Below are 57157 nucleotides of genomic sequence, written 5' to 3' on the forward strand. Positions count from 1 at the left end.
CGGTCACATCCGTGGCCAATGGTGTCTATACAGGGACGACCTCGAGCGTCGTCGACGGACGCTTCACCTGGGCCTCTGGCCGGTATGAGTTGCGGTCCGTCTCCGTTAGTGACGCCACGGGAAACGCGATTTCGATTCGAGCGGGTGATCCGCTGTTCCCAGAAGGAGGCTTCTTCGTTGATAAGGGGCCTCTCCCTTCCCCCACCCCTACTGGCGAGGAAGTTGCGTCGCCGACGACCGCGCCCTCGCCGTGGGCACCCAACTCCGCTCACCCGACGCAATCGTTCACTCCGGACCCCACTGCGCCAGTGACGGCCGCACCATCAGGGCCCTCGGCTTCTACCTACCCCACCTCGACGGTTGATCCCTCAGAAGCCACTCAGCCAGCAGCTGCGACGAGTCTGGGCTTGGGGACGAACACACCCTCGAGTCAGCAGGACCCAACGCTGGCCGCCACTGGACAGGACGCCACCTGGGCCACGCTGGCACTAAGCAGCGCCTCAGTTGTCGCGCTAGGGGTCGGTGCATTGCTGGCGCAACGACGTCGGGAACGTTGAATTATCGAGCCCAGCTAGTCATTCCTTGGCCGTCCGGCCCGGAGCCGTCGCAAGTCCGGAAGTTCGAGTGTGTGTCGGAGGGTAGGACCGGGCCCGGGCCACGGTTTTCTACCCTGGCTCTCTAGGGTGCGGCGACGATGATCCGCGGGTTTCATAGACAGGTCACGAGCAAAGCAAAGCCTCGGGGGCATGATCGGCTAGCTTGCTAGGAGCCATAAGACGTAGTTACGCGCATCCTGTCGTGTACGTGAAAGCTTTGGCGAATGCGATCAGCTGGTAGAGGTACTCCAAGGCGTTACGCTTCGGACCCAGATACGTTCCATCTTGGACAACGGTGAATTCTCCAGAGAAGCATCGGTCGAGGTAGAGCTCAGTTCGCAACACGTGCGGTGCGAAGGTTACGACCATGACGGACTCCCAGCCGTGCTCGCGCGCCATTCGTTGAAAGAGTGCTATCTCGCCCTGGGTAGTCGAGGGATACGGCTGCACGCAGTAGACGTCATAGGTCTGCTCGTGAGTGCAGATCCACAGCTTGTCTGCACCGTAGGTACCGTTTCCGACGGTGGTCGAGACCACTAACGTTTCGCTGTAACCGGCAGCGATCAGGTCCTGTGCGTGTCCGATCCGAGTCTGAGAAGCGGGTCCGAGCACGAAGATGGCATCGACCGGAGCTGGTGAGTGCTGAGGTGGGAAGAGTACAGGACCCACTGGCACCATCAGCAACGTAGCGAGCGCAACCAGGATCAGGTGCCAGATCCTGCGTTGATTCGTTCTGGCTACCGGCGATGTCTGCTCGCTGGTGGAGTCGCCCCGCATGATTGATCCCCTGATCAGCGAGGCGCCCGAATCCACCGAGGGGATTCGTCGCCTCGACGTCGAGCAAATTGGCGCCCGAAGAACCGAGCAGCAAGACCGAGCTTAGAGACTGCACACGCAGGAGGCGGAACAGGTGACGGGAAACTTGACAGTAGACTCACAGGAAAGTCTTCCGTCACCGCTAGGAGAGTTCGTGGCTCGCGCGCAGATCGCTACCAAGAGGGCACCTCAGGGTCCTTCTCGCAAAACGCTCCAATCAACGACGAACTTCCGACGCGACATCCAGGGCCTGCGAGCCTTCGCTGTTCTTGTCGTCTTCCTCGACCACATGATCGGCTGGCCGCACGGCGGCTTCGTCGGTGTCGATATGTTCTTCGTCATCTCTGGATTCCTGATCACCGGTCTGCTCATCCGCGAGTACACGAGCACGGGAACGATCTCATTCAAGCGCTTCTATGTCGCGCGCGCGAAGCGAATCATTCCAGCGGCCACGCTCGTGCTGGTCGTGGCGACCTTGCTGGGCTTCGTCGTCTTCTCTGGGACACGCGCGCTGGCGACAGCCTGGGACTCGCTGTGGGCCTTTCTTTTCGCCGCGAACTGGAACTTCGCGATCCTGGGCACCGACTATTTCAGCCAAGATTCGGCGCTTTCGCCGGTGCAGCACTACTGGTCGTTGTCGGTCGAGGAGCAGTTCTACTTCGTCTGGCCGTGGTTGCTCCTGGGGTTGCTCGCTATTGTCGCGCGCTTCGGCACTATGACCTCTCGGCGAACCCGAGTCGTTGCAGCGATCACCATTGGCATCATCGGCATCGCCTCCTTTGTCTGGGCGCTGCACGAGGCAACGACCTCACCGACCATGGCTTACTTCTCCACCCTTACTCGGACCTGGGAACTCGGGCTGGGAGCCTTGCTTGCTGTCGCTGCTCCGCTATTTCTCCGGTTGGGCGCCTCCACCCGGGTGGTGCTCGCTTACGTGGGACTCGTGGGCATGGTCATCTCTGTGTTCGTCGTCACGCCTGAGACACCCTGGCCCGCACCATGGGCACTCGTGCCGACCATTGCCACGGCTCTCGTGCTTGCGTCCGGCATCGGGCAGGAAGCGCGGTTCTTGCTTCCACTCACCAACCCGGTGGCGTTCTACATTGGGAACATCTCCTACAGCCTCTACCTATGGCACTTCCCAGCGATCGTATTCGGTCTGGCGCTCTTCCCTAATTCGGGTTCGTTCGGCTTTGTCGGCATAATCATCGCTGGCTTCGGGCTGGCGATCGCTGCATACCATCTCGTCGAGAAACCGTTGCACAAATCGCCACTGCTGACGCGTATCAGACCGAGAGACAAGGTTGCCGCCTGGCAGGAATGGCGTTCGAAGAATGGTCGACAAGCGACCCTTGGTGGCTTGCTCGGCGCCGGTGTGGCAACTCTGACGCTTGTCGCCGTCGCGCTCACCCCGCCTGCTGCACCGGCGGTACAGGCTGAGGTCACCAGTATTCTTGGCGACGACGTGCAATCCGAGAGCACGGCCCCGGAAACGGACGCTATTGCTGCAGAAGTTCGAACCGCGCTCTCTGGGACGGCCTGGCCCGAGCTTCAACCGGATCTCGACAGCGTCGAACTCGGGAAGAACCCGGAGATGGACGTTTCGCTTGGCTGCCTGAACCCGGAATTCCTGGTCGCTGGCCAGTGCACGACCGGGCTCGGTCCGAAGAACGCGATTATTGTTGGGGACTCCTTCTCAGTTGCCTGGACACCGGCGATTCGGGCCACGTTGGAGCCTCAGGGGTTTTCAGTGCAGACTGTGGGTTACTCGACCTGCCCATTCACGACAGCTGACGTGAAGCTCGATCTCGGAGAGGCAGCTTCGGAGCGCTGCAATTCCTCTCGCTCTGCTGTCACGAGTCACATCGTTGCGAGTGCCCCGGACCTGCTGATCATCCTTGATTCCGAGTATGCGATGGCGCAGACGGCGAACATTCCAGCCGGCGGTGCGGCAAGATCGCAGGCCTACGCGAGTGCTCGAGTTGACGCCGTACGAGCGACCGGCATCGATCCGTCGAAGGTCGTCATTGTCACCCCAAATCCTGGCGGACTTAACCCGACAGCGTGCGGCAGCAAGGTGGGTTCGCCCGCAGACTGCGTTTCTGACGTCGCCGGTCCATACGCAGAACTCGAGAAAGCGAATCAGAGCGCTGCCGGAACCCTCGGTGCGCAGACGCTCAGCACCCAGACTCTCTTCTGCGCTTCCGGTAAATGCCCGGTCTACGCGGGTTCGACGCTCATCCGTTGGGACTCGGGGCACCTGACCTCCCAGTACGCCGAACACATCGTCCCCGCGCTCACGGAGATGCTCGTGCCCATGCTGCCCGCGTAGTACCTCCCGAGCTGGGCCCGCCTTTGCCGTGCGGCTTCGCCAGATGCCCTTGTGCAGTCGGGCGAGGGACGCACGGCAAAGGTCAGGGCGCGCAAGCGACACCAACCACTAGCGTCCTGGCTGGCGTCCCGCTCGTAGTGTTCGAGCACCTGAATGAGGATCCTGAAGTGTTGACTGCCGCGAAGGCCGTCTGATTCGCGGCTGTCCCTCCGACGAAGGAGACCGAGTTCTCCGCATAGACGTGGCCGACGCCCCAAACCTGGCCCGAGGATTCCGTGTCTGCGTATTGGGTCCCGTAGAGAGTCTGGAAACCGTAGGTGAGACGAGCAGTCACTGAGTTGCCGTACACGAGAATGTTCGACCCCTTGACCGCCACGGTGCTGTCCGTGATCTGTGTTCCAAACGACGACTGGTCTTTCGGGGTGCCGAGCGCATTCTTGTAGATGAAGCCATTGCTCGTTTGCTCCTTCGCCTCGATGGCCTGCGCCGTGGTCTCCGTGATCCGGTTGTAGGCGAGGACGAAACTCTTCGTGCGGTCCGGGAAGCAACCGGATCCATCGGAAGACGACGGTGGATTGTTGCATCCGGCAGCAAGTGAGTGCCCGACGTAAATGCCCTCCCCGTACGGTTCACTCCCGGAACGCTGGCCCGCTTCGGTGATTGAGGACCGCACAACCGAGACATCGGTGGACTGGGACTTCACACCGCTCTGCCCTCGCAGGTAGATGCCGCCCTGAGCAGTGTTCGCAACATGGACGCTGTCCAGACGGACGTTCGTACCGCCGCCGACCTCGATGCCGCTGAAGGCATCTCTCACATTTAGATGCGCGACCTTCACATGCGACGCGTTGATGATGAGCGCAGAGGGAGACTTCAACGTGTACCCAGATGCGGCAGGCCCGTTCATGTCAAGCGTCGCCGCCTGCCCATCCAAAGCGACGTCTGATGGCGCAGCTTGCGGCAGGGTCGCTCCTGGTGTCACCTTTCCGCAGACAACGATCGGCGACTGCGCGGTTCCACTCTTCGTCATGACGAAACCGCGATTCTCGCTAGGCACATTGACTTTGGGGAAACCCCCGAACGTCCCGGTTGGGGAGAGAACGATGATCGAACCCGGTTGCGCGGAGTCGAGCGCAGCTTGAAACTGCAGGCTGGTCTGGACGGGCGTCGCCGCTGAGGCCGCGCTCGATGAGCACTCATTGACAGACGGCACGCGCGACGCCAGTGAAGGCTGAGTGAACGATACAGGCGAAGATCGAGGTCCCGCCTGCGCTGATGAACCGTTACTCAGCGCGAAGACCGGTTTTACGGCATAGCGATAGTTCTTTCCCTCAGTGAGACCCTGCTCGACGTAGGGAGATGACGTCACGGTGGCTATGGGAACGAAGGCAGCTGTAGCGCTCTCGGCTCGCAGCACCTGATACTGACGAGCGCTCGTAGATTGTCCGACGGGGTCCGTCCAACTCAGACGGACCCCGTTGCCGTCTGTTAGGGGATTCGAGGTCGCCGCGGCCGAAGCTGTCGATACGCCAGTGAGTGCGGCCTGAGTGCTGGACACCGCGAAGGCGTCGAGAAACATGTTGAACGACGAGGACGCGGGATTCTTACTCGAAGTTGTAGAGATCGTGATCGTGTACAAGCCGTCGCCGGAGTTCGCTGGTGCGTTCCAGGTGAACAGGTTCTGCTGGTACAGGTTCTGTGACGAGTAGCGGTCTACGTTGCCGACGGTGACGCCATTGATTTTGACACTGGCGATGCCAGAGCTTGAAGTCTTCCGGCCGATCCAGCTGATGGAATCACCGACGAAGGTGAAACTGGCGCTGACTTCACCCGTTCGAGGACGGGACGCGTACGTCCCGGAGCCACCAGAGTCCTGCGAATGCGCAGCGCTGGTCCATCCCGCGGAGTAGCGGATCGCGGGCTCGTCCTGCTGATGGAGGCCGACACCCGGCGCATACACGTCCAGCGCGTCAACCGGGATGCTTGTACCAGTGGAGCCCGCTGGCTTCGTCGACGTCCACGAGATCTTGATCGTGTGCTGCCCCTGGCTGAGCTGACCGGAGTCGAAGGCTGTCTGAACGTACCGGGTAGTGGCGGCGTACCGCGAAACCTGTTGTGCGGAACCACCGTCGATGGAAACGCTGGCAGTGCCACCAGAAGGAGTGACCCGCCCGAGCCAGACCACACGCGTACCGGTGAAGGTGATGGTTAGGGAGCCAGCCGAGGTGAGGTACGCGCTAGAGCCACCGGAATCGCTCGCGCTCGTCAGATTTCCCCAAGCACCGGAATACTTCATGCGGGGATCGTCTTGCTCGAGCCTTACAGAACGATTCGGGCCTGCGTCAGCGGCCCGTGCTGTCTCTGCGCCTGGGGTGGGCAGCAAGGTGAGGAGCCCAGCGGCGAGCACCGCGGTGGTGAGACCTGCTATTCGCTGGACGAGAGTTCGCATACCCGAAGCCTAATGACTCCACTGAGATGGTTGTAGGGCAAGCCATGTCTTACATCTGTGCTCGCGGTCCCGACACTCGCCGCGCAGGACGTGAATGCGCCGCAGCCGTCCGCACCGGCCAAGCCTCAGGAGTAAACTGGTGCCAACTCCCCTCCGCTCGACGGAGGAGCTCCGTCAGCGCCAACGGGGTCCTGTCAGACAGACACCACCCGATCACGCAGTCCACCCAGGACCACTGAGGACAGTCGCTTGAAAAATGGACAAACGGCGCCGGAAGATTCGCACAGCTCGCAGAAGCTCTCCCGGCGTGCCGTAATTCTGAACTCCCTGGGGCTCGGTGCCGGCTTAGCCGCGTACCTAGCTTTTCCGACCCCGGCTGACACCCCGGGCTACACTTCCGCCCGGCTCTTCCGCGTGGCACAGATCAATCCACCGGCGCGCGCCTTGTTCGCGGCTCACGAACAGGTCTACGCGCGGTACCTGATGAGCATCGCGGGCATCGCGAACGACGTCGTCGACTACGACGATGCGCTCTACGGGTATATGAGCGGAGGCTGGTGGCGCCCGGAACAGGCGCAGAGTGAACGCAACGCTCGCGTCATGGAACACGTGGCTACGCTCGGCTGGTTCTACGGCAGCCGGAGAGACTGGAACCCATACTTCCGTGATCCAGCCCTTCTAGCGCGGCTCGAGGCTGCCGTCAGCTACTACACGTCATTGCAAAGGCCTGACGGAAGCTATCCCGAGTACGACGAGTCACCCTCTCTCGCTGCGACCGGATTCGGTCTAGTTGCCCAAGCGGAAGCTTATGAATTCTTGGGAACAGTTGACGGTTCGAGTGGTAGCCGCGAGCTCCTCAAACTCAGCATGACCCGAGCCGTTGGGTGGGTTATGGATCGCGCCTCTGGGCACTGGGAGGTGCCTATCCGAGCGTTTAATCAGCTGTCAGGGGCGCTGGTGGGGGCGCAACGAGTCCGGCAGGTGCTTCCAGAAGAAGTCGTGTCCCAGGCCGATATCGACGAGCGGATCGAGTACCTCTGCCAACAGGGACAGGCGCCAGCCGGCTATCTCAACGAGCTTTACGGCGTGGACTTCGAATACAACTTCACGGTCACGATGCCCGACCTTGCTTGGCTGTATCGGCAGACGCAGCACCAGAGCATCCTGAGGCTCGTCGAGCGGTATATGGAATTCATGCGGCACGCAGTCATCCCGGAACCGAACGGGGGTCAGCTTATGCATGTTCCGGCCCTGCACACGCGCAACGTGGTGGGCGCGGTCTCGCGACCGCCCGAGGATCTGCTCGATAGAGGTGCGCTTGCTGCACTGTTCCTTGAGGACGTCCCTGCAATCGCGCTCTTCCTCGCGAGTCAGAACGAGAAGGAAGACGTCCGAGCAGCCTTCCAGCAATCCGATCTGCCATTGATCGCGCTCGAGAAACCCCACACGTCGCCCCGGACATGGATGTACGGTCCCATCGCCCCGCGTGGCCCATCATCTGATGGGCGACGCGCCATCGAGAACCAACTTCCCGCGCTTCAGAGCAGCCGCCTCACCAGGCTTGATGTCGGCGCAACCAACGATCAATACCTCTTCCTGCGGCGGCCTGCCTACTACGCCGTGAGCGTTCTCGGCGAGCACCAGGAGGGACAGCTCTCCACCAGGCAGCTCGGGACGCTCTGGAATCCCCAGATGGGGACCCTGCTGACGGGGAGTAATGCTCGGCAAGACGGAGAGGGATGGGAGACGGTGGCCTCGGCAATCGAATTCAGCACGCGGCGTATGTCGTCGACGAGCACCTTCTATAGCGACGTGCAGCGCTCGCACGAGATACAGACTGCCTCCGTCTCCGGTCAGACCGGTTTCCTCGCACAACGCACACAGGGGCGATCCTCCGTTGAGCATGCTGCGGTCTGGACCTATTGGGATCGCGGCTTGCGCTTCCGATTCTGGGCATCCGAAGGAGCAGAATTCACACATCGCCTGCCTTTGGTGCTCAAATCGGGAGACGTACTCAAGTTCTCTGATGGCAGCAAGTTCGAGGTCGGTGATGAGCCCCTGCGGGTCGAGACGTCCACGATCGTCCTCATTCGGGAGGGGCGCCGCGTGCTGTTCTCGTTCGGTCCCGACGTGCGGCGAACGTACGTATCGCGCTCGGAGGTTGGGGCCGCCGGGGGTGTCATACACCGTGTCGGAGTTCTTTTCACGAAAGAACTGACTGTCGATGTCGTCTTCTTGGATACAGGCAAGAAGGCACCCGTAGGTGGGGAAGCGCACGTCACCGCTCCTGGTGAGATCGCTCTCCGCGTGACAGTGGATCCTGATGAGAATTCTGAGGCGAGGGTTCTCCGCATCACGGGTGAAGGTATGGAAGCCTTGGTCGCCGACATGCCAGCCGGGTCACGGGTGATCGAACAAACCGTCGAGTTCGAAGGCGAGGTGCCTGCTGAGCTCCTGGTCTCGGTGGCTGCCGCTGACGGTAGCTCGGCGACGACGATCCCCGTTCGCGTCCCGAGCCACCAGGCGGATTGACTGCTGCTCGCGACGTTCCGTGACACCTCGTGAAACCTCCTGGATACCCAGTTCCAATACTCTTGCTGTATGCGCGCACCAATCACCAAGGCCGTTATCCCCGCGGCAGGCCTCGGAACCCGCTTCCTGCCTGCGACGAAGGCCATCCCGAAGGAGATGCTCCCGGTCGTCGACCGCCCCGCCATTCAGTACGTCGTAGAAGAGGCCGTGGAAGCAGGTCTCACGGACGTCCTCATGATCACGGGCCGCCACAAGGCCTCGCTCGAGAACCACTTTGACCGCGTCGCCGAGCTCGAGTCGCTTCTCGCTGCTCGCGGCGAGCTCGAGAAACTCGCGCGAGTAAACGCAGCAACGAACCTCGCCGACGTCCATTACCTCCGCCAGGGAGACCCGCTCGGCCTCGGTCACGCGGTCCTCCGCGCCAAGCAGCACATCGGTCACGAGCCGTTCGCAGTTCTGCTCGGCGACGACATCATGTCGTCTGGCGGCTCGCTGCTCAAGCGCATGATCGAAGTCCACGAACAGACCGGCGCCAGCGTCGTCGCACTGCAGGAGATCGACCTCGACCTGATCTCGGCCTACGGTGTTGCCGCCTATGACACGAGCATCCCGCGCGAGCAGGGCGTTGTTGGCCCCGACACGATCCAGCTCACGGGCCTCGTCGAGAAGCCAGCCCGCGAAGACGCACCCTCGAACCTCGCGGTCATCGGTCGCTACCTGCTTCGCCCCGAGGTGTTCGATGTACTCGAGCGCACGGCGCCAGGCCGCGGCGGGGAGATCCAGCTCACCGACGCCCTCGAGGTGCTCGCCGGCGACCCTGAGGCGTTCGGGGGAGTGGTCGGTGTCGTCTACGGCGGACGTCGCTACGACACCGGCAACAAGCTCGAGTACATCAAGGCCACGGTCGAGCTTGCGAGCCAGGACCCGAAGCTCGGCCCCGAGCTGCGCCCATGGTTGCAGAGCTTCGCGGCGCAACTGGCCGACTGAACCAGCGCAGGAACGGGACGGGGACTCCGCGCGTGAAGCGCGGGGTCCCCGTTCTGCATCCCCAGCCAGTTCACTAGCCGTCCACCTAACGGACACTGCCGCGATTCCCCGGATCCCTACGCTCGCGGAGTTCATCCCCCGACCGTTAGGCCGAACCCCGCATGCGCATCACGACGTCTCGACGACGCCTCGCTTCCACTCTCGCTGTGACGACCGGGCTGGGGGTGCTCCTCTCCGGCTTCGGCGCGGGGGCAGCATCCGCCGCCGAGCCGTTCACCGACGACCAGCTCGCCTACGACTACCCGTCGAACGCCGAGTACGACTACGTGCCGATCATGGACCAGTTCTCCTGGCTCGTCACCGACCGCGCCGACATCATCGCGCTCAACGACAGCCAGACCGTCGACATCAACAATTCGGCAACCCCCGAGCAGGTCGAGCGCGCGATCGTCGACCAGTACGACGACATGTCCGTCTCCATGGCCGACGGACTCGGCGCGAACCTCGGCGCCATCTACGCCGAGGCGCGCCTCGCGGGCGAGCTGCCGAAGATCGACGCGCTCCTCGCGAAGAGCGGCGGCCTCGTCGGCTACTACTCGTCGTCGAACCCGTCGAAGAACTACTTCGACTACGACCGCCCCTACATCCGCTTCCCCGAGCTGCTCCAGTACCGGGACAAGGAGGGTGGCGACGCCTGGGACTCCACCAGCGGCGCCTACCCGAGCGGCCACACCTCGCAGGCGTACTGGCAGGGCACGTCGCTCTCGATGATGCTGCCCGAGCTCGCCCCGCAGATCCTCGCCCGCACCTCCGAGGCTGGCAACAACCGCATCGTCATGGCCGCGCACTACCCGCTGGATGTGATGAGCGGACGCATGATGGGTCAGCACATCGTCGAGCGTCGCATGAGCGACCCTGCGTTCCGCGAGCTGTTCGCTGAGGCCGAGACCGAACTGCGCGGTGTCCTCGAGGCCGGATGCGGTGCGGCACTCGCCGACTGCATCGCCGCCGACACCCCGTACCTGTCCGATGAGGATGCGCTCGCGCTCTATGAGCAGCGCATGTCATACGAGTTTCCGCAGATCTCGCCCGCTGGCGACGCCGTCACGATCCCCGCGAACGCCGAGTCGCTGCTCATCACGAGCCACCCCGACCTCACGCCCGAGCAGCGTCGTCAGGTGCTCGAGCTCACCGCCATCGACTCCGGATACCCCCTCGACGAGGGCGCCGAGGGCAGCTGGCAGCGACTCAACCTCGCCGCCGCCATGGCAGCTCAGGTCGAGGTCAACGCCGACGGGACGATCAGCCTCGTGGATGCGGGTGTCGAGCAGCCGGAGCCAACCACTCCCGGCACGACCGAGCCAACCGTGACGCCGGCCCCGACCGCCGAGCCGACCGGCACCGCGACGCCGAGCGCGACGGCGGAGCCGACCGCGTCTGCCACCACGGCACCTGTCCCGTCGACCACGGCTCCGACCGCCAGCGGCAACGCAGCAGACGGCGGCTCCGACGCCCTCGCCACGACGGGTGCCGAGAACCTCGGGACTGGCCTGATCGCGGCGCTCGCATTGCTCGCGACAGGCGCGACCGCACTGATCCTGCGCAAGCGCTCCGCGACGTCGAACGGCTAACCGGCTGACCCCCAGCCCGCACACGAGGCCCGCAGTTCACCGCCCCGCGCATCCACACGATGCCGGACGCGGCGGATCGCGGGCCTCGCTCGCTGCGCCAGGAACTCGCGGGCCGACGCGACCGGACCCCCGAACTCCCTCCACATCCACGCCACACTCTGGTCTTGGAGCGCAACGCGCGGTGAACTGGACCCATGCCTAAGACAACGCGTGTGATCAGCGTCTCGATCCCTGTCTCCGATGTGGATGCGGCGCTCGCCTTCTACACGGATGTGCTCGGTTGCGAGCTCGTCATGGACGTCGAAGCGTGGCCGGGCGCCCGCTACGTTGAGGTGCTTCCGCCGGGTTCCAGCGTGGGCATCGTGCTGCTCCCGCACGACAGCGAGATCCCCATCGCCGTGCGCCTCGGCACCACCGACGCGCAGGAAGCGCACGACCGCATCCGGGCGAGCGGCGTCGAACTCCACAACGACGAAGTGCTGCGCTGGGAGGGCGTCGAGCCGATGTTCTCGTTCACGGACCCGGACGGCAACGGTCTCGTCTACCTGGAGGAGCCGGGCGACCAGACGCCGGGGGAGTAGGGGGATGGGCGACGGCACGCGAAGTGACCGAGCGGCGCGAACATCCCGAAGCCCCAGCACTCCCAGCACCCGCCGCACCGCGCGCATCCTCGTGCTCGTCGCCGCCATGATCGGCCTGGTGCACGCCGCCTTCAGCGCCTACTGGGCGCTCGGCGGAACCTGGCTGCTGTCGACCATCGGGGCGATCGCCGTCGAGTTCTCGAGGCGCGAACCAGTGGAGTCGGGCCTCATGCTCGGCGCGGTCGCCCTCGTGAAGGCCCTCGCCGCGCTCATCCCCGTCGCCGTCGACGCGCAGCGGATGCCGTGGCCCAGAGCCTGGCGAGCGATCAGCTGGGTGGGCGGCGGCGGCATCGTGCTCTACGGACTCGTCAACATCGTGGTCAGCGGCGCGGTGCTGCTCCGCATCCTCGTCCCGGAAGGCGGCTACGACCGCGACGCCATGCTCGGCCACGCACTCCTCTGGGACCCGCTCTTCCTGGCCTGGGGACTTGCCCTCACCAGCTGGCTGTGGCTCTCGAAGCCCCTGCGCTGAAGTCCGGCAGTGCGTGGCAATAGGCTCGGAGCGTCGACCCCTGAGTTTCGTCTCCGCAGACGACAGGTGCTTGATAACTTTATCAATCGTTCTGATGCCTGATAATGTTATCACCATGCGTACCCCGCTCAACTCGCCGTTCAGCCCAGGCTCCGACACCGTGCCGCAAGTATGGGCTGGTCGAACAGAGCAGCTCAGCGACTGGCGAGACGTGTTGCGCCCGCGTCGTATCGCAGGTATCCACGAACGTGGTCGAACGATTCTGGGCGAAGCTGGACTAGGGAAGTCGACACTTGTGCGTCGCATCGCATACGACGCCGCAGCCCAGGGTGACTGGGTCACGCCGCAACTACGCCTTCCTTCCGGGGCTGACCCGCTCAAGCGGGTCGCAACCGCATTGATCGAGCTAGCGCACACGGCTGGCCTGTCGCAGAAGCGCGATAAGAAGCTGGGGCTACTCCTCAATCGCGTCCAGACTGTCGCAATGGCCGGTGTTTCGCTGACGCTCCGTGAGGAGCAGGACAGTCCAGATCCACACACGGTGCTCACGGAACTGCTCGTCGAGATCGGCCGCGCGGCGCGCAAACGAGGGGGTACCGCCGTTCTCGTGCACATCGACGAAATCCAGAACATTTCGTCGGGAGATGTGCTTTCGCAGGTGCTCGTCGCCCTGGGGGACGCCCTCGTGCATGAAGAACCTGAAGTCGCTCCCGGTGGGATGAACTTCACGGTGGCGCTTCCCATCGCCGTCTACCTTTCCGGGCTGCCAGAATTCGAAGACGTAGCGGGCGCCCGTCAAGGGGCCACCTTCGTGCGCCGCTTCCAGAAGACCACGCTCGCGCCAATTGAAGACGATGACCTTATGGCGGCCCTCCAGCCGTTCGTGACCGAAGGCTGGCCCGTCCTCGCCGCGGACGGTTCGCCGACCCGAATCTTCATGGAACCGGCGGCTCAGCAACAGATCGTCGAACTTTCTCACGGCGAGCCTTTCCTCTTCCAGTTAGCGGGTGAGCGAGCTTGGTACGCCGACACGGGAAACGTCATCACCCGTGACCATGTGCTGGCTGGCTGGCAACATGCGCGAGATGAAGCAGAAGCCCACGTGGAGCGCATTCTCGAACGTCTCCCACAACGGGAGCGCGAGTTCCTCCACGCGATGGCTGAGCTCCCCGTCGCCGACCGGAAGCTCACACAGATCGCCAGAGCACTCGGTCACGAGCGAGCCACCGAAGACGGAACCATCGCGCAGAGACTCGACCGAAAGCGCGGCATACTCCAGAGGGGGCCCCTCTACACGTTCAGGCACCGAGCTCTCGGCGCGTACCTCACCAGCGAGTGGCCCAACATTCCCTCGAGCTGAGCCCCACAAACGCGTCCAATAAACTCGACCCCATGCGCGTGCTGCTCTGCGAAGACGACGACCAGTTGGCAAGGGGGCTGAGCCGCGCCCTCAAGCACGCCGGGCACCGGGTCACGCGCGCCGCCGACATCGCCGAAGCGCTCGCGTGCATCCGCGACGAGGTGCCTGAGCTGGCGCTCGTCGATATGTCCCTCCCCGACGGCCTCGGCACGCAGATCATCGCGAGGCTCCGCCAGCATCCGGCCGTGGGCATCATCGTCGTCAGCGCGCACGGCCGCGAGCAAGACCGCATCGCGGGCCTCCGTGCCGGCGCCGACGACTACGTGACCAAGCCGTTCAGCGTCGCCGAACTCCTCGCCCGCATCGACGGCCTCGCCCGCCGCACCCGCGAGATCCGCCGCTACACCGGCACCCCGGACCCGACCACCATCGAGCTCGGGATGCTCAGCCTCGACACCGAAGCGCGGACCGTCACGATCGGCGCACGGGCGGCCGGTGGCGCGCACACGACCCACGCGACCCACGCGCTCACGCAGAAGGAGTTCGAGATCCTCCGCCTCCTCGCGTCGCGGGCAGGCCAGCCCGTGACGCGCGAGGACCTCCTCGACCGCGTCTGGGAGAGCACAGTCGAGACCGGCACCCGATCGCTCGACACCCACATGGCCACCCTGCGCGCGAAGCTCGGCGGCAGCCTCACCATCACGACCCTGCGTGGCATCGGCTACAGCCTGGCGGAACCCGCCGACCCGGAAGACCCCACCTGATGCACCGGCGACTCGTGCTCTGCGCCATCCCGCTGCTCGTGCTGCTGCTCATCACGATCGCCGTACCCACCGCCATCACGATCGCCGACCGCCACTCCGCCGAGCTCACCAACGACCGCCTCAACGACGCCGCCCGCTTCTCGACCGCCGCCTACACGGCCATCGGCAACGACCCAGTCCGCCTGCAGGCCGAACTCGACGACTACGCCTCCCTCTTCGACACCCCCACCTGGCTCCTCAACCGCGACGGTCAGATCATCCACTCCGCCGGCCTGCCCTACGAGGTCGACGACGCCGACCGCGCCCTCGTCGACGCCGCCCTCTCCGGCCAGTCGCCCGACATCACCACGAAGGTGTGGCCGTGGGTCCCAGACCGGCTCACGATCGTCGCCCCCGTCGGCCGCGACTCGCAGGTCGTCGGCGCCCTCGTCTTCGACGTGCCCACCGAGACAGCGCGCGCCACCATCCTCAACGAGTGGCTCATCCTGGGCACCGCGATCCTCGTTCCCGGCATCATCGCGTTCTGGCTGCTCTGGCCCATGTCACGCTGGATCCTCCGCCCCGTCTACGAACTCGAGCGCTCCGTCGGCGCCGTCGCCCGCGGCGACCTCGACGCGAAAGCCGGCACCGACGCAGGCCCCAGCGAGCTGCGCCTCCTCGCCTCCACCTTCAACTCCATGGTCGGCACCGTCTCCGCCACCGTCACGCGGCAGCAGGAGTTCGTGTCGGACGCATCCCACCAGCTCCGCACGCCCCTCGCATCCGCCCGCATCTCGGTCGAGAACCTCGAGCCGTACCTCCGCGACGACGCCGAAGCCCGAGAAGTGCACGCCGAAGCCATCGAGACCATCGACCGCATGACCGGCACCGTCGCGGGCCTGCTCGACGCCACCCAGTTCCAGAGCAGGCCTCCGCGCATCACCGCCGTCGGCGACGCCCTCGCGGGGGCCGCGTTCCGGTGGGCGGATGCGGGTGCCCGCGTCGGCATCGACGTGCGGACCGTGCACCTGCAGGGGGAGACGCTCGAGGTGCAGGAGCCGGCCGGCGGACTCGACGCCGTGGTGAGCGAGCTCGTCGCCAACGCCATCAAGCTCTCCGGCGGCACCGAGGTTCGCGTCGCCGGCAGACCCGACCTCGGGTCGGGCAGCTACGTCATCACCGTCGACGACAACGGCATCGGACTCGCACCAGACGACCGGCGGCACGCCACGCAGCGGTTCTGGCGCTCACCCCGCACCAGCAACCTGCCAGGCACGGGACTTGGCCTCAGCATCGTCTCGCAGGCGCTGCGCGACATCGGTGGCCGGCTCACGCTCGCGGGTGCGCCGGGCGGGGGCCTGCGCGTCGAAGCCGCCGTGCCCCTCGCGGGCGCGGCGTAGACCGCGGCCGCTGTCGGGGTGTTCGCCGGAACCGGCGCACGGCCTCCTACGGCTTGTTCGCGGGAACCAGCCAGCGGTCTCCTACGGCTTGTTCGCCCGGAACCAGCCAGCGGCCCCCGGATGCAGCGCGATCGGCGTCGTGCCGGCCCCGGTCCTCGGGTTGATCTGTCCCGCCTCCGGCCGCACGTGAGACAGCGCATCCGCGTTGCTGAACAGACAGTCCGTGAGGAAATCGGCGAGCGCATCCGCCATGCCAGGCCGCACCGCGAGCACCGTCGGCACCGCGAGCGTCGTCGCCGACTGCAGGCCCTCGTACATCGTCGACGGGATCGTGACGGGGAAGTAGACCAGCGAGAAGCGGTTGATGAGCTGCTCCGCGTCCGAGCCGAGGTCGAGGAAGCGCACCCGCTGACCGGCGCCGATCTCGCTGATCGCCGGCGTCGGCATGCCCGTGAGGCTCGCCGCCGCCTCGACCGCGCCGCCCGCGAGCGCCGCCACCGAGTCGGCCTGAGACAGGCTCACGTAGTTCGCCTCGACGCCCAGCTCGGTCAGGATCGCCGACGTCGTGAAGCGGGTTCCAGACAGCTCGAGTCCGCCCGCGATGGTCTTCCCCTGCAGGCCGCGCAGATCGGTGATGTCCGAGTCCTCCGGCACCACGAGGTGCAGCACCGAGTCGAAGACGCGCGCGAGCGCGACGACCTCACCCTCGAAATCCGCCGCGACGTCGACGTTGACGAGCGCCGCATCCACCACACCCGCGCTCAGCAGCTGCGCGTTCTCAAGCGACGAGGCCGTGTCGCGCACCCGTACCTCGCCGGCCGGCCACGACGCGTTGACCGCGTCGGCGTAGGCCGCCCCGATCTCCCGAAACACCGCACCCTCGGGCCCAGTCGCAAGCGTCAGCACCTGCCCGGCCGGCTTCGGCGACGCGCACGCCGCGAGCGCCAGCGACGACAGCGTGGCGACCGCACCGCCGAGGAACGCCCGCCGCGAGAAGCCGCCGTCACCCAGGGCAAACCCCTGGCCCTCCGGTGACGTCAGCACCATTCGACCCTAACAAGCCGGCCCCGCGCGAGGCCGGAGACCAATGTCAAGAACACCTTAAAGATGCGCCGAAGCGGTGGCCGCGCACCCGCCCCCTCGCCACCCTTGAACGCACGAACGTCACCGACGACGCCAACGCTGGAGTTCAAAGGAGAACACCGTGACCAACGACTCGAGCCCCCGCACGGGCAAAGCGGTCAACGCCGCCACGCGACCACCCGAAGCCCCCGCCAGGAAGAAGAAGCCGTTCTGGCACCACCTCTACGTATGGGTGCTCGCCGGAATCGCGCTCGGCGTCGCAGTCGGCCTCATCTTCCCGGCCTTCGCCTCCGAGCTGCGGTGGCTCGCGACGCTCTTCATCAACCTAGTGAAGGTCGTCATCGCGCCGACCATCTTCGCCACCGTCGTCGTCGGCATCGCCGGCCTCGGCAACCTCGCGAAAGCGGGCGGCCTCGCCCTCCGCACCGCCATCTACTTCAACATCACCACCGTCGTCGCCCTCGGACTCGGCCTCATCGCCATCAACGTCTTCCAGCCGGGCGCCGGCCTCAACTACGACGTCGCCAGCTTCGACGGCTCGGCCGCCGACGCCACCATCGCCGACGCGGGCGACGCTGGGGGAGAGGGCCTCCCCGGCTTCATCCTGGCCCTCATCCCCACGTCCTTCGCATCCGCATTCGTCGACGGACAGCTCCTCCAGGTGCTGCTCCTCGCCATCCTCACGGCCATCGCAATCGCGATGCTCGGCAAGCGCGGCGAGAAGGTCGTGCGCGCCATGGACTCCCTCGCGAAGGTCATGTTCGGCATCATCAAGCTCGTCATGTGGGTCGCCCCCATCGGCGCATTCGGCGGCATCGCCTTCACGATCGGCATGCACGGCGCCGAGATCCTCGGCAACCTCGCCTACTTCATGGGCTCCTTCTGGCTGACCTGCCTCATCTTCATCTTCCTGGTGCTCGGCCCCATCTGCCACTGGGCCGGCTTCAGCATCTTCAAGTACATCCGCTACATCAAGGACGAGCTGCTCATCGTGCTCGGCACATCCTCCTCCGAGACGGTGCTGCCGCGCATGATGACGAAGCTCGAAGCTGCCGGCGTCCCGAAGCACGTCGTCGGCCTCACCATCCCCACCGGCTACTCCTTCAACCTCGACGGCACCGCCATCTACATGTCGATGGGCGCCATCTTCATCGCCCAGGCGTTCGGGGTGGATGTGCCAATCGGCACGCAGATCGCGCTCCTCGCGTTCATGCTCATCTCGTCGAACGGTGCAGCCGGTGTCTCCGGTGCGGGCCTCGTGACGCTCGCCGCATCCATCGCCGCGTTCGACCACATCATCCCCGTGGTCGGCCTCGCGCTCATCGTCGGCATCGACCGCTTCATGTCGGAGGGCCGCGCGCTCACCAACCTGACCGGCAACGGCATCGGCACCCTCGTCGTCGCCCGGTGGACGAAGGCCCTCGACCGAGACCGGCTGCAGGAAGTGCTCGACAACCCGAACGACGTCGACGTCGAGCACCTCATGAGCCTCGACGGGGAAGACGAAGCCGAAGCACGGGCCGAGGGCGAGGACAACCTCGAGCTCGCCTCCGACAGCATCGACCGGAAGACCGAGTTCGCGGTCGACGGGCCGGGACAGGACCGAGCCGACGCTTTGGGCACTGAAGTTGGTCAGCGGTGTCTCCAGCCCGCGGTGTCTCGCCGCTGTGTCGCGGACGTCGGCGACCGGGGCTCGAGCTGACGGCGCAGCGGTTCCGCCCGGCCGTCGCTCCGGGACCGCTGTCCAACATCAGTGCTACATAGGCGATTTCTGGCGGATGAATCGTGTCATCGGTCGAATCTGCACTGATGTTGGACAGAGCCGCCGACCCGCCACCCGCAGACCCGCCACCTGCCGCCCCGTCGCCCGGCCCGACAAAAAAGAAACGCCCGCCGCCAGCTGATGCTGGTGGCGGGCGTCTCTGAGCTGCAGGAGCGCTCGCAGCCTTACGCGCTCGGCGCCCCGAGCTCCCGCGAGATGCGGTCGGCCGCGGCGATCGCGGCGGGCGCGAGTTCCTCGATGGTGTGCCCGGGGTACTCGAGCTCGATCGACGACACGGAGAGTCCGTGCGTCACGGCGCCCGTGTGGTCGCGGATGGGTGCCGACACGCACACGGTGCCGCTCTCGTTCTCGCCGATGTCGGTCGCGTACCCGCGAGCCCGCACGCGTGCGAGCTCCTCGTGGAGGGCGTCGAGGTCGGTGATCGTGAGGTCGGTGCGTCGGGGGAGACCCATGCGCTCGGCGAGTGCGTCGACCCGTTCAGGTGCCCAGTCGGCGAGCACGACCTTGCCCATGCCGGAGCTGTGCATGGGCACGGCGAGGCCGACGCGGGATCGCATGCGGTACGGCTTCGCGGCGTCTCGGCGGATGACGTAGACCATCTCCGAGTCGGTCGCGACGCCGACGTGGATGGTGCAGTCGACCTCGGCCGCGAGCTGCTCCACGAGGGGGGCGGCGACGCTGGAGATGTCGACGCTCGCGAGCGCCCGGCCGGACAGCGCGAGCAGGGTCGGGCCGGCCCGGTATCCCTGCTCGGCGCTGCCGCCGAGGTACTCCTGCGAGACGAGGGTGGCGAGGATGCGGTGCACGGTCGCCTTCGCGAGCCCGGCCTCCGCGACGATGTCGGTGAACCGCGGGTGCGCGAGTGCCGCCGCGAGCACGCGCAGCGTCTTCTCGCTGGCCCCTGCCGATGGTGCGGGGGAGCGGTCCACGTCGTCCATGATGACCATCCTCGTCGTCTCCGTCATCACCGCATGTCGGTGATCGGCACAGAGTCCATGTCGTCGAACGACTGGTTCTCGCCGGCCATCGCCCATACGAACGAGTAGCTTGAGGATCCTACTCCGGAGTGCAGGGACCAGCTCGGGGAGAGGACGACGTCGCCGTTCGCGACCATGAGGTGGCGGGTTTCCTTGGGGTCGCCCATGAGGTGCACGACCCGCTGGTCGTCGTCGAGGTCGAAGTAGTGGTAGACCTCGGTGCGGCGGTCGTGGGTGTGGGCGGGCATGGTGTTCCACATGCTGCCGGCGTGCAGGCTGGTGACGCCCATGACGATCTGGCAGCTCTTGACGCCGTTCTCGTGGATGCACTGGCGCAGCGTGCGGCGGTTGGAGGTGACCTGGTCGCCGAGTTCGCGGATCGTGCCCTCTTCCGGGGTGACGAGCGTGTTCGGGTAGGCGGTGTGCGCGGGTGCGCTGAAGCCGTAGAACTTCGCGGGGTCGGCGGCGTCGGCGCTTTCGAAGGTGACGTCGACGGTGCCGCGGCCGAGGTACAGGACGGCCGTCTTGGCGAGCTCGTAGCGTTCGCCGTCCGCGACGATCGTTCCCGTGCCGCCGGTGTTGACGAAGCCGATCTCGCGGCGGTCGAGGAAGTTCTTGCTGCGCAGCTCGTCGACGGTCTCGAGCTTGAGGGGCGCGTCGACGGGGACGGCGCCGACGGTGACGACGCGGTCGAAGTGCGTCGAGACGATGCGGATCTCACCGGGGGTGAGGAGCTGCTCGACGAGGTAGCGGTCGCGGAGTCCCTGCTGGTCGAGGGTGGGGATGTCTTCCGGGCGGCCCGGACGGTACTGGTGAGACAAGGGGATGCCTTTCGTTTGCGGTTGAGGTCAGGGGTGGTCGGGTCAGACCAGGCCGAAGAGGCCTGGCAGCCAGAGCGAGAGCTGCGGTACGAACACGACCAGGAACAGGACGACGATGAGCGCGAGGAGGAAGGGGAGGAGGCGCATGATGACCGGCTCGAGCCTCACTCCCGCGACTTGCGCTCCGACGAACAGCACGGGCGCCGATGGCGGCGAGATCACACCGATCGAGAGGTTCATGACCATCATGATGCCGAAGTGCACGGGGTCGACGCCGTAGGAGATGGCGATGGGCAGGAAGATCGGCGTGAAGATCAGGATGGCCGGGGTCGGGTCGAGCGGAATACCGATGATGATCAGCACGATCATCATGATGAGCAGCACGACGACCTTGGAGTCGGTCCACCCGAACAGCGAGTCGGCGAGGATCTGCGGCAGGCGTGCGTAGGTCATGACGAAGCCCATGATCGACGACACCGCGATCAGGAAGATGACGATGGAGCTGGTTCGCGCGGACTCGAAGAGGAGGCGCGGCAGGTCCTTCACGGACACCGTCCGGTAGATGAACGACAGCAGCAGGGCGTAGACGACGGCTACTGCAGAGCCCTCAGTCGGGGTGAAGAACCCGGCGACGATGCCGCCGATGGCGACGACGATGAGGCCGAGCGCGGGGAGCGCCTTCAGGAAGGTGCTGACGATGACGCCGAACGCTGGCAGCGGCTTGCCGCGCAGCTCGGGGTGCTTGCGGGCGTAGAAGAAGACGACCACGGCGCAGGCGAGTGCCCAGAGGGCGCCCGGGATGTACCCGGCGACGAACAGCGCGCCGACCGATGTTCCACCCGCTGCGAGCGAGTAGATGATGAGCGTGTTGCTCGGCGGGATGATCATGCCGGCGGGGGCCGAGGCCACGTTCACGGCGGTGGAGAACGCGGGGTCGTAGCCGTCCTTCTTCTGCATGGGTGCCATGGTGGCGCCGACTGCGGAGGCCGTGGCGACGGCGGATCCGGAGACGGTGCCGAAGATCGCGTTCGCGATGACGTTGGTCTGCGCGAGCGGCGCGGGCATCCGCCCGACGAGCACTCGGGCGAGATTGATGAGCCGTTCCGCGATGCCGCCGTTGTTCATGATGACGCCCGCTAAGACGAAGAACGGGATCGCGAGCAGGGCGAACGAGTTGGCGCCGCGGAACATCTGCTGCGCGCTGGTGATGGCTCCGTTGTCGAAGCCGAGGATGAGGAGCATGCAGAGCGCCGAGGGCAGTCCGATGCTGATGGAGATGGGGGCACCGAGCGCGAGCAGCAGGACGAGCCCGCCGACGAGGATCAGTGCGATGAGACCTGGCTCGATCATATGGATGCGGCCTCCGGGTCCTCGTGCCCACGCGACCTGACGGAGTAGCCGGGCGAGAGCGTGCGCGAGATGTGCAGGACGATGTAGAGCGAGAAGAGGATGCCCGCGATGGGCAGGGCCAGGTAGAGCTGGCCCTGCGTCACCGGGAGGATGGGGTTGGACTGCCCCCAGGCGAGGATCGCCTGCTTGCCGCCGCCGTAGACGAGGGCGTAGAGGACGAACGCGAGGGTGGCGAGGTAGGCGACGATGTCGGCTCCGCGCTGGAGCTGCCTCGGCAGGCGCTCGACGAGGAAGTCCATGACGACGTCAGCCTTCTGGCCGACGACGACGGCGATGCCGATGAAGCTGACCCACACGAAGGTGAAGCGTGCGGCTTCCTCGGTCCACGCGCTCGGCGCGTTCAGCACGAGTCTGGTGAACACCTGCCACACCACGAGCAGCAGCAGCACGCCGAAGAGCGCGATGACCAGTGCTGTCAGGATGCGTCCGAACCACAGCTCGACTGCGGCGGCGGCTTGCTTCACGAGCTAGCTCCTCGCTGCTTCGATGGCGTCGTAGATGGCCTGCGTGCGCTCGTTCGTGACGCGCTCCTCATGGAGCGGGAGGGTCGCTTCGCGGAACGTCTCGACGTCGACCTCGTTGAACGTGGCGCCGGCCTCTTCGGCCTCGCCCTTGGCGGCGTCGACTGCCTCGGCGAAGAGCTCGAGTTCACGGTCGGAGCTCGCTGCGAGCAGGTCCGTCATCGTGGCCTGCACGTCGGGCTCGATGCCGTCCCACACCGTGGTGCCCGCGATGAGGTAGTCGGGCATCATGAGGTGCTGCGTCTGCGAGTAGAACGGCGCGATCTCGTCGTGCGAGAGGCTCGAGTAGATGAGCTCGTTGTTCTCGGCGCCGTCGAGCACGCCCGACTGGATGGCCGTGAAGACCTCACCCTGGGCCATCGGCGTGCCGACGCCGCCCATGAGCTCCATCATCTTGACGTTCGTGTCGGAGCCGATGACGCGGATCTTCTGTCCGGCCAGGTCGGCGGGCGTCTCGACGGCGCCCTTGCTCGAGTACACGTTGCGCACGCCGCCGTGGAACGCGGACAGCACCTTGATGCTGTCGTCCTCGACGGCGCCGTACAGGTCGCCCATGATGGCGTCGTCGTTGAGCACCTGCATCTGGTGCTCTGGCGAGTCGTAGAGGTACGGGAGGTTCACGACGGAGAAGTCGGGCTCGAAGTTCTCGAGCAGCGAGCCTGCGATCATCGCGAAGTCGATCGTGCCTGACTGCACCTGCTCGATCGTGGATGCCTGGTCGCCCAGCACCTCGTCGGTGTAGAGGTCGAGGGAGAAGCGGCCGTCGGTCGCCTCGTAGAGCTCGTCGGAGAACTCGAGCAGCGCCTGTGCCTGCGGGTGCTCGACGCTCTGGTTGAAGGCGACTCGGAACGCCTTCTCGCTGCCCATGAGCTCGCCGACTCCCGGTTCCGCTCCGCCTTCAGCGCCGCCCCCGGCGCCGCTGCCAGAGCATGCGCTGAGGGTCAGTCCTGCGATTGCGACGCCTGCGATGGCGCCGATCTTGCTGATCTTGCTGATCCGCATGGTTCCTCCTCGTTGAGTACTGGCGGCGCTTGCCTTCGCGCTCGCCACGACGGCTATAGTAGTCAAACGAAACCGAGTTCCGCCAGTCGGACCTCGCAACGGAAACAAGTTTCACCGAGCAAGGGAGCACGGGAGTGAGAGCAGCGCAGTACAGCGGCGAGCACCGCATCGTCGTCAACGAGGTCGAGGCGCCAGCGCCGGCCAGCGGCGAAGTCCAGATCCGGGTCGCCTACACGGGCATCTGCGGCACCGACCTGCACGTGCTGCACGGGTCGATGGATGCACGCGTCGACGTCCCGCAGGCCATCGGCCACGAGATGAGCGGCACCGTCGAATCCGTCGGCGAGGGCGTCACCGCGTTCGCCGCCGGCGACAAGGTCACCGTCATGCCCCTCGACTGGTGCGGCACCTGCCCCGCCTGCAAGGCCGGCAACTCGCACATCTGCCAGAACCTGAACTTCGTCGGCATCGACTCGCCCGGCTCGCTGCAGGAGCTGTGGAACGTGCGCGAGGACCTCGTCGTCCCGCTGCCGGCATCCCTCTCCCTCGAGCACGCCGCGCTCGTCGAGCCGCTCGCCGTCGCCTGCCACGACGTGTCGCGCTCGCGGCTCACCGAAGGCGAGACCGCCGTCATCATCGGCGGCGGCCCCATCGGCCAGCTCATCGCGCTCGTCGCCGCCGCCACCGGCGCGACCGTCTACGTCATCGAGCCCAACCCGGAACGCCGCGCGCTCGCGGAGCGCCTCGGCGCCCGCACCATCGACCCGACCACGAGCGACGCGGTCGCGATCATCGAGGAAGCGACCGGCTCGGCCGGCGCCGACGTCGTCTTCGAGGTCGCCGGCGTCGCCGTCACCGCCCTCACCGCCGTCGACTACGCGAAGGTCCGCGGACGCGTCGTCCTCGTCGCCATCCACCCCAACCCGGTGCCCATCAACCTCCACCGCGTCTTCTGGCGCGAGCTCGAGCTCATCGGCGCCCGCGTCTACGTGCGCGCCGACTTCGAGCGGGCCATCGAGCTGCTCGCATCCGGCGCCGTCCCCGCCGACGAGCTCATCACGAGCGTCGTCGGGCTGAGTGAGACCCAGGCTGCCTTCGACCAGCTGTCGGGCGCCGCCGCCATGAAGATCCTCGTCAACGTTCAGGAAGGCTAACCATGACCAGCTTCGACCTCACCGGAAAGACCGCAGTCGTCACGGGAGCCCGCCGCGGCATCGGCCTCGGCATCGCCACCGCCCTCGCCGAAGCCGGCGCCGACATCATCGCCGCCTCCTCGCAGCAGGAAGCCGACGGGGGCGAGGTCGGCGCGCGCGTCCGCGCCCTCGGCCGCAGCTTCGAAGGCCACGGCGTCGACTTCACCGACCGCGCCGCGGTCGAGCAGTTCGGCGACGCCGTCAAGCACGCCGACATCCTCGTCAACAACGCCGGCACCATCCGCCGCGCACCAGCGGCCGAGCACTCGCTCGACTGGTGGGACGAGGTCATCCAGGTCAACCTCTCCAGCCAGTTCGTGCTCAGCCAGATCGTCGGCGGCGCGATGGTGGAGCGCGGCGAGGGCCGCATCATCTTCACCGCGAGCCTCCTCAGCTTCCAGGGCGGCATCAACGTGCCCGGCTACACCGCATCGAAGTCGGCCATCGCGGGCCTCGTGCACGCGCTCAGCAACGAGTGGGCGGCGCGCGGCGTGACCGTCAACGCCATCGCCCCCGGCTACATCGCCACCGACAACACGGAGGCGCTGCGCGAAGACAGCGACCGCTCGCGCTCCATCCTCGAGCGCATCCCGGCCGGCCGCTGGGGCGAGGCCGACGACCTCGGCGGCGCCGCCGTGTTCCTCGCGAGCCCCGCCGCCGCGTACGTCACGGGCGTCGTCCTCCCCGTCGACGGCGGGTGGCTCGCGCGATGAGCTCCCTCTTCGAGGGGCACCCCATCGTTCCCCTCTCCACACCCAGCACCACCGCGCAGGCGGAAGCGCTCGCCGACGGGCTCGTCGCCGGCGGCATCGGCATCGTCGAGATCGCCCTCCGAGGCGACGGGGCGCTCGCCGCGATGCGCCACATCGCCGACCGCCCCGACCTCATCGTCGGAGCCGGCACGGTCCTCGACGTCGAGCAGGCGCAGCAGGCGCTGGATGCGGGTGCCCAGTTCCTCGTGTCGCCCGGCCTCTCGGCCGACGTGGTGCGCGCCGGACAGCGCGCGGGCGTGCCCGTGCTCCCCGGCACCCTCACGCCAACCGACATCACGGCGGCCCGCGAGCTGGGGCTCACGCAGCTCAAGCTGTTCCCCGCCGGAAACTTCGGCGGGCTCGCGCTGCTCGGCACCTACGCGTCCGTGTTCCGCGGCATCACGTTCATGCCGAGCGGCGGCATCACGCCCGCGAACCTCGCCGAGCACCTCGAGCATCCGGCCGTCTTCGCCGTCAGCGGCAGCTGGCTCGGCGGCGCGAAGCTGCTTGACGCCGGAGCGGATGCGGTCGCCGCGGCGGCACGCGAGGCGTCAGAGATCGCCGCCCAGGTGCTGCAGACCAAGGCGGCCGCCGCGTGAGCGGCATCGTCACCATCGGCGAGGCGCTCGGGCTCGTGCTCGCGCGCCGCGCCGGCGGCTTCGACCTGCAATCGGACGCGGAGATGAGCTTCGGCGGCGCCGAGAGCAACGTCGCGATCGCCGCCGCCCGCCTCGGCAGCGAGGTCGCCTGGATCGGACGGCTCGGCGACGACGCCATCGGCAACCGCATCCGTCGCACCCTCAGGGCAGAGCAGGTGCAGCTGCACGCGAGCATCGACGCGGATGTTCCCACGGCGCTCATGGTCAAGGACCGGCCACGCCCAGGGCACAGCCGCGTCACCTACTACCGGCACGGGTTCGCGGGCAGCCGCATCACCCCGGCCGACGTGCCGAGCGACGTGATCGCCGGGGCAGACGTGCTGCACGTCACCGGCATCAGCCTCGCCCTCAGCGACAGCTCGGCCGAGACGATCTTGAACGCCGTCCGGCTCGCCCGCGAGCGCGGCGTGACGGTGTCGTTCGACGTCAACCACCGCAGCAAGCTCTGGTCGGCCGAGACCGCCGCGCCCCGCTACCGGGAGCTCGTCGCGCTCAGCGACATCGTCTTCGCCGGCGACGACGAGGCCGCCATGATCGTCGGCGAATCCTCGCCCCTCGATCAAGCCCGCGCCCTGCAGGCCCTCGGGCCCACCCAGGTGCTCATCAAGCGCGGCGAGCACGGCGCATCCGGCGTCGACGGCGAGCTCGAGCTCGAGGTGCCCGCCTACCGCGTGGACGTCGTCGACACCGTCGGCGCCGGAGACGCGTTCGCCGCCGGCTACCTCGTCGAGCTCACCCGCGGCGGCACCCTCGAGCAGCGGATGCTCACCGCCGCCGCCTGCGGAGCCTGCGCGTGCCGCGCCGACGGCGACTGGGAGTCGCAGCCGAGCTGGGGCGACGTGCGCGGCCTCGTCGAAGGCTCCGGCGACGCCGTCCTCCGCTGAGCCGCGGCCCGCCAGCCCGCCAGCGCCTCACCGCACCTCACCGAAACCGAACCCCTGCCGACGCAGACAGAAGACTGGAACACGCCCATATGACCTTCGAGATCGGCGACGAGCACTTCCTCCTCGACGGCGAGCCGCACCGCGTGCTCTCCGGGGCACTGCACTACTTCCGCGTGCATCCCGAGCAGTGGGCTGACCGCATCCACAAGGCGAAGCTCATGGGGCTCAACACCATCGAGACGTACGTGGCGTGGAACGCGCACGAGCCCCGCAAGGGGGAGTGGGATGCGACGGGCTGGAACGACCTCGGGCGCTTCCTCGACCTCGTCGCCGCCGAGGGGATGCACGCCATCGTGCGGCCCGGACCGTACATCTGCGCCGAATGGCACAATGGCGGCCTGCCGACCTGGGTCACGGCGATGCCTGGGATCGGGCTGCGCCGGTCGGAGCCCGCGTACCTGGCCGAGGTGGAGACGTACCTGCGGCGCGTCTACGACATCGTCGCACCGCGGCAGATCGACCTGGGCGGGCCCGTGGTGCTCGTGCAGATCGAGAACGAATACGGCGCGTACGGCAGCGACACCGCCTACCTCGAGCGGCTCATCGAGATCACGCGCGAGGCTGGCATCACGGTGCCACTCACGACGATCGACCAGCCCACCGACCAGATGCTGAGCGACGGCAGCGTCGCAGGCGCGCACCTCACCGGCTCGTTTGGGTCGCGCGCCGACGAGCGCCTCGCCACCCTGCGACGCCACCAGCCCACCGGCCCCCTCATGTGCGCGGAGTTCTGGGACGGCTGGTTCGACTGGTGGGGCGCCTTCCACCACACGACCAGCGTCGAGGATGCGGCGCGCGAGCTCGACGCGCTCCTCGCCGCCGGCGCCTCCGTCAACTTCTACATGGTCCACGGCGGCACCAACTACGGCCTCACCAATGGCGCCAACCACAAAGGCCGCTACCTGCCCATCGCCACGTCCTACGACTACGACGCCCCACTCGACGAGGCCGGCAACCCGACACCCAAGTTCTTCGCGTTCAAGGACGTCATCGCGAAATACGCGGACGTGCCCGCCGAATCGCCGGCCGCCGGCGGGCCTGCGCCCGAGTTCACGGCTCCGCTCTCCGTCGTTGCGGCGGATGCGTGGCTGCCGACCGTCTCGGACGCCCGCGCCGGCTCGCCCGGTTCGGCTGCATCGGCTGACACCGCTCGCTCGGCCGGGACTCTCGCCTCGCCAGCGACGTACGCCGTCCCACCGACCTTCGACGCGCTGCAGCACCTCAGCGCGCTCGTCAGCTACGAAGTCGAGCTGCCCGACGCATCCACGCCTCGCCTGCTCGAGTTCGAGGAGGTGCGCGACCACGCATGGGTCTCGGTCGACGGCATCCCAGTCGGCACGCTCTCGCGCACCCTCCACGAGACCGCGATCGTCGTCCCGCCCGGGCAGCGACTGCGCGTGCTCGTCGAAGAGCAGGGCCGCGTGAACTACGCCGAGCGCATCGGCGAGGAGAAGGGCATCATCGGCACGCCACTCCTCGACGGGGTACCGCTCGAAGGATGGACGGCGACCCCCATCGACGTCGCCGAAGCCGGAGTGGCGATCGCCGCGGCCGGGGCTGACCTCGCCGCTGGTTCTGCTGGTGCTCCTGCCGATGTCGGTGGTGCTGGCCTCGCTGCCGCCGACGCATCCTCGCCACTGGCTCATCCCGGGACGCCGCTCGGGCTCACAGGCCTTCGCGGCGAGTTCGAGCTCGAAGAGCCGGCGGATCTGTACCTGGACACCTCGAAGTGGGGCAAGGGATACGCGCTCGTCAACGGCTTCCTGCTCGGGCGCTACTGGCGGAGTGGGCCGCAGCAGACGCTCTATGTGCCGGGCTCGGTCCTCAAATCCGGCACGAACACGATCGCGGTCATCGAGCTCGAGGTGACGGCGTCGCCCGTCGCCCGCTTCGTCGCCCAAGCCGCCCTCGGCCCCCTCGAGGAGTAGCCCCGCCGCGCGCTCGCCCCGCGCGCCGCATCCGCATCGCTGCCAGTCAAATGGCCCTTCTGGGAAGTCCAGAAGGGCCATTTGGCTGGCAGTGCTCTCGGCGGCGCTCAAGGGCCACTTGACTGGCAGCGATCACCGGGAGGGGGTAGGGGTCATTCGGCTGGCAGCGTTGAGATGGGCGCTCGCGAGGTGAGTCTCCTCCGCCCTCTCGCCTCCGCCTTGCCGATCTTTCGGGGCGGGGCGCCGCGCCGTGACCGCATCGCTGCCAGCGAAATGGCCCTTCTGGGGAATCCAGAAGGGCCATTTGGCTGGCAGTGCTTGCTTCTCGGCGGCGCTAAAGGGCCACTTGACTGGCAGCGATCGCCGGGGAGACGGCACTTGCCGCTAGGCGTCCTTGGATCGCCCGCCGGTGCGGGTCGCCTCGCTCGAGGACGTGCGGGTCGCCTCGCTCGAGGACGTGCGGGTCGCCTCGCCCGAGGACGAACTGGTGCTCGCGCGCGCATCCGTCGCATCCGTCGCAACCCGGGCATCCGTCGCGTCGGCGGCCGTCTCGATGGGCTCGCCCTGCACCGTGGAGCGCTCGGACTTGCTGCGGTCGTTCCGCGTCTTGAGGAGGCTCGCGATCGTCGCGACCGCGATGGTCGCGCCGATGAACGTGAGCGAGAACCAGATCGGGATCTCGGGCACCCACAGCAGCGGCTCGCCGCCGTTGATGAACGGCACCTCGTTGACGTGCAGGGCGTGGAAGACGAGCTTCACGGCGATGAAGCCGAGGATGACGGCGAGGCCCTGGCTGAGGTAGACGAGGCGCTCGAGGAGTCCGCCGATGAGGAAGAACAGCTGGCGCAGGCCCATGAGGGCGAAGGCGTTCGCGGTGAACACGATGTACGCCTCGTTCGTGAGGCCGTAGATGGCGGGGATCGAGTCGAGCGCGAAGACGAGGTCGATGAAGCCGATCGCGACGATCGTGAGCAGCATCGGGGTGACCCAGCGCTTGCCGTCCTTCTTCACGGTGAGCTTGTCGCCGTGGTACTCGTCGGTGACGGGCAGGATGCGGCGCACGAAGCGCATGAACGCGTTGTTCGAGGGGTCGCCGTGGTCGCCCTTGATCTGCTGGTAGGCGAGCACGAAGAGCAGCGCGCCGAACAGGTAGAAGACCCAGGAGAAGTTCTCGATGAGGGCGGCGCCGACGGCGATGAACCCGCCGCGCATGATGAGCGCGATGACGATGCCGATCATCAGCACCTTCTGCTGGTAGATCTTCGGCACCGCGAAGCCGGTCATGATGATGAGGAACAGGAAGAGGTTGTCGAGCGACAGCGCCTTCTCGGTCAGGTAGCCGGCGAAGTACTCGCCGCCGTAGCGCCAGTCGGTGACGAAGCCGATGCCGACGCCGAACAGCAGCGCGAGGCCGATGTAGAACGCGGACCAGCGCGCGGATTCTCGGATGGTCGGCTCGTGCGGCTTCCGCACATGGGCGAAGAACTCGTAGACGAAGAAGCCGATCGTCACGGCGATCGTGATCAGCCAGACAGAGGTCGTGACCTGCATGGGGGTACTCCAAAGGGGGATTGGTGTTCGACAACGACACCAAGGTCTCCTCCGCCCCGACCAGATCAGCGACGTTGACCTGGTGGAACCGGTGCCCCGGAACGTGGAATCACGCTCGTATTGACGGGCACACCGCAGACGGGAGTACTCCCCTTGCTTCGGGAGATAGTAGACGGACTTCCGCAGAGGAAACCTGGGAGAAGCCTTTCGAGCGGGTGCGGATGCGGGGCGGGGCGCGCGGCCCCGCTCAGACGGCTCGCGGCGGCGCCGTCGAGAGGCGCGAGTTGAAACTCGGGCTGAGCACGGTGCGGTGCACGGGCCTTGACGGGTCGGCGATGCGTGCGAGGAGCGTCTCGACGGCCGCGCGGCCCAGTGACGAACGTGGCGGCGTCACGGCGGTCAGCGCCGGTGTGAACAGGTCGGCGACCTCGTCGTCGTAGGCCACGACAGACAGGTCGTCCGGCACGCTGAGCCCACGAGCGAGAGCCACGTCGATGATCGCCATCGCCTCCCGGTCGGAGTGCACGAGCAGCGCGGTGACGCCGGCTTCGAGGACTGCGTCGAGCACCGCATCCACGGCCCCCGAGAAGCGAGGGTCGCGGCGGTCGGGCAGGATGCGCTCGACGTGCTCACCCGGCGTGAGGCCCAGCTCGCGGCAGGCGGCCGACCAGCCGGCGATGATCTTGCGCGACGTCGGCGAGTTCCTCGAGATGAAGAGGCCCACCTTGCGGTGACCGAGCTGCGCGAGGTGACGGGCCGCGAGGACGGCGCCCAGGGCATGGTCGGTGGTGACCGACTCCGCGGGCGTTCGGTCGGGGCCGACGACGGCATCGCGCTCGGCGAGCACAAACGGCAGCCCGGACTCGTGCAGCCACTCCATGACCTCGCGGGCATGGTCGGTGTCGGTGTTGGGGGCGACGACGAGGCCCGTGACACCCTCGTGCTCGACCATCCGCTCGAGCACGGGCCGCTCATCCTGCATCTCGTACGACGTTCCCCGCAGCAGCAGCTTCGCGCCCTGCTCGCGAGCCGCCTGCTCCATGCCGCGGATGACACGCGGCCAGTAGAAGTCGAGCGAGGGCACCAGCACGCCGATGGTCTGCTGCGCGCCGTTCGTCGCCTGGCGCGCCTGCAAGGCGGGCGCGCCGTCGGGCGGGAGCACAGCGCCGCCGTGCACGCGCACGAGGAGGCCGTCCGACTCGAGCTGCTGCAGGTCTCGTCGCAGCGTCACCGGGGTGACGTCGAGCTCGTCGGTCAGCTCGGCGACCCGCACCGCACCGGAGGCGAGCAGCCGTTCCAAGATGAGGTCGCGCCGTTCGGCGGCGAGCCGTGATCCCTGTTCCATCATTCTGCGTCCCCCACAGCGTTCGTGTCCCCGAAGGGTGGTGTCGAGTGCTCCTGGCGCACGGTGACGGTCATCGTTGACCGGTCGGCGACGTCGAGGTCGAGTCGCACGAGTCTAGGGCCCCACACGTCCGTCAGCATCGGGTCGTCGGGCTCGATCGGCGTGAGGGTGGCGGTCGCGGTGCCAGTCCAGGTGACGTGGACCCGCGGGGCGCCACCCAGAGGGGTGATGGCGGCGCTGTCGTCACCCTGACTGTCAGGTGTGATGGCCACGTCGCCGGCGAGCAGCATCCGCAGCTGCGTCGGGGCGGGTGCGGGGGCGGGGGCGCCCGCGGCATCGGCGGACGCCCAGCGCCACGCGTCGTGGACGCGCACCTCGGCGCGCTCGCGGTCGAGGAGCACCTCGCGGCGCCACGATTCGAGCCCTGCGACGTCGTAGGCGCCGGCCAGCTCGAGCTCGAGCGAGGGGGCGTTCCCTGTCTGCACGCCGACAACGTCGGCCGCGTACTCGCGGCCCGTCGGCTGCCCGCGCCCCGCGACGAGCGGCACGTTGTGCCATTCGCTCCGCATGGGCCACAGCTCGTAGCGGCGCTCGCTGAAGGTGCGGGCGTCGTAGCTGGGGCGCCCGGCGTCGACGATGACCGGCACTCCGTCGGAGGCGACGAGGAACGTGCCGACGTCGTTGTGGTTGTGGTTCTCGTCGTTGTGGCCGCCCTTGACCGCGACCGACAAGCCCGAAGACGAGCCGTCGCGCTCGCGGGCGACGAGCATCTGCGTGGAGGGGAGCCAGGTGGATGCGGGGCCGGGGAGCGGGTGGGCTCAGCTGCAGCCAGGCCGCATCGGTGAGTCCACGCAGCACTCGCCCGAGCCCCTCGGCCTCGACGACCGCGGCCTCTGATGGGCGGCGGTGGGAGGCCGCGAACGCTTGCGCGTCCGCGTCACCAGCGCGAACGGCCGCTCGGTGCAGGGAGTGCCACGGCTGGTCGCTGCTGGGCTTGGCCTGCCCGTCGGCGGCGTTCACGAACCAGCCGCCGCCGAGGTGCATGCGGTGCGGAAACGCGACGGTCTCGCGGAGCGAGCGGAGGCTCGGAACGGGGTCGAAGGCGCCACCGGTCGCGAAGGTGAGCAGGTCGAGCGCTTCGAGGAGGCGGCAGGCGCCGTTCCACCAGTAGGCGTAGCCCTCGTCGATGGCCCCGTCTTCTGGCAGCACGGCGACGTAGCGATCGAGGCCTTCGACGACGAGCTCCAGGATGCGCGCGCGCTCCGCGGCCTCGCTCGGTGTGTCGAGCAGGCGGAGGGCGGCGACGAGCACGTTGCCTTGGATCCACGGGTTCCAGTTGTGCGCATCCCCGTCGAGGCCGAGCCAGTGCCAGTCGCGGCGACGCACGAACGGCTCGAAGACGCGCACGCGAGCTTCGTGGCGGATGCGCGCCCGCACACCCGGGTACTGGGCGTCGAGCTGGTCGCCGAGCAGCTGGTCGATCCAGGCGAGCTGCCCGACGACTTCGCCGGCGCCGAGGTCGAGGTACGGGTCGGTGACGGTTGCGAGCACTGAACCGTGCCGGGCGAGCGTGTCGTCGTGGGCCGGCCAGCACCAGGAGCTCTGCTCGCAGAGCAGGATGACGCCGTCGACGACCTCGGCGAGCAGCGACGGGTCTCCGGCGGCCGCCACCGCGGTGCGGGTCAGGCGTTCCTGCCGCGCGAAGGCGGGCGTCTCCCAGGCGATCCGGTTGCCGTCGCCGTGATATCTGGCGGCGTCGCTCGCGCGCGGTTGCGGCCAGGGTGTGCCGTGTTCGGCGGTGGCGCGTTCGGTCATCTCCGCGAGGGTGTGCGCGTCGGCGATTCCGGCGGGCCAGTCGGATGCGGGTGGCACGGGGAGCGCGTGGTCGGGGTCGGCGATGACCTCGTCAAGGTTTCGGCCGCCGAGCTGCTCGTCGAGGGCGCGCGAGAGGGGTCCACGGAATGCGGTGCCGCTCTGCACGGGAATGTCCGTGGTGTCTGTCATCGTCGACCTACTTCTCGGGGGTGGTGCTCGCCGCTGCTGCGGTGGTGGTGTTGCCACTCGAATCGATCGTAAACGATCATGCACGATCATAACCGCATTGTTGTGATCGAGAATGATTGCTACTCTTTCGAAACGTCACCACCCCCGAGGGACGCCGCAGGCACCCCGGACGGCACTTCAAAGGAGAATCCGTGTCCACTGCACTCACGCCCGAAGCGCCCGCCGCTGCGCTTCCGTCAGCGTCGCAGCGAGCATGGACCCGCGACGACTGGACCGCCTACGCCGACCGCCTCCTCGCGGGCGCCATGGCCTGGTCCTCTCCGGGCAAGGGGCGCATCACCCCTCCCGGCGCGGAGGGTGGCTACGGTCACGACATCGACGGCCTCGAGGGCTTCGCCCGCACGTTCCTCCTCGCCGGCTTCCGCATCGCGGGTGAGCGCGGCCAGGGCGTCGACGAGCTCATCTCCTTCTTCTCCGAAGGCATCCGCACGGGCGTCGACCCGGATGCGGCCGACCGCTGGGTGCGCCTCGAGGAGCACCCGCAGGCGAAGGTGGAGGCGGCGTCGCTCGCCCTCATCCTCGACCTCACGCGCCCCTGGATCTGGGATGCGCTCGAGGAGCTCACGCAGCAGCGCGTCATCGACTACTTCGCGCCGGCTGTCGGCGACGACACCTACCCGCGCACGAACTGGCTGTGGTTCCGCCTCGTCGTGCAGACCTTCCTGCGCTCCGTCGGCGGCCCCTGGTCGCCGGAGGACGTCACCGCCGACCTCGCCCTGCACGACTCGTTCGTGCGCGCCGACGGCTGGCTCTCCGACGGCGACGAGCGCTCCTACGACCACTACGTCGGCTGGGCGCTGCACATCTACCCCGTCCTCTGGTCGCGGATGCGCGGGGCCAGCGAGCTCGCGGGCGACCGCCTCGCCGGTGACGTCGCCGCCCTCGACCGCTTCCTGCAGGACGCCGTGCACCTCATCGGCGGAGACGGCTCCCCGCTCCTGCAGGGCCGCAGCCTCATCTACCGCTTCGCCGCCGCCGCTCCGTTCTGGGTCGGTGCGCTCGCGGAGATTCCTTCGGTCTCGCTCGGCGCGCTCCGCCACGCGGCCGAGAAGGTCGTCTCCCACTTCGCCGAGCGCGGCGTGCCGGACGAGCGTGGACTCCTCACGATGGGCTGGCTCGACGAGTGGCGTCAGCTCGCTCAGGCCTACTCCGGCCCCGCCTCCCCCTACTGGGCCTCGAAGGGGCTGCTCGGCATCCTCCTCCCCGCCGACCACCCCGTCTGGGCCGCCGAGGCCGAGCCGCTCCCCGTCGAGCAGGGCGACTTCGTGCGCACGATCGCGGCCCCGGGGTGGGTCGTCACCGGTACGAAGAGCGACGGCATCGTGCGCATCGCCAACCACGGCACCGACCACGCGAAGCCGGACACGCTGGTCGGCGACTCGCCCCTCTACGCCCGCATCGCCTACTCGAGCGCAACCAGCCCGCTGCTCGACGACGCGGCCTGGCACGAGCCGCTCGAGCAGTCGGTCGCGCTCGTCAAGAGCGCCACCGCAGGCGAGAACGCCACCACGGGCACCGAAACCGCCACGCACCGCGCCGCGATGGAGCTCCTTGCCACGACCACCGACGGCGACGCCGGCGTGGCCGCATCCACCTGGCTCGCCCATACACTCGTTCCGGATGCGACGCAGCAGCGCCACGGCTCCGGCCTCGACGGCGAAGCGACGGTCGTCGCCCGCCTCACGGTCGTCTCGGTCGTGCGCGGCGCCGAAGAGGTACGCCTCGCCCGCGTCACCGACCTCGCCGACGAGAGCGACTGGATGCTCCGCTGGGGCGGCTGGCCCGTCACGAGCCGACAGGATGCGCAGATTGCGAGCGCACTCCGCGGCCTGACGGCGGGCACGACGGCACGCACCGTGACGCGCACGGACGCGAGCCCGCTCGGCGCATCCACCGCAGTGCCCGTGCTCGACGCCCCCGTGGAGGTCGGCACCTGGGCCGCCACCCACCTCACCCTCGCGGGCGCAGACCACACCCCAAGCACCACCACCGGCGTCGAGCTCACCGATGAGCTCGCCGCCATCACCTGGTCGGACGGGGCGCACAGCACCGTCGACCTCACCAACTACCGCCTCTCGTAGCCCGGGCGTCGGTTTTCAGGGATCCGAAGCGGGTCTCGTTCATTGCAGCAAAGGAGCAGCACCATGAAGAAGCGCACCATGATCGCCACTGCGGGCCTCGCCGCCGCCGCACTGGCCCTCACCGGATGCAGCGGTGGCGGGAGCGTCGACCCAGACGGTCCCATCACGCTGTCGGTGTCGGGCTGGAGCGTCGCATCCACCCCCGAGTTCCAGCTGCTGGCGGACGGCTTCACGGAGAAGTACCCAGACGTGACCGTCGAGGTCGTCGACTACGACCCCGCCGAGTACAACACGCTCATCACGGCCGACCTCGCGGCCGGTTCGGGCCCCGACATCATCACGCAGAAGGAGACGAAGTTCGTCACCACCTTCCAGGAAGGCGGACAGCTGCTCGACGTGTCCGACATCGAGCTGCCCGAGGGCATCAGCGGCGCCGCGTCGTACGAGATCGACGGCACCACGTGGGCGACCCCGTACCGCCAGGACTCGTGGGTGCTCTACTACAACAAGGCCCTCTTCGACCAGGCAGGCGTCGCCTACCCGGACGGAAGCTGGACCTGGGACGACTACGTCGAGAACGCCGACCTCCTGACGCAGAACCTCACCGCAGCGGGCTCGACCGCCAAGGGCGCGCACCAGCACAGCTGGCAGTCGACCGTCCAGGGCTTCGCCAACGCGCAGGCTGACGGCGACATCTTCAGCGGAGAGTACGACTACTTCGAGAAGTACTACGACAACTCGCTCAAGCTGCAGGACGACGGCGCGCAGGCCTCCTTCAACACGGTCACGGCCAACAAGCTCACCTACCAGGGCGAGTTCGGCAAGCAGAAGGCCGCGATGATCCCCATGGGCTCGTGGTTCGTGGCGACGCTCATCTCGCAGCAGGCGGCCGGCGAGGCCGACGACTTCGAGTGGGGCATCGCACCTGTGCCGCAGATGGATGCATCCACCGCTGGTCTCGAGAACACCCCCGTCACGTTCGGTGACCCTGCCGGCTTCGGCATCAACGCCAACATCGACGAGGGCAAGACGCAGGCCGCCAAGGACTTCCTCGCCTACGCAGCAAGCGAAGAGGCGGCGACGAAGCTCGCCGGCATCGGCATCACCCCGGCGCTCCTGAGCGACCCGGTCGTCGAGGCGTACTTCGGCGTCGAGGGCGCCCCGCAGGACGAGCTCTCCGCGTTCGCCGTGCAGACGCACGAGACGCTCCCCGAGAGCCCGACCAACTCGAAGACCGCCGCCGTCCAGAACATCCTGAACGACATGCACTCCTCGATCCTCTCCGGCTCTAAGTCGGTCAAGGACTCCATCACGGAGGCCGAGACCCGAGTCGCCAACGAAGTCGGCCTCGACTAACCCCTCTCGTCGGTCGGCCGGTGCTCTCTCACCGGCCGACCGGCACCTCTCTCCAGGAGAATCATGACCACCACAACGGAACCGGCGCAGCCGAAGGCCGCGCCTGAGGGCCTGTCGCCCGAGGCGCGCAAGCTGCGCAACCGCTCACGGCTCAAGCGCTCGCTTGTCGGCTGGAGCTTCATCCTGCCGAACTTCCTCGGCTTCGCGACGCTGACGCTCGTGCCCGTCATCGTGCTGTTCTACATGTCTCTCACGAACTGGAACATCTTCGGCACCTCGACGTTCGTCGGCTTCGACAACTTCACCCGCCTCCTGGGCGACGGCAGCTTCCAGGTCGCGTTCGGCAACACCATCTACTACTCGGTGCTGCACATCCCGCTCACGATCGTCGTTTCGCTCGGGCTCGCGCTGCTGCTCAACAACAAGCTCCGCGGCGTCGCGTTCTTCCGCACGGCCGCGTTCTTCCCCTACATCACGTCGATCGTCGCGATCGCGCTCGTCTGGAACCTGCTCTTCAGCCCGGACTTCGGCCCCATCAACGAGGGCCTGCGCCTCATCGGCATCGACAACCCGCCAGGCTGGCTCACCTCGACCGAGTGGGCGATGCCCGCCGTGGTCATCATCAGCACGTGGCGCGACATGGGCTACTACATGGTGCTCTTCCTCGCGGCCCTGCAGACGGTGCCGCCCGAGCTGCACGAGGCCGCACGCGTCGACGGCGCGAACGCGTGGCAGCGCTTCTGGAACGTGACGCTGCCCTGCCTGCGCCCGACGATGTTCTTCGTCACCGTCATGCTGACGATCAACTCGCTGAAGATCTTCGACCTCATCCTCGTGCTCACCGAGGGCGGGCCGGGCCAGTCGACGACCGTCATCTCCCAGTTCATCTACCGCAAGGGCTTCGAGGAGAACGAGTTCGGATACGCGTCAGCGGCCTCCGTCGTGCTGTTCCTGCTCTGCATCGTCGTCACGATCATCCAGTTCATGTGGAACAAGCGGAAGGACAGCTGATGTCCCAGACCATGGCAGTCGTCCTCCCCGAGGAGACCACGACCCCCCTCTCGACCGACCACGTCGAGCCCGCGAAGCCCGCTGGCAAGAAGGAGCACAAGCTCGGTCGCGCGCTCCTCTACGTGATCCTCATCGTCGCCGCGGCAGCGATGCTCACGCCGTTCTTCTGGATGATCATGAGCTCCCTCAAGGAGGCCAACGCGGTCTTCTCGGTGCCGGTGCAGTGGATCCCCGAGGTCTTCGTCTGGCAGAACTACGTCGACATCTGGACCAAGTCGGACATCATGACCTGGATCGGCAACACGCTCATCCTCTCGGTCACCGTCACGGCCCTGCAGGTGCTCACCGGCTCCTTCGCCGCCTACGGCTTCTCTCGCGTCAAGTTCCCCGGCCGCGACGTGCTCTTCCTCCTCTACGTCGGAACGATCGCCGTGCCGTGGCAGTCGTACATGATCCCGCAGTTCATCCTGCTGTCCAACGCGAACCTCTCGAACACCCTCTGGGCGATCATCCTGCTGCAGGCGTTCGGCGCCTTCGGTGTGTTCCTCATGAAGCAGTTCTACGAGACCATCCCCATGGAGCTCTCCGAGGCGGCCCGCCTCGACGGGCTCAGCGAGTACGGCATCTGGCGGCGCATCATGCTGCCACTGTCGGTCCCGGCCATCGCGAGCCTCTCGCTGCTGACGTTCGTCAACACCTGGAACGACTACCTCGGACCGCTCATCTACCTGCGCGACCCGAGCCTCTGGACCATGCAGCTGGGCCTCAAGAACTTCGTCTCCAGCCTCTACGACGTCGACTACGGCGTGCTCTTCGCGGGCCTCACCATCTCGGTGCTGCCCATCGCGATCGTGTTCCTCCTCGGCCAGCGGTACTTCGTCGAGGGCATCGCGACCAGTGGAATGAAGGGCTAGGCCATGAAGCGCATCTCGCACGGCGTCTACGCGACGGCGTTCAACGTCACCTACCTGGCGCTCGCCGTCAACCTGCTGCTCGCGGTCATGAGCCTGCCGTTCCTCGTGCTGCTCGTGACCACCGACCCATCGCTGTCGTGGCCGCTGCTCGCGGCGAGCGCGGCGCTCACGGGGCCGGGCATCGCGGGTGCGTTCGCGACCTTCCGTGCGCACGCGGAGGGGGACACGGATGTGATCCGCGCCTTCATCAGCGGGGTGCGCCGCACCTGGAAGCGGGCGCTCGTGATCTCGGCGGTCACGTCCGCCGTGGTCACGGTCGCGCTCGTGGATGTGTTCGTGCTCGTGCCGACGGGCATCGGCGTCCTCCTCGTGCCCCTGCTCGTCGTCGTCGCGATCCTGACGCTCGCGACCGCAGCCGTGACGCTCGTGGCCATCACGCAGGCCGAGGACACGCGCCTGCTCGTGCTGGCGCGCGCATCCCTCATCCTCGCCGTGCGCCGCTGGCCGCTGACCTTCGCCTCGTTCGCGATCGTCGGCGTCCAGGCCGCCGTGCTCACGGCGGCCCCGGCCATCGCCATCGGCATCACCACCGCCGCCTGCCTCTACGTCGTCTGGGCTGGCGGCCGCTTCACCCTGCAGCAGGCACCCGCGCGCGTCGCGGCCTGACTGACCTCCCGAACTCTCACGAAGGAACACCCATGACTTTCGCGCCCGCATCCACGACCGTGGAGAACGCGCTGGCAGCGGCCACCGACACCGTTCGACGCAATATCGAAGCGTTCGGTGCCGCCTACCCGGACGACACGACCAGCGACAACAGGTACCTGCTTCGCCCCGCCACCGACACCTTCGCGGAAGGCGCCAACCGCGGCTGGACCACCAGCTTCTGGCCGGGCATGATGTGGCTCGCCGGCGACGTCACGGGCGACGCGGTCTTCCACGAGGCCGCGCTCGCGCACGCCGCCGACTTCGAGCGCCGCCTCTACGGCGACGAGGACCTGGAGACGCACGACCTCGGCTTCCTCTACTCGCTCTCCGTCGTCACGGCGTGGAAGCAGACTGGCGACGAGCGCTGGCGCACGGCAGGCATCAAGGCCGGCGAGCGCCTCATGACGCGCTTCCTCGAGCCGGCCGGCATCCTGCAGGCCTGGGGCGACCTCAGCGACCCCGCGCAGCGCGGCCGCGCCATCATCGACAGCCTCATGAACATGCCCCTGCTCAGCTGGGTGGGCGAGCAGACGGGCGACCCCCGGTATGCGGATGCGGTGCGCCGGCACACGGAGCAGCTGCGCACGCAGATCTTCCGTGCAGACGACTCGACCTTCCACACCTTCTACTGGGATGCGGAGACCGGCGAGCCCCTGCGCGGCGGCACCGAGCAGGGCGCGTTCGACGAGTCCTGCTGGGCGCGCGGCGAGGCCTGGGGCATCTACGGCTTCGCGCTCAACTCGCAGACGGTCGGCGACCCGCGGCAGCTCGAGGCTGCCTGGCGGTGCGCCGACTACTACCTGGCGCACCTGCCGAGCGACGGCATCCCGTACTGGGACCTCGTGTACACCGAGGGCAGCGATGCGCCCCGCGACAGCTCGGCCGCCGCGATCGCCGCATGCGGGTTCTTCGAGCTCGCCGCCGTCGAGCCCGACCCCGAGCGCTCGGCCCGGGCGCTGCAGGCGGCGCACGCGCAGATCGACGCGCTCATCGCCGAGGCCACCCCGCAGCCGCCCGAATCGTCGGACGCGCTCCTCCTGCACGGTGTCTACGACCTGCCGAAGCTCGTCGGCGTCGACGAGGGCACCCTCTGGGGCGACTACTTCTACCTCGAGGCGCTGACCCGCGCCTCCCGCCCCGACTGGAAGCGCTACTGGTGAGCGGCGTCATGGGCGAAGGAGTCTGCGCATGAGGATCGTCAACTGGGACCGCGCTGGTGTCAGCGTGCCCGCAGCGCTCGTCGACTCGGGCGAGGGCGACCTGCTGGTCGACCTGTCGGGCGTCGCCGCCTCGACGCTCGAGCTGCTCACCGATGAGGGGGCGCTGGCGGATGCACGTGCCGTGGTCGACGCGGCGGACCCAGCCAGCCTCCCTGCTCGCGATGGCGAGCGCCTGCTGGCGCCGATCACACCCCGCGTGCTGCTGTGCATCGGCTACAACTACCGCGGCCACGTGGTCGCAGGCGGAGAAGGACAGCCCGACCCGGAGCATCCGGACGTGTTCGTGAAGACCGCCAACACGACGTTGGGGCCGGACGATGCTGTGGTCCTGCCGCCGCAGAGCGACGACGTCGACTACGAGGGCGAGATCGGGGTCGTCATCGGGCGCACGGCGCACGCCGTCTCCGCGGAGGACGCCCTCGACCACGTCGCCGGCTACACGCTGGTCAACGACGTGTCTGCCCGCGACTGGCAGAACCGCACGAGCCAGTGGACGCTCGGCAAGTGCTTCGACGGCTTCGCCCCTCTCGGGCCAGCCGTCGTGACGGCCGACGAGATCGCGGACCCCGCGAATCTGCTCGTCGAGGTGGTCCGCGACGGGAAGACGACCGTCTCGCAGAGCACGTCGACGCTCATCTTCCCGTTCGCGGAGATCGTCTCCTACGTGTCGCAGTCCATCACCCTCCAGCCGGGTGACGTCATCGCGACGGGTTCGCCGCAGAAGCTCGAGGATGCGCTGCGCGAGCACCGCCCGCTCGTCGACGGCGACTCGGTGCTCATCCGCGTGGCCGGCATCGGCGAGCTGACGACGCGCTTCCGCACGGCGGACTGAGCGCTCCGGCCGTCTCGAGAGCTACGGGGTCGGCGTCGGGCTCATCGTCTCCGACGGGGTCGGCGAGTCGGTCGTCGACTCCGTCTCCTCGGGATCGGGGGAGACCGTCATCGTGTCGTCCTCGTCCGCGGTCTCCTCGGTCGTCGATGTCGGCACCCCGGTGTCGGGGGAGATCGGGCTCTGGACGACCTCGTCGCCACCGCAACCGGCCAGGAGGAGAGAAGCAGCGAGTGCCGCGGAGGCGGCGAAGGCAGTCCGTAGGGTCTTGGCTGTTGGTGTCATGCGTCCAGTCAAGACAAGCCAGCTGGGAAGTTCGTTCCCCCTTGACACGGTGACGTGCGCTCGTTCTCACCGTCCTCATCCGCCAGGAGTCAATACTGACGGGAAACTCGGGTTGGCTTCCTAGCGTTGGCGTCATGAGCGCAGCGAAGCACGACTCTGACCGGCACGGCATCTGGACAGCCCTCGGGCAGCGGACGACCGAGCACCCCGAAGCACTGAGCGTGGAAGCCGACGACGCCTACGACGTACTCGTCGTCGGCGCTGGGATAACGGGGCTCACGAGCGCCGTGCTGCTCGCCGAATCTGGCCTTCGGGTCGGGGTGCTCGAGGCCCACGACCTCCGCGCATCGGCCACCGTCAACAGCACGGGCAAGCTGTCGCTCCTGCACGGCCAGACACTGGCATCGCTGCGCAGCAGGCGGGGCGACGAGGTCGCGGCCGCGTACGTGCACGGCAACATCGCAGCCATCGACTGGGCGAGGGCGTTCTGCGCCGAGCGGCACGTGCCGATGCAGGAGCGCACCTCCATCCTCTTCGCCCGCACCGAGCAGGGCGCGAAGCAGGTCGGGAAGCAGCGAGAGGCCGCCGAAGCGCTGCGTCTCCCCATCGGCGACCAGGTCGCGGCGGAGCTGCCGTTCGAGATCCTCGACGCCATCACCCTCGACGGCGGCCTGCAGCTCAACCCCTACGAGCTCATCCTCGCGCTCCTCGAACGGGCCATCGAGCTCGGCGTGCACCTCTCCCTCAGCACGCGAGTCACGGGCGTCGACCACCACCGCACGCACGTCGACGTGCACGCGAGCCGCGCCGGCCGCGACCTCTCCGTGCGCGGCGCGCACGTCATCATCGGGACCGGCTTCCCCATCGTCGACCGCAGCGCCGAGTTCACGACCCTCACCGCCTACCGCTCCTACGCGCTCGGCTTCGAGACCGGGATGCCGCTGCTCACGGGCATGTACCTGGGCCTCGACAGCGAGACCATCTCGCTGCGCGAGTACACCACGGCGGGCCGACACCACCTCGTCGTCGGCGGGGCCGGTCACAAGGTCGGCGCCAGCGTCTCCTCCCGCGAGCGCGTGGATGGCCTCAGCCAGTGGGGCCAGGAGACGTTCGGGCTCGTGAGCCCCGAGAAGTACCGCTGGTCGGCGCAGGACTACGAGGAGCCGGACATGACGCCGTCCTCGGGCGTGGCCACGCCCGCCCATCCGCGCATCCTCTACGCCACCGGCTTCAACAAGTGGGGACTGTCGAACGGCATCGCCGCCGCCCACGATCTGCGCGGGCGCATCCTGGACAGCCGAGACGAGTGGATGCACACCCTCTACGATCGGCGCGTGACCGCTGCCACGGTGGGCGGCCTGGTCGCGCGGGGCGCGGAGGTCGGGGTGACCGCGGTCGGCGACTGGGCGCGAGCCGAGCTGTCCAGGCCGGAGGCGCATCCGGCGGAGGGGGAGGGGAGCGTCGGCCGATCGGGAGGCGTGCCGGTGGCCGTGAGCACGGTCGACGGGGTGACCCGTTCCGTCTCGGCGGTCTGCACGCACCTCGGCGGTGTGCTGCGGTGGAACGACGAGGACTGCTCGTGGGATTGCCCGCTGCACGCGTCCCGGTTCGCGCCTGATGGAACGCGGATCGAGGGGCCGGCGACGTCCGACCTTCCGTCTCGCGACGCCGACGAGGCGTAGCCGCGCATCCCCGAGCATCCGGAACGCGGGCCAGGGTAGCGGTGTCGGCCTCGTCGCGCTAGGAGAACGGCGCAATTGCTGGGCGGGGGCAGACTAGAGGCACCCGTCGCCGGCCCCTGGCTCGATCCCCCGACTGGGCGTCCACGATGTGGACCCCTGGGCCAGGGGCCGTCGTCGGGGTGATCTGAGCAGGTCAGCCCGATGCCCCCGACGCGAAGCCAGGTCCTATGCGCTCCCACCTTTTCCAGCTGCCCGCGTTCGACGCGAGCGCGCTGCCGTTGCCCCTGGCGCTGCCGGCGGAGCCGCCGGTGGTCGCGGCGTTCCCGTCTTCCATCGATCTGATGGTCACGGGTGCGGTGGTGAGCGTGGCGGTGCTGTTCGTCGTCGGCGTCTGGGTCGCCGCGGCGATGCGGTTGCGCAGCGGGCAGCGGATGTCTTTGGACCTGGTGGGACGTGTGGAGCGGGCGCAGCGCATCAACCGCACGGCCACCATCTCGACGCTGCTCGCCTCCGGTGCGATGATCGCGCTGCTGATCGTCTGGGTGGTCGTCAGCCTGGTCTGGCTCTCCTAGGGCGCCGACTGCGCTCCCCGGACCCGCTGGCCTGAGCGAGCGGGTGCGACGTGGCGAGCCCGGCCGAGCCGCTCGGTCAGCGCGCGGGCCCGGAGATCTTCGCCCGCGAGCGGCGGGCCACGACGGAGCTCGCGCGACTCGTCGACGGCTTCTCGCCGGTCGAGGCGCGCCGGGTCGCGAGCTGCGCCTCGCCTTCGCAGCAGGCCGCGACGAGCGATTCGATCGCCCGCTCGAGCTGCACGTGCTGGCTGATCTCGACGCCGGTGTCCACCCGTGCGCCGCGGAGGACGACGTGCACGCCCTCGACATCGACGATGAATCCGAGTGGCGCCCCTTCGCGTTCGAGGGCGACGATGCCTGCCGTGGTCTGCGTGAGTTCGTATCCGGTCAATGCGGAGATGGGAATCATGGGGGAGCTCCTCTGCCGTTCCTGAAAAGCGTGACGGGGCGGTCTGGGAGGAGCTTGGAGATTTTCGGGTTTTCGACCGAGGGTGACAGCTGCTCCGGCGAGCGCACCACCATGACCAGGCATTTTGCTGCCAGGAGTGTTGTCGCTAGCTGAACGGAGGAATTTGCGCAAGCCCCTTGGGCAATTCGGTCCGAAGGGAGGGCGCGACGCGGTTGACCGCGAGATGCGCGGCACACTAGGCGGATGCCCGCACCGATCACCCCCTGGCGACGCTGGTTCCGTCGATGGCGCGAGCGCAGTCGCCTTGTGCGCCTGTGGCGTCTCGCCCGCACCTCGAGCCCGGTCACGTTCACCGACAAGGTGCGGTACAAGATGCTGCGCGATCGGCGGCCGCTGATCGTGACGTTCGCGGACAAGGCCGCCGTGCGCGGGTACGTGGAGGCGACCGTGGGCGCGCGCTACCTGCCCGAGGCCTACGGGGTGCTCGACGACCCTCGCGAGCTGGAGGCCCTCGAGCTGCCGGAGTCGTACGTTGTGAAGCCGACCCACGGTTCGGGCGCGGTGGTCGTCATCTCGCCCGCAGCGCCGGCGGAGGCGCGGCTGCCGGAAGTCAGGTGGGGGTGGGTGTACGCGCACGTGCGGCCGGAGCACGCGAACCGTGAGCACCTCGCGGCCATCAGCGAGGGGTGGGTGTCGAAGCTGTACGGCCAGGGCCCCAACAAGGAGTGGGTGTACGGGCGGATGCCGCGCCGCGTGCTGGTCGAGGAGTATCTCGTCGGCGAGGACGGCGCGGTGCCGGAGGACTTCAAGTTCTTCGTGTTCCACGGGGTGGTCCACTTCGTGCAGGTCGACGGCGGGCGGTTCGGCGAGCGGACGCAGGATTTCTTCCGACCTGATTGGACGCACCTCGACATGTCGGGCGGTCTGCCCTGGCGGACGCCGACTCCGCCTCGACCGGCTCGTCTCGACGAGATGCTCGAGATCGCAGCCAGGCTCGGTGCGGAGACCGACTTCGTGCGCGTCGACCTGTACCACCTGCCGGATCGAGTCATCTTCGGCGAGCTGACGAACTACCCGGCCGGTGGCGACAGCCCCTTCGAGCCCGAAAGCTGGAACACGGCCTTCGGAGAACCCTGGCGGTTCCCGCCACTACCGCTGAGGCGCACCGCCCGCCCGCCCGCCCGCGCGCAGACCTGGGCCTTGCGCACCGCAGCTCGCGCGGAGGCGTGCACAACCCCCAGGTCTGCTGCAGACCCATCCGCAGACCTGGGCCTTGCTCACCACGCTGCGCACATTCAGCGGTCCAAGGCCCACATCTGTCGCAGGACGGCGGGCGGGCGGCGGGGCAGTCGAGCACTCAGGTGCGTGCCGGTGAATCAGCGTGCGTCCGGGTGGCACCCAGGCGATCGCAGGATGCGCGGGGGAGTGTGAGGTGCGCGCGGCTCCCGGCCGGGCGCTCTCGACCTCCACAGCACCGCGGCGGTTGCCGCGCAGAAAGGACCACGATGTCGAACGCAGAAGTTCACGACTCGCATGATCTCGACGGCCCCGAGGAAGGCAGCGTCGGCGCAGGCGGCGCGACCGCCGACGGCGCGATAGATGAGGCCCTCGGCACGGACCAGCCCCTGACCTCGAACGAGGGCAGCGTCGGTGCGGGCGGCGCCAGCGCCGACGGGTCGCGCTCGGAGTAGCCGCAACCCACTTCACGCGACGAAGGGCCGGTTGTCAGCTGAGGCTGACGGCCGGCCCTTCGTCATGCCCGGCCCGTTGTTGTGTGACGTGCGTCGCGGCTGCCGGGCAACGGCGATCGGCAATCTTGCGACCGTACGCATCCTGTCCGCGGGAATCCTGCGAACACTATTCACACGTCGTTTTCAGGCTCCACTCCGAAAAAGCGAAAGCGTACCCAACCTGGGATTTTCCGACCCTGCCCTGGAGGGGTAACAGCAGGTTGCTGGAGGTTCAAGCCCGTTCTTGGGGTCCACAAGTCGCGCCAGCGTTGGACGTGCCGCTCGTCCCCTTCGTCTTCGAGCGAGCGAACACCAACGTCCCCCGAGTGCGAGGAAGTCATGTTCTTTCACAAGCAGGAATTGCAGTTCAAGGCCAGCCCGTCGAAGCCCGACGCGGTCCTGGCGAAGCGGATGCAGGAGATCCTCGGCGGCCAGTACGGTGAGATCACCGTGGCCATGCAGTACGGGTTCCAGGCGTGGAACGCCCACGAGCCCGGCAAGTACCGCGACCTGCTCTACGGCATCGGTGCCGAGGAGTTCGGTCACGTCGAGATGATCGCGATCATGATCGCGCAGCTGCTGGAGAAAGCGCCCATCGAGCAGTCCGAAGCGGCCATCAAGGCGGATCCGGTGCTCGGCGCAGTCGTCGGTGGCACCGACATCCAGCAGGCCATCGTCGCTGGCGCCGGTGCGCGCCCCGTCGACAGCAACGGCAACCCGTGGCAGGGGTCCTACATCACGGCGAGCGGCAACCTGCTCGCCGACTTCACGGCCAACGCGAACGCGGAGATGCAGGGCCGCGTGCAGGTCGCGCGTCTCTACAACATGACCGACGACCCCGGTGTGCGGGACATGCTCTCGTTCCTGCTCGCCCGCGACACCATGCATCAGAACCAGTGGATCGCAGCGGCGAACGAGCTGCGGGCCGAGGGCAAGGAGGACCTGCCGGTGCCGAGCAACTTCCCGATCAAGAAGGAGGAGCGCGACGTGTCGTACCAGTACCTCAACTTCTCCGACGGCGCGGCGGCCAGCGAGGGCTCGTGGGCGAGCGGTCCGACCCCGGATGGGAAGGGCGAGTTCACGTACCACGACGGCCCGACGACCAGCGTGCCGATGCCGCCACCGACCGTGCCTGACGAGCGCTTCTACGGCACGACGCCGATGCCGAACACGATGGAGAAGGTCGCCGGGGTGGTCAAGGACACCTTCAGCAAGAAGTGATGATCGCCATCCGGTCCGTACGACGAACGCACTGAAAGGAACACCATGTCGAACGACACACCATTCACCGTCCCGGACACGCCCCGGCGCGGAGGCGCCCTCCCTCCCGAGAGCTCCCCGCAGGTTCACGAGGACGGCACCGTCTTCGAACCGGGCGTCACCGAGGACGTGACGTTCTCACCCGCAAGCGCTGGCGCCAGCGCCGGTGGCGGCCAGCCCGCGGGTGGCGGTCAGCCCGCCGGTGGCGACTCGCGAACGGATGCTGCCAAGGAGCAGGCCTCCCAGCTGAAGGACACCGCGACGGACGAGGCGAGGAACGTCGCGGGTACCGCGAGAGACGAAGCACGGGACGTCGCAGGGACCGCAAAGGAGGAGGCCCGGAACGTTGCCGGGACCGCGAAGGAAGAGGCACGCAACGTCGCTGGCGAGGCGAAGAGCCAGCTCGCCTCCCTCTACTCGGAGTCGATGCATCAGCTGAACTCGCAGGCCACGCAACAGCAGGAGCGCGCGGCGACGGGGCTCAAGTCGCTGAGCGGAGAGTTCCGCAACATGGTCAGCAACTCGGAGGGTGACGGCCTCGCCACCGAGCTCGTGCGCCGCGCCGCGGACACCACCGGTGCGGTGGGGGCGTGGCTCGGGGACCGCAACCCGAGCGGTGTGCTCGACGACGTGCGCTCGTTCGCGCGTCGCAAGCCGCTCGCGTTCATCGCGATCGCCGCCGTCACGGGCCTCGTCGCGGGGCGCCTCACCCGGTCGATCGCGGAGGCCGCGAAGGACGACAAGGTGGACGAGCTGACCGGGCGCAGCGCGTCCGCAGACTCGTCTCGAGCGGCCTCGTCGGTCACCGGCCGAGAGAGCGGCACGGAGGGGGAGCGGATCGCGAACAACGTGCAGACGGAGTCCACGACCGTCTCGCCTGGCCCCATCGACGAGGTCTCGCTCGGTGAGCGGACGGGCCTCCCCGGCCCTGGCATCGACGGCGTTCCGAACCGCGGAACCGGATTCTGAGGGGGCCTCCCATGACCAGCGAATACCCGGCACCCCCGCCGCAGCATCCGCCACAGAACGCGTCTGACATGTCGCTGGGTGACCTGCTCGGCCGCGTCAGCACCGACATCTCGACGCTCATGCGCCAAGAGGTGGCGCTCGCGAAGGCCGAGCTCACCGACACGGCGAAGAAGACCGGCAAGGGCGCGGGCCTTCTCGGCGGCGCCGGCTACGCGGGCATCATGGCGTTGCTGTTCCTGTCGATCGCCGCCTGGTGGGGCCTCGGCTATCTCATCGGCAACGCCTGGTCGGCGGTCGTCGTGGCCGTCGTCTACGCCATCGTCGCCGCGATCCTCTTCGCAGTGGGCCGCAGCAAGCTCAAGGACGTCGAAGGCGCCCCGCAGACGGTCGCCACCATCAAAGAGATCCCAGACACGCTCAACCCGAACGGAGATCACCGATGAGCACTGACCCAGACCAGATCCGCGCTGACATCGAGCGCACCCGCAGCACCCTCGGCTCCGACGTGGATGCGCTCGCAGACAAGGTCACGCCGTCCAACATCGTCGACCGGCAGACGGAGAAGGTGAAGGACAAGCTCGGCTCGGTGCGCGACTCCATCATGGGCGCCCGCGACGACGCGGCCGACTCGCTGCACGGCGCGACGTCGTCGGCGGGCGACGGGGTCACCGACGCCAAGCGCGCCGCCGTGCGCAAGGCGAAGGGCAACCCGCTCGCCGTCGGCCTCGTGGCGTTCGGCCTGGGCCTGCTCGTCTCCTCCCTGATCCCCGCCAGCGAGCCCGAGAAGGAGGCGGCCTCGAAGGCGAAGGACGCCGCGCAGCCGCTCGTCGACGAGGTCAAGGGTGCGGCTCAGGACGTCGCGCAGGAGCTGAAGCAGCCCGCAACCGACGCCGTCGGTGTCGTCCGAGAGACCGCGATGGACGCGGCCGAGCACGTGAGGACGGACGCGCAGTCTGCGGCCGACACGGTGAGGGGCGACGCGCAGTCTGCCGCTGACACGGTGAAGTCCGACGCCACGTCGTCCGCCGAGCGCGTCCAGGGCTCGGCCCAGGACGCGCGCGACAACGTGCAGGGCGCTGGCTCCTGATGCGCTGACCCCCACAACCAGCCGAGGACCTCCTTGGCGTCCAACCGGCAGCGGGCCGCGCATCCACCCCCGATCGATGCGCGGCCCGCTGTCATTTCCCACCAGCAGTTGCACCAGAGCAGAGCAGAGGAACACGGAGATGGCCACGTCGAACTCGACCGCAGCATCCACCAATGAGAAACAGGGCGCGCCCGACCCGGACGACGCGCGCAAGCCGGACTCGCCGACCGACATCAAGAAGCGGTCGTGGAAGTACGTCTTCACGAAGACGATCCGCGAGTTCTCGTCCGACCAGTGCACCGACATCGCGGCGTCGCTCACCTACTACTTCGTGCTGGCACTGTTCCCGGCGCTCATCGCCGTGTTCTCGCTGCTGGGCGTCATCGGCCAGGGCCAGGCGGCGGCGGATGCGATCCTCGGCATCGTCGACGAGGCGGCTCCGGGTGGCGCGTCCGACGTGATCCGCGGCCCCATCGAGCAGTTCGCGTCGTCGCCGGCCGCCGGGTTCGCGCTCGTGTCCGGTCTCCTCGTCGCGATCTGGTCGGCGTCCGGTTACGTTGGCGCGTTCAGTCGCGGCATGAACCGCATCTACGAGATCGAGGAGGGGCGGCCGTTCTGGAAGCTGAAGCCGCAGCAGCTGCTCGTGACGCTCATCGCCATCGTGCTCGTCGCGATCGCCGGCGTCATCCTGGTCATCTCCGGTCCGGTCACCGAGGCGATCGGCGGCGCGCTCGGCCTGGGCGAGACCGTCACGACCGTCTGGTCGATCGCGAAGTGGCCCGTGCTGGCGTTCGTGATCATCCTCGTCGTCGCGGTGCTCTACTACGCGACCCCCAACGCGAAGCAGCCCAAGTTCCGGTGGATGAGCATGGGCGCGTTCCTCGCGATCGTCGTGCTGGCGATCGCCACGGTCGGGTTCGGGTTCTACGTCGCGAACTTCTCCAACTACGACAAGACGTACGGGTCGCTTGCGGGTGTGATCATCTTCCTGCTCTGGATCTGGATCGCGAACAACGCGCTGCTGTTCGGTGCCGAGTTCGATGCTGAGCTCGAGCGCGGACGTCAGCTGCAGGCGGGCATCGCGGCGGAGGAGACGCTGCAGCTCCCGCCGCGCGACACGAAACGGAGCGACAAGGCCGCGGCGAAGGAGGAGCAGGATGTCGCCGAGGGGCGACAGATCCGCCTGCAGCACGGTGACGAGCGCGCTGAGGGCCGGTAGTCTCGTCGGAAGGTGCCCCCGCGCCTTCGAGCTCCGTTCCTCGGCGGCTGTTCGCCTCAGACCAGGAAGAAACTCCCGTGTCCCACCGCGCGCCGTCCGAAATCCCTAGCCGACGCCGTCTGCTCTCGGCTGCCGCGTGGAGTATGCCCGTCATCGCGGCTGCCGCCGCGGTCCCGACAGCCGTCGCTTCGGCCGTCTTCACGGGCGCGGTCCTCTTCGACTCGACGAGCGCGGGCCGCTTCGTGCGCGCTACCGGTGCGACGGCGTCATCGGCCAGTGGCACGGCGAACGTCGTCATCACAGGTGGCGGCGGTGCGGCGTGCGCAAGTCGTCTGCTCGTCTCGTTCTCGTCGCAACTCGTGCCGAACACGGGATACGAGCTGATCACGGCAAGCAATCTCACGGCTCGTGCGGTTGGCGGGTCGGGATACCTGCAGCTGCAGCAGTATCTGCGCTCGGAAGCCGCGCAGGCACCCGGGGTGCGGGGGGCAGACCCTGCAGGTCACGTTCGCCCGACCGGTGCGCAACCTGAAATTCAGCCTCGGTGGCTTCACGAGTGGCAACGGAGACGGGGCCGCGGGCATCCTCTTCAGGGACGCGGCCTACATCACTGGTGCGAACAACTTCCGCTCGGCATCGCAGGGTGCCGACGTCACGGGTGATGGCACGGCAGCGAATCCATGGTTCGCGAACAAGTTCAATGTCGGAACGTTGCCGGTCACCCCGGCGGACACCGTCAACGACGTGGCGTTCTCGGGGTCGGTGACCAGTTTCACGCTGCACTACTACTCGCTGACGGGGCGAACTCCGCCCGTGCAGAATCAGGACTTCCAAGGCCTCTTCCTCAGCAGCATGAGCTTCAACGCCGCCTGCTGAGCTACCGCTCGATGTGACCGATGTAGTCGCGCAGGTTGCTGATGACGGTCTCGAGGTCGGTGCCCGTGGCCTGCGCGAGCTGACCCGCGAGCCAGCTCTGGTTCAGCAGGGCGGCGCCGAGGATGTGACTGTCCTCGATGCTCTCGTCGAGTTCCGTGGCCGGGGCGCCGAACGGCTCGAGGGCGAGCTGGAACGCCAGCTCGTTGGTGACGGGATCCGAGGTCGCGTGCTGCGCCAGCACGGCGTCGAGCTGCACGTGCATGGCGCGGATAGCCTGCTCCGGAACCTGCAGGCTCGAGCTCTGCTCGGTGATCGCAGCGGCTCCGTACTCGGAATCGTGGTCCATCTCAGTGCCTTCCGTCGCTCGTCACGGCGAGCGCTTGCTTCTGGGTATGTGATCCGCGGGTGGTCGCGGCCGGCCCGCTGGGCAGGGGCATCCTGTTCGCACGCTAGGGGACTCGCCGCTGTGAGCAGCCGGTTTCAGTGCCGCATCGGGTCGAATTCACCCCGTTCTTCACCACGCAGGCGTTCGGGTGCGCACCGTCAGCCGACGGCGATCGGGCCGCGCGTGAACGCGACCTCTTGTCCGTCGACGGTGATGGAGCGACGCGCCCAGACGCGTGCCCTGCCCGTGTTCTCGACTGCGCGGAACATGAGCTGGTTGTCGAGGTTCGTCTGCGTCGAGGTCGCGGTGATCGGCCGCTGATAGGTGGTCACGTAGACGGAGCAGGTGACGCCGTCGATGCGAGTCGTGCCCGTGCGGGTGGGTGTCGACCACGCTCCGGAGTTGCCCCTCATGGGGGTCCAGGTGACGTTCGCGTCGCTGTAGAACGTGATGCTCGCGTTCGCGAGCTTCGAGCGCGCGCTCGTTCCCGTCACCCACAGGCCGCGCTCTGGAGGGGTGCCGCTGCCGTCGATGGTCAGGTGGTTGGTCGTGACCGGGCGCGGGGCGAACCCCTGGGACCACTGCGTGGTCTGCGTCGTCGTCACCGCGACCCACCCCTGAAGACCCTTCTCCAGCTCCTGGGAAGCTGCGGCGAGCGGTGCCGCGACAGCGACCGCGATGACGGGTGCTGACCAGGCGGCTGCCGTGAGCAGTGCGCGGCGGTTGAGTTCTGGGGTGGGGGTGGCGGATGACATGAGGGCTCCTCTGATTGACGTGGCGGCCGTCCATGGGGGGCACTCGCCGGCGATCAAGAGACCGTTGCGCGGGATCAGTTGGCAGCAAAAAATGAACGACGTTCATAAGCATATGCTTGCATCTACAACTGATGCAAATACATGTAGTTTGATCGTCGATCTGCTCAGGAATCACCCCGGGGTGCCGGGGTACTCTCGCCCTCGGCTCTCCGACGCCTGGCGCTTCCCGTGCAGCGCAGCGAGCCAGCCGGCGCCCAGACCCCGCTGCCGAGAGATTTCAGAGGAAGAGGGCGTGAGCTTCCACGAGATGAGTGACCGTTGACCGATACCGCACCCGTGTTCCTGCCGATGAACGGCGCTGGCCAGCGCGCCCACGATCGGCCGCGGTCTCGCGAGGTAGTTCCGGCGCCAGCGCCCATCGAGCGGATCGTCGAGGCGCAGGCCCGCGGAGACTGGGACGCGGTCACGCAGCTTCTCGAGCAGCATTGGTCCTCGCTGCTGCGCACTTCACGCGCCGCGATGCGGGAGGTGGTGAACGCGCTGCCAGATGCCGTGCTGGAGGCGAAGTCGCGCTGGGCTGCAGCACGGCAGTACCTGAACTTCGCGCCCGACGACGGGCGCGTGCGCCCGGCGCGTTTCGATTTCGAGGCGGCGCAGCCGAACGACGCGGGCGAGCTCATCGACGACCTGGCGCAGTTCACGGGCCAGACGGCGCACGAACGGGGAAAGGGGCATTTCCCGAGCGCCGCGACGATCGCCGAGACCGCGATCGAGGCGGTCAAGCAGGCGTCGCCGGCCGAGATGAAGACCTTGCGTCCCCTCCTTCCCGGGTTGCGCATCCAGTGGGCGACGAGCCTTCTCTTCGCGGGCGACATCCGCGCCGCGCTGACCGAGTTCGAGGCCGCCTACGCTGACGCCGTCGCGTTCGACAGCGACCGGATGGCGACCGCGGCGGCCGGGTCGATCGCGCTCATCCACAGCCTCACGGGAGACCTCGTGCTGGCCCGTTCGTGGCTGCGGCGCCAGCCGACCGCGCTGAACGGCGGATTCGAGGGGCCGGGCGAGTTCGACGGCGGCCCTGGCGACGCGGTGACCGTCATGGGTGCGCTGGCCGCGGCGAACATCGCGATCGATGAGTTGAACGTCGAGGAGGCGCGGGCCTGGCTGGCGAAGGACCCCGGCGATGAGGTCGCCCCCGAGCAGTGGGCGCTGCGCCTCGGTGTCGCATCGCGCATGGAGGTGCTGAGCGGCGACCCGCTCGCGCAGTCGCTGCGCAACCGCGCCGCGGTGCGAGCCCGCCCAGCCCATCTCGTCGAGGACGGGCTGAACGGGTGGGCGCTCAGCTTCTCCGACGTCGGCATCCGCATCGCGTTGCGCGACGTGCGCGGAGCCACGGAGGCGATCGCGGCGCTCGACGCCGGCGACAGCGAGCTTCACCGGCAGGCCGCGTTGATCGCGCGCATCTGGCGGCTGGTGCGGGCCGGTGAGCACGTGCAAGCGGTCGCCGTCATGGAGTCTGTCCCGGCCGACGAGCGCAGCCTGCGGGTCGGCATGGAGCTGCTGGCAGCCGCCACGATCATCCACCTCAGTGCCGGAGCGAAAGCGAGGGCCGCGGAACTGTTCCGGACCCTGACCACGATGGTCGCCGAACAGGGATTCAACGGGGTGCTGATGCGCTTCAGTGACGAGGACTACGAAGCCCTGTGCGCGAGCAGCGGCGTGCGACTCAAGGTTCGCGAAGCGAGGCGGGCGCTGGTCGGTGAGCTCCACACGACCGCGCAGGCCGCGGTGTCGGACATCCGCCTCACCGAGCGCGAACGCGTCGTGCTCCGCCACCTGCTCCAGTCCAGGAAGCTCAACGACATCGCCGCCATCGAGCACGTGTCACCCAACACCATCAAGTCGCAGCTGCGAACGCTCTTCAAGAAGCTCGGCGTCTCCTCCCGCGACGACGCCATCAAGGTGGGGCGACGCAACCCGGGCCTGTGGTCCGACGTCGGGCTGTGAGCCGCCGCTGCCCTGCAGGATGCTCGCCTCGCGGTGCCGCATGATGTTGCCATGCGAATCTCCCGCGCACGTGCCGTCGTCCTCGTCGCAGGCGTGGCGACCCTCGTCTCTGCGGCGCTCGCGGGATGCGCGTCCGATGGGCTGACGAGCGGCGAGCCTGGCTCGGAGGGGAACGCTGACGTCGTGCTGCCGCCCACGTCGGGCACGTTCGACTACCAGCTGGGGGAGCCGTACGCGATCGACGGTGGCATCGACGTCGTCGCCCGCGATGCGACGGCGACGCCAGAGTCAGGCTCTTACAACATCTGCTACGTGAACGGCTTCCAGACCCAGCCGGGGGAGGTGGAGGCGTGGCTGGGGGAGCGCGGCGAGCTGCTGCTGCGCGACACCAGCGGTGAGCCGGTCATCGATCCGGACTGGCCGGACGAGTACATCCTCGACCCGTCCACGAGCGGTCAGCGCGACGGGATCCTCGCGGTGATCGAACCCGTCATCGCCGGATGCGCGGAGGCGGGCTTTGACGCCGTCGAGATCGACAACCTCGACACGTACACGCGGTTCGACGGCATCGACGAAGCCGGCGCGCTGCAGCTCGCGCGCGCCTACGTCGACGCGGCACACGCATCCGGTCTCGCGATCGGGCAGAAGAACAGCGCCGAGCTCGCCGACCGCGGGCGCGACGAGCTCGGCTTCGACTTCGCCGTCACGGAAGAATGCAGCGCGTACGGGGAGTGCGGCACCTACTCCACGGCATACGGCGAGCACGTGCTGCAGATCGAGTACCTCGACAATCTGCCGGCGGCGGGCGCCGCAGCAGTGATCTCGACGGATGCGGTGTGCGGCGACCCGGATCGGGCGCCGCTCACGATCATCCGCGACCGGGACCTCGTCGGGGCCGGCGCTGAGGGGCACTTCTACCAGCAGTGCTGAATGGGCCGACGCCTTCCGACCCGGTTCACTGACTATTTACTTCACTTAACTACCGAAACCATTCTGGCGCGCACTAGTCTGATCGCACCCCCCAGATGGCGTCGACTCTGATGCCGTCTCTCGCGACGACGCAGTCGACCCGGGCGCTTCGTCGTGCCTGGGTCGACTGCGCGCGCGAGCAGCACCCGGAATGGACCCATGAACGACGATCTTTCTCCCGAGACCGCCACCACCTCGAGCCGCCGCACCGTGCTGACCGCCGCCGCGTGGTCGGCGCCGGTCATCGCCGTGGCCGCCGCGACGCCGTTCGCCGCCGCCTCGCGCTGCTCTGCGCAGAATGTCTCCCTCAACTGGCTGAACACCAACGCGACCGGCCCGATCCCGGCTGAGAACACCAACGCAACGATCACGCGATCGTTCGTGTTCACCCAGACCGCGCAGACCGCGCCCGCGCTGGCGGCCATGAACGTCTCGGTGACGCACAGCTTCGCTGGCAACGCGCGGTCCGCGAACGTCACGACGTCTGGCACGGTCAATGTGCTCGCGCAGAACGCGACCCGCACCACTCCTGGTGGGAACGGCATCGGCAACGTCGGCGGCACTGGTCAGCCCGGTTACACGATCGCGCAGCGCATCACTGCGACTCCCGCGACCCCGGGCGTCGGTGCCGTCACGGTGAACGACTACCAGGACGTCGTCATCAACTTCAACGAAGACGTCTCGAACGTTCGCTTCGCAGTGAGCGACATTGATCGTCAGTGGAACGCCACGACCCGCGACTTCGCCGATGGTGTCACCGTCGTGGCCACCAACGCAGCCGGTGTCGGCGTTCCTGTGGTCCGAAACACGGCACAGCCCAACACCAGCATCGTCGGGGCAG

General features: G+C 67.8%; 53 protein-coding genes (2 of these 53 cut by a window edge). 38 read left to right on the forward strand and 15 right to left on the reverse strand.

The annotated features are described in order from the left end of the window. On the forward strand, nucleotides 1–557 hold the 3' end of the coding sequence (locus ACQFZP_RS15415; protein WP_211891937.1) for a hypothetical protein. 1021 nt of this gene lie to the left of the window's left edge; 557 of the gene's 1578 nt are visible here — the last part of the coding sequence; its start codon lies beyond the left edge, outside the window; the stop codon is at nucleotides 555–557. Between the two features lie 225 nt (nucleotides 558–782). Here the strand turns inward: ACQFZP_RS15415 and ACQFZP_RS15420 are convergent, their stop codons facing one another. Continuing rightward, complete coding sequence (locus ACQFZP_RS15420; protein ID WP_211891938.1) at nucleotides 783–1373, reverse strand: YdcF family protein; 591 nt, start codon at nucleotides 1371–1373, stop codon at nucleotides 783–785. A gap of 193 nt (nucleotides 1374–1566) precedes the next feature. On the opposite strand from ACQFZP_RS15420, the gene ACQFZP_RS15425 reads away from it, so the two are divergent. Then, the gene (locus tag ACQFZP_RS15425) at nucleotides 1567–3744 is read left to right on the forward strand and encodes an acyltransferase family protein (protein WP_211891939.1); all 2178 of its coding nucleotides are present in this window, start codon (nucleotides 1567–1569) and stop codon (nucleotides 3742–3744) included. A gap of 82 nt (nucleotides 3745–3826) precedes the next feature. On the opposite strand, the gene ACQFZP_RS15430 is transcribed toward ACQFZP_RS15425, so the two are convergent. Next, nucleotides 3827–6040: a hypothetical protein gene (locus ACQFZP_RS15430; RefSeq protein WP_211891940.1), complete on the reverse strand. Its 2214-nt coding sequence runs from the start codon at nucleotides 6038–6040 to the stop codon at nucleotides 3827–3829. Nucleotides 6041–6442: 402 nt separating this feature from the next. Between ACQFZP_RS15430 and ACQFZP_RS15435 the strand changes: the two genes are divergently transcribed. The 8 genes from ACQFZP_RS15435 (at nucleotide 6443) to ACQFZP_RS15470 (ending at nucleotide 15959) form a co-directional block, all read left to right on the forward strand. Then, nucleotides 6443–8725, forward strand: coding sequence for a hypothetical protein (locus ACQFZP_RS15435; protein WP_211891941.1), 2283 nt, complete (start codon nucleotides 6443–6445; stop codon nucleotides 8723–8725). 69 nt (nucleotides 8726–8794) lie between these two features. After that, nucleotides 8795–9712 (forward strand): UTP--glucose-1-phosphate uridylyltransferase, encoded by a 918-nt coding sequence (locus ACQFZP_RS15440; RefSeq protein WP_211891942.1) that lies wholly within the window; start codon nucleotides 8795–8797, stop codon nucleotides 9710–9712. A gap of 206 nt (nucleotides 9713–9918) precedes the next feature. After that, nucleotides 9919–11343, forward strand: a complete 1425-nt coding sequence (locus tag ACQFZP_RS15445; protein ID WP_307852909.1) for an acid phosphatase — start codon at nucleotides 9919–9921, stop codon at nucleotides 11341–11343. Between the two features lie 194 nt (nucleotides 11344–11537). Beyond that, entirely contained in the window at nucleotides 11538–11924 is a 387-nt protein-coding gene (locus ACQFZP_RS15450; protein WP_211891944.1) for a VOC family protein, read from the forward strand. 4 nt (nucleotides 11925–11928) lie between these two features. Further along, nucleotides 11929–12456, forward strand: a complete 528-nt coding sequence (locus ACQFZP_RS15455) for a DUF3995 domain-containing protein (RefSeq protein ID WP_211891945.1) — start codon at nucleotides 11929–11931, stop codon at nucleotides 12454–12456. Nucleotides 12457–12571: 115 nt separating this feature from the next. Continuing rightward, the gene (locus ACQFZP_RS15460; protein WP_211891946.1) at nucleotides 12572–13816 is read left to right on the forward strand and encodes an ATP-binding protein; all 1245 of its coding nucleotides are present in this window, start codon (nucleotides 12572–12574) and stop codon (nucleotides 13814–13816) included. 32 nt (nucleotides 13817–13848) lie between these two features. Further along, nucleotides 13849–14580, forward strand: a complete 732-nt coding sequence (locus tag ACQFZP_RS15465) for a response regulator transcription factor (protein WP_211891947.1) — start codon at nucleotides 13849–13851, stop codon at nucleotides 14578–14580. Further along, complete coding sequence (locus ACQFZP_RS15470) at nucleotides 14580–15959, forward strand: sensor histidine kinase (protein ID WP_211891948.1); 1380 nt, start codon at nucleotides 14580–14582, stop codon at nucleotides 15957–15959. Before ACQFZP_RS15465 ends, ACQFZP_RS15470 begins: the two co-directional genes overlap by 1 nt. Before the next feature lie 81 nt (nucleotides 15960–16040). On the opposite strand, the gene ACQFZP_RS15475 is transcribed toward ACQFZP_RS15470, so the two are convergent. Then, nucleotides 16041–17006, reverse strand: a complete 966-nt coding sequence (locus tag ACQFZP_RS15475; protein ID WP_211891949.1) for a TAXI family TRAP transporter solute-binding subunit — start codon at nucleotides 17004–17006, stop codon at nucleotides 16041–16043. A 157-nt stretch (nucleotides 17007–17163) separates the two neighbouring features. On the opposite strand from ACQFZP_RS15475, the gene dctA reads away from it, so the two are divergent. Next, nucleotides 17164–18744, forward strand: a complete 1581-nt coding sequence (gene dctA / locus ACQFZP_RS15480) for a C4-dicarboxylate transporter DctA (protein ID WP_211891950.1) — start codon at nucleotides 17164–17166, stop codon at nucleotides 18742–18744. Nucleotides 18745–18989: 245 nt separating this feature from the next. Here the strand turns inward: dctA and ACQFZP_RS15485 are convergent, their stop codons facing one another. From ACQFZP_RS15485 to ACQFZP_RS15505, 5 genes are read right to left on the reverse strand one after another with little or no spacing between them, the layout of a single operon-like run. Beyond that, nucleotides 18990–19763 carry an IclR family transcriptional regulator gene (locus ACQFZP_RS15485; protein ID WP_211891951.1) on the reverse strand — a complete coding sequence of 258 codons (774 nt, stop codon included), beginning with the start codon at nucleotides 19761–19763 and terminating at the stop codon, nucleotides 18990–18992. Between the two features lie 26 nt (nucleotides 19764–19789). Continuing rightward, nucleotides 19790–20623 carry a 5-dehydro-4-deoxy-D-glucuronate isomerase gene (kduI, locus tag ACQFZP_RS15490; RefSeq protein ID WP_211891952.1) on the reverse strand — a complete coding sequence of 278 codons (834 nt, stop codon included), beginning with the start codon at nucleotides 20621–20623 and terminating at the stop codon, nucleotides 19790–19792. Between the two features lie 42 nt (nucleotides 20624–20665). Next, nucleotides 20666–21973 carry a TRAP transporter large permease gene (locus tag ACQFZP_RS15495; protein ID WP_104310527.1) on the reverse strand — a complete coding sequence of 436 codons (1308 nt, stop codon included), beginning with the start codon at nucleotides 21971–21973 and terminating at the stop codon, nucleotides 20666–20668. Next, the gene (locus ACQFZP_RS15500; protein ID WP_211891953.1) at nucleotides 21970–22497 is read right to left on the reverse strand and encodes a TRAP transporter small permease; all 528 of its coding nucleotides are present in this window, start codon (nucleotides 22495–22497) and stop codon (nucleotides 21970–21972) included. Before ACQFZP_RS15500 ends, ACQFZP_RS15495 begins: the two co-directional genes overlap by 4 nt. Nucleotides 22498–22500: 3 nt before the next feature. Continuing rightward, nucleotides 22501–23556, reverse strand: coding sequence for a TRAP transporter substrate-binding protein (locus ACQFZP_RS15505; RefSeq protein ID WP_211891954.1), 1056 nt, complete (start codon nucleotides 23554–23556; stop codon nucleotides 22501–22503). A gap of 134 nt (nucleotides 23557–23690) precedes the next feature. Between ACQFZP_RS15505 and ACQFZP_RS15510 the strand changes: the two genes are divergently transcribed. The 5 genes from ACQFZP_RS15510 to ACQFZP_RS15530 all read left to right on the forward strand — a co-directional run bounded on the left by ACQFZP_RS15510 (nucleotide 23691) and on the right by ACQFZP_RS15530 (nucleotide 29032). Next, nucleotides 23691–24710, forward strand: coding sequence for a zinc-dependent alcohol dehydrogenase (locus ACQFZP_RS15510; protein WP_211891955.1), 1020 nt, complete (start codon nucleotides 23691–23693; stop codon nucleotides 24708–24710). Between the two features lie 2 nt (nucleotides 24711–24712). Beyond that, entirely contained in the window at nucleotides 24713–25462 is a 750-nt protein-coding gene (locus tag ACQFZP_RS15515) for an SDR family oxidoreductase (RefSeq protein WP_104310530.1), read from the forward strand. Continuing rightward, on the forward strand, nucleotides 25459–26100 hold the full coding sequence (locus ACQFZP_RS15520; protein ID WP_211891956.1) for a bifunctional 4-hydroxy-2-oxoglutarate aldolase/2-dehydro-3-deoxy-phosphogluconate aldolase: 642 nt from the start codon (nucleotides 25459–25461) through the stop codon (nucleotides 26098–26100). The genes ACQFZP_RS15515 and ACQFZP_RS15520 overlap by 4 nt, the downstream gene beginning before the upstream one ends. Continuing rightward, entirely contained in the window at nucleotides 26097–27044 is a 948-nt protein-coding gene (locus ACQFZP_RS15525) for a sugar kinase (protein WP_211891957.1), read from the forward strand. The genes ACQFZP_RS15520 and ACQFZP_RS15525 overlap by 4 nt, the downstream gene beginning before the upstream one ends. A gap of 89 nt (nucleotides 27045–27133) precedes the next feature. Further along, nucleotides 27134–29032 (forward strand): glycoside hydrolase family 35 protein, encoded by a 1899-nt coding sequence (locus ACQFZP_RS15530; protein ID WP_211891958.1) that lies wholly within the window; start codon nucleotides 27134–27136, stop codon nucleotides 29030–29032. Nucleotides 29033–29416: 384 nt separating this feature from the next. Here ACQFZP_RS15530 and ACQFZP_RS15535 read toward each other — a convergent pair whose 3' ends face one another. The 3 genes from ACQFZP_RS15535 to ACQFZP_RS15545 all read right to left on the reverse strand — a co-directional run bounded on the left by ACQFZP_RS15535 (nucleotide 29417) and on the right by ACQFZP_RS15545 (nucleotide 32659). Further along, nucleotides 29417–30583: a TerC family protein gene (locus tag ACQFZP_RS15535; RefSeq protein WP_211891959.1), complete on the reverse strand. Its 1167-nt coding sequence runs from the start codon at nucleotides 30581–30583 to the stop codon at nucleotides 29417–29419. Between the two features lie 247 nt (nucleotides 30584–30830). Further along, nucleotides 30831–31931 carry a substrate-binding domain-containing protein gene (locus tag ACQFZP_RS15540; protein WP_104310551.1) on the reverse strand — a complete coding sequence of 367 codons (1101 nt, stop codon included), beginning with the start codon at nucleotides 31929–31931 and terminating at the stop codon, nucleotides 30831–30833. Continuing rightward, complete coding sequence (locus tag ACQFZP_RS15545; RefSeq protein WP_374100771.1) at nucleotides 31928–32659, reverse strand: heparinase II/III domain-containing protein; 732 nt, start codon at nucleotides 32657–32659, stop codon at nucleotides 31928–31930. Before ACQFZP_RS15545 ends, ACQFZP_RS15540 begins: the two co-directional genes overlap by 4 nt. On the opposite strand from ACQFZP_RS15545, the gene ACQFZP_RS15550 reads away from it, so the two are divergent. From ACQFZP_RS15550 to ACQFZP_RS15590, 9 genes are all read left to right on the forward strand, one after another. After that, on the forward strand, nucleotides 32643–32825 hold the full coding sequence (locus ACQFZP_RS15550; RefSeq protein WP_249312677.1) for a hypothetical protein: 183 nt from the start codon (nucleotides 32643–32645) through the stop codon (nucleotides 32823–32825). The genes ACQFZP_RS15545 and ACQFZP_RS15550 overlap by 17 nt on opposite strands. Nucleotides 32826–32852: 27 nt before the next feature. Continuing rightward, on the forward strand, nucleotides 32853–33482 hold the full coding sequence (locus tag ACQFZP_RS15555; protein WP_249312596.1) for a hypothetical protein: 630 nt from the start codon (nucleotides 32853–32855) through the stop codon (nucleotides 33480–33482). Between the two features lie 641 nt (nucleotides 33483–34123). Further along, nucleotides 34124–36073, forward strand: a complete 1950-nt coding sequence (locus ACQFZP_RS15560; RefSeq protein WP_211891960.1) for a DUF2264 domain-containing protein — start codon at nucleotides 34124–34126, stop codon at nucleotides 36071–36073. 63 nt (nucleotides 36074–36136) lie between these two features. Next, entirely contained in the window at nucleotides 36137–37429 is a 1293-nt protein-coding gene (locus tag ACQFZP_RS15565) for an ABC transporter substrate-binding protein (protein WP_104310554.1), read from the forward strand. A gap of 63 nt (nucleotides 37430–37492) precedes the next feature. Beyond that, complete coding sequence (locus tag ACQFZP_RS15570; protein ID WP_211891961.1) at nucleotides 37493–38440, forward strand: carbohydrate ABC transporter permease; 948 nt, start codon at nucleotides 37493–37495, stop codon at nucleotides 38438–38440. Beyond that, a complete protein-coding gene (locus ACQFZP_RS15575) occupies nucleotides 38440–39354 on the forward strand; it encodes a carbohydrate ABC transporter permease (protein WP_211891962.1) in 915 nt (304 codons plus the stop codon). Before ACQFZP_RS15570 ends, ACQFZP_RS15575 begins: the two co-directional genes overlap by 1 nt. A 3-nt stretch (nucleotides 39355–39357) precedes the next feature. Next, nucleotides 39358–40020 carry a ferredoxin-NADPH reductase gene (locus tag ACQFZP_RS15580; RefSeq protein WP_211891963.1) on the forward strand — a complete coding sequence of 221 codons (663 nt, stop codon included), beginning with the start codon at nucleotides 39358–39360 and terminating at the stop codon, nucleotides 40018–40020. Between the two features lie 32 nt (nucleotides 40021–40052). Further along, nucleotides 40053–41222, forward strand: a complete 1170-nt coding sequence (locus tag ACQFZP_RS15585) for a glycoside hydrolase family 88 protein (protein WP_211891964.1) — start codon at nucleotides 40053–40055, stop codon at nucleotides 41220–41222. Nucleotides 41223–41250: 28 nt separating this feature from the next. Further along, nucleotides 41251–42114 (forward strand): fumarylacetoacetate hydrolase family protein, encoded by an 864-nt coding sequence (locus ACQFZP_RS15590; protein WP_211891965.1) that lies wholly within the window; start codon nucleotides 41251–41253, stop codon nucleotides 42112–42114. A gap of 21 nt (nucleotides 42115–42135) precedes the next feature. Here ACQFZP_RS15590 and ACQFZP_RS15595 read toward each other — a convergent pair whose 3' ends face one another. Further along, nucleotides 42136–42396: a hypothetical protein gene (locus ACQFZP_RS15595; protein WP_104310559.1), complete on the reverse strand. Its 261-nt coding sequence runs from the start codon at nucleotides 42394–42396 to the stop codon at nucleotides 42136–42138. A gap of 134 nt (nucleotides 42397–42530) precedes the next feature. Here ACQFZP_RS15595 and ACQFZP_RS15600 point away from each other — a divergent pair, with 134 nt between their 5' ends. Continuing rightward, nucleotides 42531–44078 (forward strand): FAD-dependent oxidoreductase, encoded by a 1548-nt coding sequence (locus ACQFZP_RS15600; RefSeq protein ID WP_211891966.1) that lies wholly within the window; start codon nucleotides 42531–42533, stop codon nucleotides 44076–44078. Nucleotides 44079–44305: 227 nt separating this feature from the next. Next, nucleotides 44306–44650 (forward strand): hypothetical protein, encoded by a 345-nt coding sequence (locus ACQFZP_RS15605; protein WP_211891967.1) that lies wholly within the window; start codon nucleotides 44306–44308, stop codon nucleotides 44648–44650. Nucleotides 44651–44726: 76 nt separating this feature from the next. Here ACQFZP_RS15605 and ACQFZP_RS15610 read toward each other — a convergent pair whose 3' ends face one another. Then, on the reverse strand, nucleotides 44727–45059 hold the full coding sequence (locus ACQFZP_RS15610) for a hypothetical protein (protein WP_104310562.1): 333 nt from the start codon (nucleotides 45057–45059) through the stop codon (nucleotides 44727–44729). A gap of 243 nt (nucleotides 45060–45302) precedes the next feature. Here ACQFZP_RS15610 and ACQFZP_RS15615 point away from each other — a divergent pair, with 243 nt between their 5' ends. The 8 genes from ACQFZP_RS15615 to ACQFZP_RS15650 all read left to right on the forward strand — a co-directional run bounded on the left by ACQFZP_RS15615 (nucleotide 45303) and on the right by ACQFZP_RS15650 (nucleotide 52200). Further along, complete coding sequence (locus ACQFZP_RS15615; RefSeq protein WP_249312597.1) at nucleotides 45303–46490, forward strand: ATP-grasp fold amidoligase family protein; 1188 nt, start codon at nucleotides 45303–45305, stop codon at nucleotides 46488–46490. Between the two features lie 74 nt (nucleotides 46491–46564). Further along, nucleotides 46565–46750: a hypothetical protein gene (locus ACQFZP_RS15620; protein ID WP_104310983.1), complete on the forward strand. Its 186-nt coding sequence runs from the start codon at nucleotides 46565–46567 to the stop codon at nucleotides 46748–46750. A gap of 378 nt (nucleotides 46751–47128) precedes the next feature. After that, nucleotides 47129–48010, forward strand: a complete 882-nt coding sequence (locus tag ACQFZP_RS15625; RefSeq protein ID WP_211891968.1) for a manganese catalase family protein — start codon at nucleotides 47129–47131, stop codon at nucleotides 48008–48010. 45 nt (nucleotides 48011–48055) lie between these two features. Further along, nucleotides 48056–49018 (forward strand): hypothetical protein, encoded by a 963-nt coding sequence (locus ACQFZP_RS15630; protein WP_211891969.1) that lies wholly within the window; start codon nucleotides 48056–48058, stop codon nucleotides 49016–49018. An 11-nt stretch (nucleotides 49019–49029) separates the two neighbouring features. Continuing rightward, complete coding sequence (locus ACQFZP_RS15635) at nucleotides 49030–49461, forward strand: phage holin family protein (RefSeq protein ID WP_211891970.1); 432 nt, start codon at nucleotides 49030–49032, stop codon at nucleotides 49459–49461. Next, nucleotides 49458–50105: a DUF3618 domain-containing protein gene (locus ACQFZP_RS15640; RefSeq protein WP_211891971.1), complete on the forward strand. Its 648-nt coding sequence runs from the start codon at nucleotides 49458–49460 to the stop codon at nucleotides 50103–50105. Before ACQFZP_RS15635 ends, ACQFZP_RS15640 begins: the two co-directional genes overlap by 4 nt. 139 nt (nucleotides 50106–50244) lie before the next feature. Beyond that, the gene (locus ACQFZP_RS15645; protein ID WP_211891972.1) at nucleotides 50245–51324 is read left to right on the forward strand and encodes a YihY/virulence factor BrkB family protein; all 1080 of its coding nucleotides are present in this window, start codon (nucleotides 50245–50247) and stop codon (nucleotides 51322–51324) included. Between the two features lie 519 nt (nucleotides 51325–51843). After that, a complete protein-coding gene (locus tag ACQFZP_RS15650) occupies nucleotides 51844–52200 on the forward strand; it encodes a hypothetical protein (protein WP_211891973.1) in 357 nt (118 codons plus the stop codon). Between the two features lies 1 nt (nucleotide 52201). Here ACQFZP_RS15650 and ACQFZP_RS15655 read toward each other — a convergent pair whose 3' ends face one another. Further along, the gene (locus ACQFZP_RS15655; protein ID WP_211891974.1) at nucleotides 52202–52546 is read right to left on the reverse strand and encodes a hypothetical protein; all 345 of its coding nucleotides are present in this window, start codon (nucleotides 52544–52546) and stop codon (nucleotides 52202–52204) included. 197 nt (nucleotides 52547–52743) lie between these two features. Then, on the reverse strand, nucleotides 52744–53340 hold the full coding sequence (locus ACQFZP_RS15660) for a hypothetical protein (RefSeq protein ID WP_211891975.1): 597 nt from the start codon (nucleotides 53338–53340) through the stop codon (nucleotides 52744–52746). A 318-nt stretch (nucleotides 53341–53658) separates the two neighbouring features. Here ACQFZP_RS15660 and ACQFZP_RS15665 point away from each other — a divergent pair, with 318 nt between their 5' ends. From ACQFZP_RS15665 to ACQFZP_RS15675, 3 genes are all read left to right on the forward strand, one after another. Next, nucleotides 53659–55347, forward strand: a complete 1689-nt coding sequence (locus ACQFZP_RS15665) for a helix-turn-helix transcriptional regulator (protein ID WP_211891976.1) — start codon at nucleotides 53659–53661, stop codon at nucleotides 55345–55347. Nucleotides 55348–55398: 51 nt separating this feature from the next. Then, the gene (locus tag ACQFZP_RS15670; protein WP_211891977.1) at nucleotides 55399–56277 is read left to right on the forward strand and encodes an endo alpha-1,4 polygalactosaminidase; all 879 of its coding nucleotides are present in this window, start codon (nucleotides 55399–55401) and stop codon (nucleotides 56275–56277) included. 198 nt (nucleotides 56278–56475) lie between these two features. Further along, on the forward strand, nucleotides 56476–57157 hold the 5' portion of the coding sequence (locus tag ACQFZP_RS15675; protein WP_211891978.1) for a hypothetical protein. The gene runs 227 nt beyond the window's last position; the window shows 682 of its 909 coding nt (coding positions 1–682); its start codon is at nucleotides 56476–56478; the stop codon falls past the right edge of the window.

The sequence above is a fragment of the Pseudoclavibacter sp. Marseille-Q434 genome, assembly GCF_050315415.1.
Classification (GTDB): Bacteria; Actinomycetota; Actinomycetes; order Actinomycetales; family Microbacteriaceae; genus Pseudoclavibacter.

Bases quoted from the DNA above. Each gene is read 5' to 3' on its own strand.
- ACQFZP_RS15420 (WP_211891938.1), bottom strand. From the start codon at position 1,373: ATGCGGGGCGACTCCACCAGCGAGCAGACATCGCCGGTAGCCAGAACG.
- ACQFZP_RS15430 (WP_211891940.1), bottom strand. From the start codon at position 6,040: ATGAAGTATTCCGGTGCTTGGGGAAATCTGACGAGCGCGAGCGATTCC.
- ACQFZP_RS15440 (WP_211891942.1), top strand. From the start codon at position 8,795: ATGCGCGCACCAATCACCAAGGCCGTTATCCCCGCGGCAGGCCTCGGA.
- ACQFZP_RS15450 (WP_211891944.1), top strand. From the start codon at position 11,538: ATGCCTAAGACAACGCGTGTGATCAGCGTCTCGATCCCTGTCTCCGAT.
- ACQFZP_RS15455 (WP_211891945.1), top strand. From the start codon at position 11,929: ATGGGCGACGGCACGCGAAGTGACCGAGCGGCGCGAACATCCCGAAGC.
- ACQFZP_RS15460 (WP_211891946.1), top strand. From the start codon at position 12,572: ATGCGTACCCCGCTCAACTCGCCGTTCAGCCCAGGCTCCGACACCGTG.
- ACQFZP_RS15465 (WP_211891947.1), top strand. From the start codon at position 13,849: ATGCGCGTGCTGCTCTGCGAAGACGACGACCAGTTGGCAAGGGGGCTG.
- ACQFZP_RS15470 (WP_211891948.1), top strand. From the start codon at position 14,580: ATGCACCGGCGACTCGTGCTCTGCGCCATCCCGCTGCTCGTGCTGCTG.
- ACQFZP_RS15475 (WP_211891949.1), bottom strand. From the start codon at position 17,006: ATGGTGCTGACGTCACCGGAGGGCCAGGGGTTTGCCCTGGGTGACGGC.
- ACQFZP_RS15485 (WP_211891951.1), bottom strand. From the start codon at position 19,763: ATGGACGACGTGGACCGCTCCCCCGCACCATCGGCAGGGGCCAGCGAG.
- ACQFZP_RS15495 (WP_104310527.1), bottom strand. From the start codon at position 21,973: ATGATCGAGCCAGGTCTCATCGCACTGATCCTCGTCGGCGGGCTCGTC.
- ACQFZP_RS15505 (WP_211891954.1), bottom strand. From the start codon at position 23,556: ATGCGGATCAGCAAGATCAGCAAGATCGGCGCCATCGCAGGCGTCGCA.
- ACQFZP_RS15515 (WP_104310530.1), top strand. From the start codon at position 24,713: ATGACCAGCTTCGACCTCACCGGAAAGACCGCAGTCGTCACGGGAGCC.
- ACQFZP_RS15520 (WP_211891956.1), top strand. From the start codon at position 25,459: ATGAGCTCCCTCTTCGAGGGGCACCCCATCGTTCCCCTCTCCACACCC.
- ACQFZP_RS15530 (WP_211891958.1), top strand. From the start codon at position 27,134: ATGACCTTCGAGATCGGCGACGAGCACTTCCTCCTCGACGGCGAGCCG.
- ACQFZP_RS15535 (WP_211891959.1), bottom strand. From the start codon at position 30,583: ATGCAGGTCACGACCTCTGTCTGGCTGATCACGATCGCCGTGACGATC.
- ACQFZP_RS15540 (WP_104310551.1), bottom strand. From the start codon at position 31,931: ATGATGGAACAGGGATCACGGCTCGCCGCCGAACGGCGCGACCTCATC.
- ACQFZP_RS15565 (WP_104310554.1), top strand. From the start codon at position 36,137: ATGAAGAAGCGCACCATGATCGCCACTGCGGGCCTCGCCGCCGCCGCA.
- ACQFZP_RS15570 (WP_211891961.1), top strand. From the start codon at position 37,493: ATGACCACCACAACGGAACCGGCGCAGCCGAAGGCCGCGCCTGAGGGC.
- ACQFZP_RS15575 (WP_211891962.1), top strand. From the start codon at position 38,440: ATGTCCCAGACCATGGCAGTCGTCCTCCCCGAGGAGACCACGACCCCC.
- ACQFZP_RS15580 (WP_211891963.1), top strand. From the start codon at position 39,358: ATGAAGCGCATCTCGCACGGCGTCTACGCGACGGCGTTCAACGTCACC.
- ACQFZP_RS15585 (WP_211891964.1), top strand. From the start codon at position 40,053: ATGACTTTCGCGCCCGCATCCACGACCGTGGAGAACGCGCTGGCAGCG.
- ACQFZP_RS15590 (WP_211891965.1), top strand. From the start codon at position 41,251: ATGAGGATCGTCAACTGGGACCGCGCTGGTGTCAGCGTGCCCGCAGCG.
- ACQFZP_RS15595 (WP_104310559.1), bottom strand. From the start codon at position 42,396: ATGACACCAACAGCCAAGACCCTACGGACTGCCTTCGCCGCCTCCGCG.
- ACQFZP_RS15600 (WP_211891966.1), top strand. From the start codon at position 42,531: ATGAGCGCAGCGAAGCACGACTCTGACCGGCACGGCATCTGGACAGCC.
- ACQFZP_RS15605 (WP_211891967.1), top strand. From the start codon at position 44,306: ATGCGCTCCCACCTTTTCCAGCTGCCCGCGTTCGACGCGAGCGCGCTG.
- ACQFZP_RS15610 (WP_104310562.1), bottom strand. From the start codon at position 45,059: ATGATTCCCATCTCCGCATTGACCGGATACGAACTCACGCAGACCACG.
- ACQFZP_RS15615 (WP_249312597.1), top strand. From the start codon at position 45,303: ATGCCCGCACCGATCACCCCCTGGCGACGCTGGTTCCGTCGATGGCGC.
- ACQFZP_RS15620 (WP_104310983.1), top strand. From the start codon at position 46,565: ATGTCGAACGCAGAAGTTCACGACTCGCATGATCTCGACGGCCCCGAG.
- ACQFZP_RS15625 (WP_211891968.1), top strand. From the start codon at position 47,129: ATGTTCTTTCACAAGCAGGAATTGCAGTTCAAGGCCAGCCCGTCGAAG.
- ACQFZP_RS15630 (WP_211891969.1), top strand. From the start codon at position 48,056: ATGTCGAACGACACACCATTCACCGTCCCGGACACGCCCCGGCGCGGA.
- ACQFZP_RS15635 (WP_211891970.1), top strand. From the start codon at position 49,030: ATGACCAGCGAATACCCGGCACCCCCGCCGCAGCATCCGCCACAGAAC.
- ACQFZP_RS15640 (WP_211891971.1), top strand. From the start codon at position 49,458: ATGAGCACTGACCCAGACCAGATCCGCGCTGACATCGAGCGCACCCGC.
- ACQFZP_RS15645 (WP_211891972.1), top strand. From the start codon at position 50,245: ATGGCCACGTCGAACTCGACCGCAGCATCCACCAATGAGAAACAGGGC.
- ACQFZP_RS15655 (WP_211891974.1), bottom strand. From the start codon at position 52,546: ATGGACCACGATTCCGAGTACGGAGCCGCTGCGATCACCGAGCAGAGC.
- ACQFZP_RS15660 (WP_211891975.1), bottom strand. From the start codon at position 53,340: ATGTCATCCGCCACCCCCACCCCAGAACTCAACCGCCGCGCACTGCTC.
- ACQFZP_RS15670 (WP_211891977.1), top strand. From the start codon at position 55,399: ATGCGAATCTCCCGCGCACGTGCCGTCGTCCTCGTCGCAGGCGTGGCG.